Below are 56,340 nucleotides of genomic sequence, written 5' to 3' on the forward strand. Positions count from 1 at the left end.
CTAAGACTCTCAGCGCCGATGGTACTGCAGGGGAGACCCTGTGGGAGAGTAGGACACCGCCGGACTTAACTTAGAAAAGGCCACCCACACCCGGGTGGCCTTTTCGCATTTAACACTGCGTGCACGCCTCGAGACGGCCGCCCTCCGGGGCGGCCGTTCGTGTTTCCAGGCAGCGGATGGCGGCCGTCGGACCGGCCCGACACGGTACCGTTGAAAGGTGGATGCCGATGAGAGACCGAACGACGACGGGCTGCTTCCCCGCCTGCGCGTGATCGAGGACCAGCCGCTCGACGAGCGTGCGACGGCCTACGCCCAGCTCCACGATCAGCTGCGCGACCGCCTGGAGGGCGGCGACGTGACGCGTCAGCGCGGTTGACGATGACGGACTCCCGCCTGGACGCCGCACTCGCGGCGCGCGGCCTGGCGCGTTCGCGCACTCACGCGGTCTCGCTCATCACCGCCGGCCTCGTGTCGGTGGACGGCAAGCCTGTCGTGAAGGCCGCCGCGAAGGTGCGCGACACCCAGCTGATCGAGGTGGCGGGCACCGACGACTACGTCAGCCGTGGCGCGCACAAGCTGAACGCCGCGCTCGACGCCTTCGGGATCCCCGTGCAGGGCCGGATCGCGCTCGACGCCGGGATCTCGACCGGCGGCTTCACGCAGGTGCTCCTCGAGAGGGGTGCGGCCCGGGTGATCGGCGTCGACGTCGGACACGGACAACTCTCCCCGCTGCTCGCGACGGAGGAGCGCCTCACCCTCGTCGAGGGATTCAACGTGCGCGACATGAGCCCGTCGTCCCTGGCCGGGGCATCCGGGATCACCGATCGCCCCGACCTCGTCGTGGCCGACCTCTCGTTCATCTCGTTGCCACTCGTGCTGCCCGCTCTGGTCGACACGGCCGTCGACGACGCTGATTTCGTGCTGCTCATCAAGCCGCAGTTCGAGGTCGGGAAGAGCGGCATCAGGGAGGGCATCGTCAAGGATGCCGGTCGGCGTGCGGATGCCGTCTCGAACGTGCTGTGGGCGGGGTTCGACCTCGGCGTCGGCACTGCCGGGCTCACTCCTTCACCGATCGCCGGGGGTGCCGGAAACCATGAGTATCTCGTCTGGATGAGCCGAAGTCACGGCAGCAATCCGACAGAATGGTTGAGTCTGGTTTCTTCGATGACGGGAGTGTGAGAGCCGTGGCCGATGCCCGACCCATCCTCGTCGTCGCGCACACGGGCCGTGCCGACTCCCTGGCTGCCGCCCTCGACGCGTGCAGGCAGTTGACCGCTGCCGGAGCCCTGCCCGTGCTTCCCGGCGACCAATGGGACGACCTGCACACGTACGCTCCCGAACTCGACGGCCAGACCGAGCGCCTGGGCTCGGGCGTTCGCGCCGAGGACCTCGAGCTGGTCGTCGTACTCGGCGGCGACGGCACGATCCTGCGGGCTGCCGAGCTCGTGCGCGATGCCGCGACGCCGATCCTCGGCGTGAATCTCGGACACGTGGGCTTCCTCGCCGAGAGCGAGCGCGACGACCTGGGCGAGGCCATCGGCCGCGGGCTCGCGCGCGACTACGTCGTCGAGGAACGCATGACCCTGTCGGTGCGGGTGAAGCAGGGCGACGAGATCGTGCACGAGGACTGGGCCCTGAACGAGGCCACCGTCGAGAAGGCCAGCCGCGAACGGATGCTCGAGGTCGCGATCGAGGTCGACCGCCGGCCGCTCTCCACCTTCGGGTGCGACGGCGTGGTGCTCTCGACGCCCACAGGGTCGACGGCCTACGCCTTCTCGGGTGGCGGCCCGGTCGTCTGGCCGACCCTCGACGCCATGCTCATGGTTCCGCTCAGCGCCCATGCGCTGTTCGCACGTCCGATCGTCGTCGGACCGGACTCCGCCATGGCCATCGAGCTTCTGCGCCGCACCCAGGGCTCCGGCGTGCTCTGGTGCGATGGCCGCCGCTCCTTCGAACTGCAGCCGGGCGCGCGGGTGGTCGTGCGCCGGTCGCCGGTCCCGGTGCGTCTGGCGCGCCTGCACCCCGGGCCGTTCACCGACCGCCTCGTCAACAAGTTCCAGCTGCCCGTCACCGGATGGCGAGGGCCGGACACCAGTGATTGAGGAACTCGGCATCCGTGATCTCGGGGTGATCGCCGATGCGACGTTGCCCCTCGGGCCCGGTTTCACCGCAGTGACCGGGGAGACGGGCGCAGGCAAGACCATGGTCGTCACGGCGCTCGGACTGCTGCTCGGCGCCCGCTCCGACGCCGGTGCCGTGCGCGCCGGCCAACGGGAGGCCAGAGTCGACGGACGTTGGATCGTGCCGGAGGACGGCGCCGTGGCCGAGCGCGTGCGCGACGCCGGGGGAGACCTGGACGGCCCGGAGCTTCTGCTCGGGCGCTCGGTGTCCAGCGAGGGGCGTTCGCGCGCTGTCGTCGGCGGTCGAGCCGCCCCCGTCGGCGTGCTCGGCGACCTCGCCGACGAGCTGGTCGTGGTGCACGGGCAGTCCGACCAGATCCGCCTGCGTTCGGCATCGGCCCAGCGCGCCGCCCTCGACCGCTTCGCCGGCGTCGAGCTGGCGACGGCACTCGATGAGTACACCGAGGTCTTCACGCGCTGGCGCGCGAACGTCGATGCGCTCGAGACGCTACAGAACGATCGGGATCGCCGCGCCCGCGAGGCCGAGGAATTGCGCGTCGACCTCGCCGAGATCGAGGAGGCCGATCCGCAGCCCGGAGAGGATGTCGAGCTCGCCGAACGCGCCGAACGGCTCGGCAACCTCGAGGAGCTGCGCCTGGCGGCAGCGGGCGCGCGCGAGCGGGTGTCGGCCGAGGAGTCCGATGACGCCGTCGACGCCGTCGGTGCCGTGGAGGCGGCCCGCCGGCAGCTGGAGCGGGTCGTCGAGCACGATGCCGAACTCGCACCCATCCTCGAGTCGCTGACGAACGTCAGCTTCCTCGTCGCCGACATCGCCGCCGAGCTCTCCAGCTATCTCGCCGGCCTCGACGCCGACGGTGCCCGCGAGCTCGAGATCGTGCAGGAGCGCCGTGCGGTGCTGGCCGGTCTGGTGCGCAAGCACGGCGCAGATCTCGATGCCGTGCTGCGATTCGCGACGGAGGGCGGCATGCGCCTGCTCGACATCGACGAGGACGACGACCGCATCGTGGCCCTCACCGAAGCCATCGCGGCCGACGCCGCTGCGGTGGAGGGCCTGGCGACGACGATCAGCGGCATCCGGGCGGATGCCGCCGTCAGGCTCGCCGCATCCGTCACCGATGAGCTCTCCGCTCTCGCGATGCCCGACGCGCGACTCGTCGTCGAGGTCGAACAGCGCGAGGAGTTCACGGCGTCGGGACGCGACGTCGTGTCGATCCTGCTCACCCCGCACAACGGCGCCGAACCACGCCCACTGGGGCGAGGTGCCTCGGGCGGCGAGCTCTCACGAGTGATGCTGGCCATCGAGGTCGTCATCGCGGCGACGGATCCCGTGCCGACCTTCGTCTTCGACGAGGTCGACGCCGGAGTCGGAGGAGCCGCCGCGATCGAGATCGGCCGCAGGCTCGCCCGTCTCGCCGAGTCATCGCAGGTGATCGTCGTCACGCACCTCGCCCAGGTCGCGGCGTTCGCCACCAACCACCTGCGGGTGGCCAAGGACAGCTCTGGCGCCGTCACGGCGTCGAGCGTGGAGAAGCTCTCAGGTGAGGAGCGCATCGCCGAGATGGCGAGGTTGCTCTCCGGACTGGCCGATTCGGCCAGCGGCCTGGCCCATGCGCGCGAACTCGTGGAGCTCGCGGGCACCGGTGATCTCCCGAATCGACATGGTAGGGTGGAAGCCCGTGGCGGACATTAGCGCGGGAATCTCAGACGGCATCACCAAACACATCTTCGTGACCGGTGGTGTCGTTTCTTCATTGGGCAAGGGCCTCACCGCCGCGAGCCTGGGCAATCTTCTGACGGCGCGTGGTCTTCGCGTCGTGATGCAGAAGCTGGACCCCTATCTCAACGTCGATCCGGGAACGATGAACCCGTTCCAGCACGGCGAGGTCTTCGTGACCGACGACGGCGCGGAGACCGACCTCGACATCGGTCACTACGAGCGATTCCTCGACATCAACCTGAGCCAGGCGGCCAACGTCACGACGGGTCAGATCTACTCGACGGTCATCGCCAAGGAGCGTCGCGGCGAGTACCTCGGCGACACTGTGCAGGTCATCCCGCACATCACCGACGAGATCAAGCGTCGGATGCGGCTGCAGGCCTCCGAGACGCCCCAGCCCGACGTGATCATCACCGAGATCGGTGGAACCGTCGGCGACATCGAGTCGCAGCCGTTCATCGAGTCCGCACGCCAGGTGCGTCATGAACTCGGTCGCAAGAACGTGTTCTTCGTGCACGTGTCGCTGGTGCCGTTCATGGGCGCATCCGGTGAGCAGAAGACCAAGCCGACGCAGCACTCCGTCGCGACCCTGCGTTCCATCGGAATCCAGCCCGACGCTCTCGTGCTGCGCAGCGACCGGCCCGTCACCGATTCGAACAAGCGCAAGATCGCGCTCATGTGCGACGTCGACGAGCAGGCCGTCGTGAACGCCGTCGACGTTCCGTCGATCTACGACATCCCGACCATGCTGAACGACCAGGGCCTCGACAGCTACATCATCGACACCCTCGGCCTCACGGCCCACGAGGTCGACTGGAGCGGCTGGGCTCCGCTGCTCGACGCCGTGCACGAGCCGAAGCACGAGGTCAACATCGGCCTGGTCGGCAAGTACATCGACCTGCCCGACGCCTACCTCTCGGTCACCGAGGCCCTGCGTGCCGGCGGCTTCGCCCACCAGACGAAGGTGAAGATCCACTGGATCCAGTCCGACGAGTGCCAGACCGAGGAGGGCGCGGCACGCCAGCTGTCGCACCTGGACGCCATCTGTGTTCCCGGAGGATTCGGCGTGCGCGGTATCGAGGGCAAGCTCGGGGCGCTGAAGTTCGCCCGTGAGAACGGGCTCCCGGCGCTCGGCCTGTGCCTCGGCCTGCAGTGCATGGTCATCGAGTACGCCCGCGATGTCGTCGGCCTCCCCGATGCCTCGTCGACCGAGTTCGACCCCGAGACCGCCTTCCCCGTCATCGCGACGATGGAGGAGCAGGTGGAGATCATCGCCGGAGGGGACCTCGGCGGCACCATGCGCCTCGGTCTCTACCCTGCCGCCCTCGCGGAGGGATCGCTGGTGGCGGAGCTGTACGGAGCCCCCGTCATCTCGGAGCGCCACCGTCACCGCTACGAGGTGAACAACGGCTACCGCGAGCAGATCGCCGATGCTGGCCTGTGGTTCTCGGGCACCTCGCCCGACCGTCACCTGGTCGAGTTCGTCGAGCTGCCGCGCGACCAGCACCCGTTCTACGTGGGTACGCAGGCCCACCCCGAGCTGCGGTCGCGTCCGAACGACGCGCACCCGCTGTTCCGGGGCCTCGTCGGCGCCGCCCTCGACCGTCAGCAGGCCAGCCGTCTGTTCGAGGATGCCTGAGCTCTCGTCAGGGGCCGGGAACGGGTCGTCCGCGCCGATCGCGGACGAACCGTTCCACCCCGAGGTCACCGCGACAACAGCCGCGTTCAGCGGCATGGTGTGGGACGTGCGACGTGACACCTTCGACTACAACGGGGAGCAGATCACCCGCGAGTACGTCGACCACACCGGCGCCGTCGGCATCCTGGCGATGGACGAGGACGAGCGCGTCCTCCTGATTCGCCAGTACCGGCATCCGGTGCGCCACCGCGAGTGGGAGATCCCGGCAGGGCTGCTCGACGTGGCCGGCGAGGATCCGCTGGTCGGCGCGCAGCGCGAGCTCTCGGAGGAGGTGGACCTGGCCGCCACCGAGTGGGCCGTGCTGAGCGACTACCAGAACTCGCCCGGCGGCAGTACCGAGGCTGTGCGCGTCTACCTCGCCCGCGGTCTCAGCGTCGTCTCGTCCGACTTCCAGCGCGAGGCCGAGGAGGCCGACATGGAACAGCGGTGGGTGAGCCTCGACGACCTCGTCGACGCGGTGCTCGCCCGTCGTGTGCAGAACTCGCTGCTCGTCGTCGCCGCGCTGTCGGCGCATGCTGCGCGCACCCGCGACTGGGCGCCTCTCGCACCGGCCGATGCTCCGTGGCCCCGGCGGCCGCGGAAGGGCTGATCCGTCTCGATGAAGCTGCAGCCGGCGATCGACTCCTACCTGCGGCACGTGTCGGTGGAGCGCGGGCTGGCTGCGAACACCATCGCGGCCTATAGGCGCGACCTCACCCTGTACGCGGAGTGGTGCGAAGCGCAGGGCATCGAGGATCCGGCTTCCGTCGATCAGGCGGCCCTGTCGGCCTTCGTGCAGCACCTCGGCACCCGCGAGGAGTCGCCGTTGACGTCGTCGTCGATCGCGCGGGTGCTCTCCTCGGTGCGGGGCTTTCATCGCTTCCTCGCCGAGGAGGGCGTGACGATGACGGATGTCGCCCGCGAGACCAAGCCGCCCAAGCTCGGCACCAGGCTGCCCAAGGCGATCTCGATCGAGGACGTCACCCGGCTCCTCGGCGCGACGGATGGCGAGAGCCTGCAGCAGCTGCGCGACAAGGCGCTGCTCGAGCTGCTCTACGCCACGGGAGCCCGCGTCAGCGAGGCCGTGTCGCTGAACGTCGACGACGTGCTGGAGGATGGCGTCATCCGGCTGCTCGGCAAGGGCGGCAAGCAGCGGATCGTGCCCGTCGGCAGCTACGCCCGGGCTGCCGTGGATGCCTACCTGGTGCGTGCCAGGCCGACGCTCTCGGCGCGGGGCGCAGCCACCCCGGCGCTGTTCCTCGGACTTCGCGGCCAGCGCGTCTCGAGGCAGAACGCGTGGCTCATCATCAGGGCCGCGGCTGAGCGAGCCGGCATCGCAGCCGAGGTGTCGCCGCACACGCTGAGGCACTCCTTCGCCACCCATCTCCTCGCCGGCGGTGCCGACGTGAGGGTGGTGCAGGAACTGCTCGGACACTCGTCGGTGGCCACCACGCAGATCTACACGATGGTCACAGCCGACACACTCCGGGATATGTACACCAGCGCCCACCCTCGCGCTCGGTAGAATCGTCACGGGCGCACGGGATGTGCGGCCTAGTCGAGGAGAGATGCAGTGACCGGTAAGCAGGACGACTCGGTGACACTCACCCTCCCCGACGACGTGGTTCTCGGCCCGACCGGCCGCCCCCAGCGCAAGTTCGCCCAGCCGAAGCCGCTGAAGTCGCACGGCCCGGCGCGCGTCATCGCCCTCTGCAACCAGAAGGGCGGCGTCGGCAAGACCACGACGACCATCAGCCTCGGAGCCGCCCTCGCCGAGGACGGTCGCCGGGTTCTCGCCATCGACTTCGACCCGCAGGGCGCCCTGTCGGCCGGTCTCGGTGTCCCGACGCACGACGTCACCACCATCTACGACCTGCTGCTGTCCCGGTCGAAGGACCCGCTGGAGGCGATCCAGAAGACCGGCGTTCCCGGGCTCGACGTGATCCCCGCGAACATCGACCTCTCGGCTGCCGAGGTGCACCTCGTCAACGAGGTCGCCCGCGAGCAGATCCTCGCCGGCGTGCTGCGCCGCCTGTCGGCCGACTACGACGTCATCCTGATCGACTGCCAGCCATCGCTCGGCCTGCTCACCGTGAACGCCCTGACGGCCGCCCACGGCGTGCTCATCCCGCTCGAGTGCGAGTTCTTCGCCCTGCGCGGTGTCGCCCTGCTCATCGAGACCATCGACAAGGTGCGCGACCGTCTCAATCCGGCCATCGAGCTGGACGGCATCCTCGCCACGATGTACGACTCCCGCACGCTGCACTCACGCGAGGTGCTGGAGCGCGTCGTCGACGCCTTCGGCGACAAGGTGCTCGAGACGGTCATCGGCCGCACCGTGAAGTTCCCCGACGCCTCGGTGGCCGGCAGCCCGATCACCCAGTTCGCGCCCGAGCACGCTGCCGCACACGCCTACCGTCAGCTGGCCAGGGAGCTGGTCTTCCGTGGCGCAGTCGCCTGAGGTCGTCGGGCAGGCCGAACCGTCGGGCGCGCTGGGCGTCGTCGACACCGCTGAAGCCGAGGAGCCGGGCTTCAGGGTGAAGCTGGCGAACTTCGCCGGGCCGTTCGACCTCCTGCTCTCGCTCATCACCAAGCACGAACTCGACATCACCGACATCGCCCTGAGCGCTGTCACCGACGAGTTCCTGTCCTACCTGCGGGGCCTGGACAGCGTCGAGGAGCTCGATCAGGCGACCGAGTTCCTCGTCGTGGCTGCGACTCTGCTCGACCTGAAGATCGCCGGTCTGCTGCCGCAGGGCGAACTCGTGGACGCCGAGGACGTCGCCCTGCTGGAGGCCAGAGACCTGCTGTTCGCCCGGCTGCTGCAGTACCGGGCGTTCAAGCAGGCCTCGACCTGGTTCCAGCAGCACCTCGACGCCGAGGGCTCGAGGCACGCCCGATCGGTGCGCCTCGAGGAGAAGTACCGCCAGCGCACGCCCGAGCTGGTGTGGACACTGTCGGCCGACGACTTCGCAGCGATCGCCATGCTGGCGCTCGCGCCGCGCGAGGTGCCCGTCGTGGGACTCGACCACCTGCACGCTCCGCTCGTCAGCATCCGGGAGCAGGCGGCCCTGGTCGTGACGATGCTGCGACGGGGTGAGGCGCTCTCGTTCCGCGAGCTCGTCGCCGATGCCCCGGTGAAGGGCGTCATCATCGCGCGCTTCCTCGCGGTGCTGGAGCTGTACCGCCACGGAGCGCTCTCGTTCGAGCAGTTGGAGCCCCTCGGCGAGCTCACCGTGAAATGGACCAGCGAGCACTGGTCCGATGAGAACCTGGCCAACCTGGGAGCCGATTACGATGCCTGAGATCATGGACGACACCGTCTCGACGGATGCCGCACCCGAGGTCGAGATCGACCTCGAGGCGCAGCCGCTGACACCGGGGCACCTCGAGCGACGTCTCGAGGCGATCCTCATGGTGACCGATGAACCGCAGGGCGTCATCCACCTGGCGACAGCTGTCGGCCGCCCCGTGGCCGAGGTGCAGGCCGCCATCGTCACCCTGGTCGCCGACTACGACGGCATCGACGCCGACGGCGAGCCCACCGGCATCCGTCGCGGCTTCGAGCTGCGCGAGGTGGGCGGCGGCTGGCGCATCTACGTGCGCCCGGAGCACGACGAACTCGTGACCGACTTCGTGCTCACGCAGAACCCGACGAGGCTCTCCCAGGCCGCTCTCGAGACCCTGGCCGTGATCGCGTACAAGCAGCCGATCACGCGCGGCGCGATAGCGTCGATCCGGGCCGTCAACGTCGACTCCGTCGTGCGCACCCTTCTCAGCCGCGGCCTGGTGACCGAGCTGTTCGCCGATGCCGAGACCGGCGCGATCAACTACGGAACGACCGAGCTCCTGCTCACCCAGCTCGGCGTGAACAGCCTCGACGAGCTTCCGCACATCTCCCCGCTCCTCGAGGGCGGAAACGAAGGGTTCGACGGTGACATCCGATAATCCAGCAGACGACGGCATCCGATTGCAGAAGGTGCTGGCCAGTGCCGGCGTCGCCTCGCGCCGGGTGTCGGAAGACCTCATCGTGGCCGGCCGGGTGCGGGTGAACGGCACTGTCGTCACCGAACTCGGGCGCCGCATCCACCCCGAGACCGACCTGGTCGCCGTCGACAACGTGGCCGTGCAGCTCGACAACACCAAGCTGTACCTGATGCTCAACAAGCCGGCCGGGGTGTACTCCTCGATGCGCGACGAGCGCGGGCGCACCGATCTCAGCTACTGGGCCGAGCAGTACGAGGAGCGCATCTTCAACGTGGGGCGCCTCGACGCCGAGACTACGGGCCTGCTCATCATGACGAACGACGGCGATCTGGCTCACACCCTGGCGCATCCGTCGTTCGGCGTCGCGAAGACCTACATCGCCAAGGTCGAGGGGCGCGTGAGCCCCCAGACCATCGCCACCCTCACCCGGGGCATCGACCTCGAGGACGGCCCGATCGCCGCGGACAAGGCACGACTGATGACGAGCGCATCCGACTCGACGTCGAGCCTGGTCGAGATCACCCTGCACTCCGGGCGCAACCGGATCGTGCGACGGATGCTGGACGCCGTCGGGCACCCCGTCATCGACCTCGTGCGCCGCCAGTTCGGGCCGCTGCACCTCGGGACCCTGCAGATCGGGCAGATCCGCCCGCTCACCTCGGCCGAGCTCGGCCAGGTGCTCACCCTGTCGCGGGACGGGGCCGAGAAGAACCCGGAGAGCACCGTCGAGACGGACTCCGGGACGAACGCCGGGGGTCGCTGAGTGGTCGTGGAGTCCCGCCTGGTCGGACCTGTGCGCGTCGTCGGCGCCGGCCTGCTCGGCACCAGCGTCGGCCTGGGCCTGACGGCCAGGGGCATCGATGTGATCCTGGCCGATGCGTCGCCGACGCACGTGGGCATAGCGGTGGATCTCGGCGCCGGGCGCCGGGCCGCGCCCGACGACGCACCGCAGCTGATCGTCGTGGCGACGCCGCCCGACGTGACCGCATCCGTGGTCGCAGCAGAGCTCTCAGCCTTCCCCGACGCGATCGTGACGGATGTCGCCAGCGTGAAGCTGGCGGTTCTGGCAGAGCTGTCGGCTCTCGGCGCAGACCTCAGCCGGTACATCGGCTCGCACCCGATGGCCGGTCGCGAGCGCGGCGGCCCCCTCGGCGGGCGAGCCGACCTGTTCATCGGCCGGCCCTGGGTCGTGGCAGCCCACGACGCGATCAGCTACCAGCGGGCCGGGGCGATCGACGACCTCATCCTCGACCTCGGTGCCACGCTGGTGGAGATGACACCGGAGCAGCATGACGCCGGTGTCGCGCTCATCTCGCACGTGCCGCAGGTGGTCTCGAGCCTCATGGCCCGCCGCTTCATCGACGCCCCGAGCGCGGCGATCAACCTGGCCGGTCAGGGCGTTCGCGACGTCACCCGGGTGGCCGCGAGCGACCCCGACCTCTGGGTGCAGATCCTCGGGGCGAACGCTGCGCCCGTGCGCGACATCCTGATGGCCTACCGGGACGACCTCGACCGCTTCATCGAGGCGCTCGCTGACCCGGGAGCGCCGGGCGCGCGCCGCCGGGTCGCCGAGGAGCTCGCCGGCGGAAACGTCGGCGTGGCCAGGCTGCCCGGCAAGCACGGCACGGACAAGCGCTTCACCTCCCTGACCGTCATGGTCGATGACCAGCCGGGTCAGTTGGCCCGCCTGCTCGCGGAGATCGGCGAGATCGGCGTGAACCTCGAGGACCTGCGCCTCGAGCACGCGCCGGGCATCCAGGTCGGCCTCGCTGAGATCGCCGTGCTGCCGGAGACCGTCGAACACCTCACCACCGAGCTGGCCGCCCGTGGCTGGCGGATTGCCGGATAGCCGAAAATGAACTCCACTCCTCCCACCGCTCCCGTCGTCGTCGCCATCGACGGCCCGGCCGGAAGCGGCAAGTCCAGCGTGAGCAAGGCCGTCGCGCACCGGCTCGGCTACGGCTTCCTCGACACCGGTGCCGCGTACCGCGCGCTCGCGTGGCTGGCGCTCGAGCGCGGCACGGACACCGAGAGTGCCGCATCCGTCATCGCACTCCTCGACGACTTCGACTACGGGATCGGCACGGATCCCGACGGCTACAGCGTGCGGGTGGGTCGCACCGACGTCACCGAGGCCATCCGCGAGCCGCGCGTGGCCGCCGTCGTGAGCGCCGTCGCGCGCGTGCCCGAGGTGCGTGCCCACCTGGTCGCCCTCTTCCGCAGCATCGCCGCGGCTGTGGATCGACCCGGAATCGTGATCGAAGGGCGCGACATCACCACGGTCGTCGCCCCCGATGCCCCCGTTCGCATTCTTCTCACAGCCGATGAGGCCGTTAGAATGGCGAGAAGGTCGGCTGAGCTGACCGATCTCGCCGCGGATTCCGTCGGTCGAGCACTGGCGGAGCGCGACAGGGCGGATGCCCGGGTCGTCGACTTCCTGAACGCCGCTGACGGTGTGACCACCGTCGACTCCACCCATCTGGACTTCAATCGAACTGTCGATGCCGTGATCACGGTCATCGAGGAGGCATCATCATGAGCACCGACGAAAACGACGACTACGAAGACGTCGACGGCGCCCTCGCCTCGCGCCTGGCCGACGTCGACGAGGAGGCTGCGGCGCAGCGCGCAGCAGCCCTCCGTCGCGGGCTCGACGCCTACGACCTCGAGGACGACGACCTCGACGTGCTCGACACCGTCACCGAGGACCCCGACGCCATCCGCTACCTGCCGGCCCTGCCGGTCATCGCGATCGTCGGGCGACCGAACGTGGGCAAGTCGGCGCTGGTGAACCGCATCCTCGGCCGCCGCGAGGCCGTCGTCGAGGACACCCCCGGCGTCACGCGTGACCGCGTCAACTACAAGGGCGAGTGGAACGACCGTCGCTTCACCCTCGTCGACACCGGCGGGTGGGAGCCGGACGCCAAGGGCATCGACGCCTCCGTGGCCGCCCAGGCCGAGGTTGCCATCGACCTCTCCGACATCGTCATGTTCGTCGTCGACGCCACAGTGGGCGCCACCTCCACCGACGAGCAGGTCGTGCGCATGCTGCGCAAGGCCAAGAAGCCCGTCTTCCTCGTCGCCAACAAGGTCGACGATGTTCGTCGCGAGCCGGATGCCGCAGCACTGTGGAACCTCGGACTCGGAGAGCCGTACCCCGTCTCCGCCCTGCACGGCCGCGGCGTCGCCGACCTCCTCGACGAGATCCTCAAGGTCCTCCCGACGGTGTCGGCCGTCGCGAAGGACGAGGTGGGCGGACCCCGCCGCGTCGCCATACTCGGTCGACCGAATGTCGGCAAGTCGAGCCTGCTGAACAAGTCGGCCGGTGAGGAGCGCGTCGTCGTCAACGACCTCGCCGGAACCACGCGCGACCCCGTCGACGAGCAGGTGGAGCTGGGCGGCAAGGTGTGGCGCTTCGTCGACACCGCCGGCATCCGTCGCCGCGTGCACCTCGCACAGGGAGCTGACTTCTACGCCTCGCTCCGCACCAGTGCAGCGCTCGAGAAGGCCGAGGTGGCCGTGGTCATGCTCGACGTCTCGCAGCCGATCAGCGAGCAGGACGTGCGCATCATCGATCTGGTGCTCGAGTCCGGGCGCGCGCTGGTGCTCGCGTTCAACAAGTGGGACCTGCTCGATGACGACCGTCGTCGCTACCTCGAGCGCGAGATCGAACAGGATCTCGCGCACGTGGCGTGGGCACCGCGCGTGAACATCTCCGCCCGCACCGGCCGTCACATCGAGAAGCTCGTTCCCGCCCTCGAGCTCGCGCTCGAGTCGTGGGACACCCGCATCCCGACGGGCAAGTTCAACGCCTTCCTGGCTGAGCTCACCGCGGCGCACCCGCACCCCGTGCGAGGTGGAAAGCAGCCGCGCATCCTCTTCGGAACCCAGGCCGCGAGCCGTCCGCCGACATTCGTCGTGTTCACGACAGGTTTCCTCGACCCCGGCTACCGCCGCTACATCCAGCGTCGGCTGCGCGAGATCTACGGCTTCGAGGGCACCCCGATCGTGCTCAACATGAGGGTGCGCGAGAAGCGCACCCGCTAGGCGATAGCCGGCCCGCCCGTCATGGGCCGGCCGGCTCCGCTGTCGGTGCTGTGAACTCGAGATCGTTCGCGCGGGTGCGCGGCATCGCGAGTGCCGCGACGACGGTCAGCGCTGCGGCGATCGCCACGGCGAGGAACACGGCGCCTGCGGCGGCCGTCATGGCATCGGCATCCTGCTCGCCGCCCGGAGAGGCCCCGATGATGCTGTTCGCGATGGCCCCGAAGACGGCGACGCCGACGGCGCTGCCGGCTGACCGCGCGAACATGTTCGTGCCGGTGATGACGCCGCGCTCGCCCCAGCCGACCGACGACTGCGCGGCGATGAGGCTCGGAGCGGCCACCCAGCCCAGTCCGAAGCCGATCACGAAGCACGCCGCGGCGACGAGGGCCGTGTCGGGATGCGGGGCGATGACGGCCAGGGCGACGGTACCGACGACGGTGATGGCGACACCGATGAGCACGGTCGAGCGGAAGCCGATGCGCAGGTACAGGCGCCCGGCAAGCGAGGCCGAGATCGGCCAGCCGAGGGTGAGTGCTGCGACGGCGAGGCCGGACAGGATGGGGACGACGCCGAGGGTGTTCTCGAGGTACGTCGGCACGTAGGAGGTCAGCCCGATGAGGATCGCTCCGACGCCGAGCGAGATCAGCGTGGTCGTCACGATGAGGCGCCGCGTGAAGATGCCGAGCGGGATGATCGGTTCGGCGGCCCGACGCTCGACGAGCGCGAACGCCACCATCGCCAGAGCTCCGACGGCGAAGGCCGCGATGCTCGGGACCGAGTTCCACGCCCACGCCTGGCCGCCCTCGAGGACCGCCAGGATGAGCGCGGTGAGACCGATGGTGAGCAGCACGGCACCGGCGTAGTCGATGCGGTGGCGCCGCGGCTCGATCTTCTCGGAGAAGGACCGCATCAGCCGCCACCCGGCGATGACGCAGAGCGGGATGTTCACGAAGAAGATCCACCGCCAGGACACGAACTGGGAGAAGACGCCGCCGAGCGCCGGACCGACGACCGAGGAGATCGCCCAGACGCTGGCGATGTAGCCCTGCACCTTGGCCCGCTCCGCCAGCGAGTAGAGGTCGCCGACGATGGTGATGGAGGTCGGCAGCACGGCTCCGGCGCCGAGGCCCTGGAGGGCCCGGAACGCGATGAGCGCCGGCATGCTCCAGGCGAGGCCGCAGAGGATCGAGCCGATGAGGAACAGACCGATCCCGACCAGGATGATGGGCTTGCGCCCGACGGTGTCGGAGAGCTTCGAGTAGATCGGCACCGAGACGGCCTGTGCCAGCAGGTAGATGGAGAACAGCCAAGGGAACTGGGCGAAGTCGCCGAGGTCGGCGACAACAGACGGTACGGCCGTCGCGAGGATCGTCGAATCGATCGCGATGAGCCCCGTCGCCAGCATCAGTGCGATGAGGATGGGCCCGCGATCCGAGCGGAAACCGACGTGGATGGGCGCAGCTGTCACTCTGATGTCAAGGCTCGGCCGCCCGCTCGCATTCCCGCTTCCTGGTCAGCGACGGTTCACCGCGATGATCTCGAGCTGATACGGGGCGATGACATCCGGTGAGATGCGGCAGTCGAGGAGGAGGAATTTGCGTTCGGACGCCGGCTGCGCGCTCCAGGCCCGGAGCCTGTCGAGGTCGTCCAGATGCCGCACGACGACGCCCTCGCCTCCGACGGCCTCCGCGAACGCCGCGAAGTCGACTTCGGGGATGCGCATCGGAGCCTGGTCGAGGCCCTGCAGGCCGTAGAGGTTGACCTCAGCACCATAGGCGGCATCGTTCCACACCACGGCGACGCCCCGCCCGGCGGCCGCGCGCACGGCGGACTCGATGTCGGCGAGCGCCATCAGGCCGCCGCCGTCACCCGTCGTCAGCACGATCGTCGATTCGGGACGCGCGGCCGCCGCGCCGACGACACTGGGGAAACCGAGGCCGATCGACTGGAAGGCCGTGCCGACCATCACCATCCGCTCCGGTGACGTGATGGGCCAGTACATGTTCGCCCACCCGATGAAATGACCGCCGTCGGAGACGACGACGCGGTCCTCCGGCAAGAGCTCGGCCAGGCGGACGGCGACGGACCGCGGGTCGAGTCGGCCGTCGGCGGCGATGGCGTCGCCCACCGGCCGGTGGAGGGCGGCCGCGACATCGACGCGCCCGCGCCACCCCGACGGCTCAGCACCACGTGCGGCCAGTTCGGAGACGATGGTTCGCGCGGCGATCGCGGCGTCGGCACGGAGGTAGCCGCTGACGTTGGCATGGGTCGGCGCCGGGGCCACATCGACCTGGAACACCCGGGTGCCCGCTGAGAACAGCTCGCCGAAGCGCATCGTGAACTGGTTGAGGGAGGCGCCGAAGACCACCACGACATCGGCATCGCGCACGAGGGCCATCGCGTGCTCGGCACCGAAGCCGCCGACCACCCCGAGATCGTGCGCCGCATTGGGGAACACACCGCGGCCGAGGGCCGTGGATGCCGTCAGGGCCTCGGTGGCGTCGGCCAGTTCTCCGAGCGCTGGACCCGCTCCGGCCAGCCAGGCACCCCGACCCGCCAGCAGCAGGGGGCGTTCGGCGGCGGCGAGGGCCGCGGCGATCTGGTCGAGCACGCCCGTGGCGAAGGCCCCGACCGGCGCGAGGGGAGGAGGGAGCACGAGGCCGGGAGCCTCGACGAGCGGCCCGGCCTCCGCGCCGGCAACGTCGTAGGGGATCGCGATGACCGCCGCCGTCCTCCTGGCGATGGCGTGCTCGATGGCGAGCACGACCGTCGCGGCGGCATCCGTGCGTCCCACCGTGAACGTGCGGGCTCCGACCGCCGAGGCGAGGGCGATCTGGTCGACGTCCCACGCCCGACGACCGGCCGTCGGCTGATCGCCGACCACGAGGAGCAGCGGCACCTCGGCCTGCACGGCCTCGGCGAGGGCGGTGATGGTGTTCGTGAATCCCGCTCCGTACGTGGCTGTCGCAGCGGCGAGGCGGCCGGAGGACCTGAAGTGCGCGTCGGCAGCGACGACGCCGCCGGCCTCGTGCCGCACCGCGGTGAATCTGACGTTGGGCTCCCGGGCCATGGCGTCGAGGAACAGGGCGTTGCCGTTGCCCATCAGACCGAACACGTGGTCGATGTGGGCCGCGATGGTGTGGGCTACGTGGGATGACACGTTGGGCATGGGGGGACTCCGAGTCGAGACGGGGACGGACAGGATCCGTGTGTGTCTCGCCGTCAGGCTGCGTGCCCCTTTTTCGAGCACCGGCGTTCGAGAACGCCGGACTCGATGAGGATAGCCCGCGCACCGGGGGTGTGCGCAACCGGCGCGCGCTGCCGATCTCGCGGCCTCGTCCTGGCGCGGTGTCGGCGCCGTCCGGCGTCAGGCGATCGGGTCCACCAGGGCGACGTGGCTGGAGGCCACGCGTTGCGGGACGCCGTCGAACGCGGCCTCGCGTTCGGGTGAGGTCATGTAGGCGGCCTCGGCGGCTGTGAAGCCTGCGGCATCCGTCGGCAGGCTCAGAGCCCAGCTGAACTTCGACGCCTCGCGGTCGAGGTAGGCGAACTCCACGACGAAGCCGTGGGCGCTGCGGGCCGGGACGAGGCGGGTGTTCCACCACTCGAGAAAGGCGTCGATCTCGGTCGGAACGAGGTCGTACAGGCGCAGCTGGGTGGTGGTCGTCATGAGCGCCAGCCTACTGTTCGCCCGTGTCGGAGTTCACGCTGAGGGGCGTCGCGATGTCCTCCAATGACCGGTTCTCGGCGTCGACACCCAGGAACACCTCGACCAGGCCTGCCGCGATCATGAGCGTCGCTCCGATGAAGTAGCCGAACGCCACAGCCTGGATGCCGTCCTCGATGAACTGGCCGAACAGGATCGGCCCGATGATTCCGCCGAGGCCGGTACCGACGGCGTAGAAGAAGGCGATCGCCATGGCGCGGGTCTCCATCGGGAAGATCTCGCTCACGGTGAGGTAGGCGGCGCTGGCGCCGGCGGAGGCGAAGAAGAACACGATCACCCAGCAGACGGTGAGAGTGACGGCATCCAGGATGTGAGCCTGGAACAGGATGCCGGTGACGATCAGCAGCACGCCCGACCCGATGTAGCAGCCCGAGATCATCACCCGGCGGCCGATGGTGTCGAAGAAGCGGCCGAGCAGGAGCGGGCCGAGGAAGTTGCCGATCGCGATCGGCACGAGCGACCACGGCGCCACGTCGTCGGGCACGTCGAAGAGTTTCGTGAGCACCAGGGCGTAGGTGAAGAACACCGCGTTGTACAGGAACGCCTGACCGATGAAGAGGGAGAGCCCGAGCACGAAGCGCTTCGGGTACTTCGTGACTCCCACCCGCACGATCTCGCCGAAGCCCGTGGTCTTGCGCTGCTTCACCTCGAGGTAGTCGTCGACCTCGTCGAGCTTCGCGCCCGTCGCCTCCGAGACCTGCTTCTCGACGTCGTCGACGATCTTCTCCGCGCTCTCGAGGTCGCGGTGGATGAACAACCAGCGCGGCGACTCCGGCACGTTGCGTCGAACGAACAGGATGCAGAGGCCCAGGACGGCGCCCAGGCCGAAGGCGATGCGCCAACCGAGCTCGGGCGGGAAGATCGCCGTGTTCAGCAGGAACACCGAGAGGATGGCGCCGAACGCCGTGCCGAGCCAGTACGAGCCGTTGATGGCGAGGTCGATCTTGCCGCGGTGGCGGGCCGGGATGAGTTCGTCGATGGCGGAGTTGATGGCCGCGTACTCGCCGCCGATTCCGGCGCCGGTGAAGAATCGGCAGATGAAGAAGAACATCGGGTTGAACGAGAACGCCGTCGCCACCGTCGCGAGGAGATAGACGCCGAGGGTGATGATGAACAGCTTCTTGCGGCCGAACCTGTCGGTCAGATAGCCGAAGACGAGGGAGCCCGTACAGGCGCCGGCCACGTAGATGGCCGCAGCGAGGCCGATCTGGGCCGTCGTGAGGCCCAGGCCGCTGTCCTCCTCGGTGAGCCGGCCCGCGATCGACCCGACGATCGTCACCTCGAGGCCGTCGAGGATCCACACGGTGCCGAGGCCGATCACCACCATCCAGTGCCAGCGCGCCCACGGCAACCGGTCCATGCGTCCCGGGATGTTGGTGCGGATGATCTTGGCGGTGTCGGTCGTCGTCATGCCGTTCTCCTTCGAACCCCTCAACGCTAGGGACGGCGCTGTCGGCGCTTCGACCCCTTGCGCTCCAGCGCGATCAGGAGGAGCATCCGCCCTTCCGCATCCGTCGCCCTCCCGCAGCGCCGATCGCGGGAATAGGCTGATGCCATGATGAGAGACGCCGTCATCGTCGACGTCGTGCGGACTCCGAGCGGGCGTGGCAAGCCCGGCGGGATGCTGTCGCACGTGCACCCCGTCGACCTGCTCGCCGGGGTGCTGCGCGAGCTCGTCGACCGATCGGGCCTCGATCCCGTGCTGATCGACGACGTGATCGGCGGATGCGTCAGCCAGGTGGGGGAGCAGAGCTACAACGTCGTGCGGAACGCCGTGCTGTCGGCCGGCTTCCCGGTGAGCGTTCCCGGGACCACCGTCGACCGCCAGTGCGGATCGAGTCAGCAGGCCGCCTCGTTCGCAGCGCAGGGGGTGATCGCCGGTGCCTACGACATCGTGATCGCGTGCGGCGTCGAATCGATGAGCAGGGTGCCGCTCGGGTCGTCGCTCGGCGCGCAATCTCCCTACGGGTCCGGCATGGCCCAACGGTTCCCCGACGGGCTCGTCGGGCAGGGCGTCTCGGCCGAACTGATCGCCGCCCGCCACGGATTCGGGCGGGACGAGCTCGATGAGTTCTCGGCGGGTTCGCACGCCAGGGCCGCCGCCGCGGCGGCCCGCGGAGACTTCGACCGCGAACTCATCGCCGTCTCCGGAGTGGAGGAGCTCGCCGATGAGACGGTGCGCGCCGACACGACGGCATCCGGACTCTCGGGCCTTAAGCCGGCCTTCCGCACCGATGAGCTCGCCGCACGCTTTCCCGAGATCGACTGGCGCATCACCCCGGGCAACTCGTCGCCTCTGACCGATGGGGCCTCGGCGGCGCTCATCATGAGCAGCGCCAGGGCCGACGAGCTGGGTCTCACGCCACGCGCCAGATTCCACGCCTTCGCCGTCACCGGGAGTGATCCGCTGCTGATGCTCACCGGCGTCGTTCCCGCCACCCGCAAAGTGCTCGACCGTTCCGGCCTGAGCATCGACGACATCGCCGTCTCCGAGGTCAACGAGGCCTTCGCGCCCGTGCCGCTGCTCTGGCTCCGGGAGCTCGAGGCCGATCCGGCGACGCTCAACCCGCAGGGCGGAGCCATCGCCCTCGGCCACGCGCTCGGGTCGTCCGGCACGCGGCTGCTTGCGACTCTCCTGAACTCCCTCGAGCGGAGCAGGGGGCGCTATGGACTGCAGACGATGTGCGAGGGCGGCGGAATGGCGAACGCGACCATCATCGAGCGTCTCGGCTGAGGCCGAGCCCACCAGAACCATCAGCGCGACCAGAACCATCAGCGCGACCACAACCATCAGAAGGAGAACAACGGATGCGGATCGACAGACTGTCGGCACTGGTGACGGGCGGGGCCTCCGGCCTCGGCAGGGCGACGGCGACAGCCCTCCACGCGGCGGGGGCGAGCGTCGTGCTGGTCGACCTGCCGTCGTCGGCGGGCGCCGCGATCGCCGCGGAGCTGGGCGAACGGGCGCGCTTCGTCGCAGCCGACGTGACGAACGAGGTCGAGGTGCAGGCCGCCATCGACGCGGCGCAGGAGATGGCGCCGCTTCGCGTCGTCGTCAACTGCGCGGGAATCGCCACGGCCGGACGCACAGTCGGACGAGAGGGACCACTCGACCTCGGCGCCTTCGAACGCACCGTCATGGTGAACCTCGTCGGTACGTTCAACGTCGCTCGTCTGGGCGCAGCGGCCATGGCCGCGAACGATCCCGTTGAGGCATCCGCCCTTGCCGGCGTGCCCGAGACGGCGGAGCGCGGAGTCATCATCAACACGGCATCCGTCGCCGCATTCGACGGGCAGATCGGTCAGGCCGCCTACTCGGCGTCGAAGGGGGGAGTGGCCGCGATGACGCTGCCGCTGGCCCGCGACCTCTCGAAGCTGCTCATCCGCGTGATGACCATCGCGCCGGGCATCTTCGAGACTCCGATGATGGCCGGGATGCCCGATGAGGTGCGGGCGTCGCTCGAGGCGCAGATCCCGCATCCGTCACGGATGGGAACCCCGGCCGAGTACGCCGCGCTCGCCCGGCACATCGTGGAGAACCCGATGCTGAACGGTGAGACGATCAGGCTGGACGGCGCCATCAGGATGCAGCCGAAGTAGGCGATCCCGGCGCGCTGCCGTCAGCGCTGCGCCGACAACCGCGGGTGGTGCACCCTGTAGGCATTCAGGAAGCCGTCGATGACGTCCCAGGTGGCGATGAGGACCAGACCGGCCACCACGATGATGCTCGTGATCTGCCAGGCCTCGGCGAAGTTCTCGTCGGTCTGCCGGGCGGCGGCGTCGACGAACGCCGGGTTGAGCAGCCTTCCCTCGACCCAGAGCCAGACGGCCGGAACTGTGAAGGCCAGGTTGAGCGCGATGTTGACCGCCGCGAGGGGATAGCTCCAGCCGCGGAAGTAGACGGCGAAGGCGAAGCCGATCTCGGCAAGCGTCACGGCGATGAACCAGGGAATCCAGAACGTCCAGAGTTCCTGGTTCAGCACGGGCAGGGAATCGCCGGAACCGGCGAGATAGGGATTGAACTGCTGCCACACCAGGGCGACGATGAGGAGCACGAGGAACGCGACGCTGGCGACGAGTTGGCCGAGAGCCGAGCGCTGCGTCGGCGACGGCACCTCGGGCAGCTGGTCGGGGGACCACACCACCATCGGAGCGCCCTTCGCGCTGCGGTCCATGATCACGAAGACGACGGTGGTCCAGAATCCGATGTTGACGGTCACCTGGATGGCACCCCCGATCATCGATCCGATGATGCCGCCCGCTGGGGCACCGGCGACGAACTGACCGATACCGATACCGACGGCGGCGATGGGGACCACGATGGCGAGGAGCAGCTTCAGCAGCCGCAGCCAGAGCAGGTAGTACTCGGGGCCGATGAGGGTGAGAGGGCGATCGGCGTAGCGAGCGGCCAGGGCGAGCGGGTCGCCGAGTTCGACGATGGCGTCGCGCTCGGGTGAGGTCGAGCCGGCCTCGAGCCGGGCGTCGACGGCGTCGGCCACGAGCCCGCGCACCTCCTGCTCGAGCTCGGGGCGCTGCTTCTCGGGTGCCGTGCGGACGACGGCCCAGACGTAGCGATCGGTGAGAGTGGTCATGAGTCTTCTCCTCGGATGAGACGGCGGAGGGAGTCGTCGATACGACCCCAGTCCTCGGTGAGAGCTGATGCCATCTGCTCGCCCTCCGCGCTCGTTCTGTAGAACTTGCGGGGGCGGGATTCATCGGTGTTCCAGGCACTGGTGAGCAGTCCCTGCTTCTCCAGGCGTCGGAGCAACGGATAGAGGGTGTTGGCATCGACGCTGAAACCGAGGGTGTCGAGCGTCTCGAGCAGCGCGTAGCCGTAGTCGGGGGTGCGCAGCCGCAGCAGGCAGGCGAGCACGACGGTTCCACGGCGCAGTTCCTGCAGGTGTCCGGTGATCAGATCGTCTTCGCCCATGTGTCACACCATACTGTGCGACACACAGTATTGCAACGGACTACTTCGAGCTGTCGACGGCGTGCGCCTCGAGGAAGGAGTAGACGGCGGCGTCATCGACGCCGGGGAAGGTTCCGGATGGCAGGGGGGAGAGGATCTGCGCGTGCAGTCTGGCGCTCGGCCAGGCCTGTCCCGCCCAGCGGTCGGCGAGTTCGGCTGGAGCTCGGCGGCAGCAGGACTCGTCGGGGCACGTCGACACGGCCCGCACGGTGGTCTCGCGACCTCGGAACCACTTCGCCTCGCTGAACGGCACCCCCAGCGTGATGGAGTACTCCCCGTCGTCCGACCGGCCGGTCTGGGTCGCGCACCAGTAGGTTCCGGCGGGCGTGTCGGTGTACTGGTAGAACTCCGTGGTGCGGTTGGTGTGGGTGAAGGCCGTCCGTGCGCTCCACTTCTTGCACACCCACTGGCCCTCGATGGAGCCGGTGACGTCCGTCGGCAATGGAAGGCCATCGTTCTCGTAGCCCTTCAGCAGGGCACCGTCGCCGTTGACCCTCAGGAAGTGCATGGTCATGTCGAGGTGCACAGTGCCGAGGTTCGTGAACCGCAGAGCCGCCGCCTCGTGCGTCACGCCGAAGGCGTCGCGGAAGTCCTCGATGGCCAGGCGCTTCTCCTTCTTCGCCGCCTGCAGGAAGGCGACGGATGCCTCCTGCGGCATCAGGCAGCACGCCGCGAAATAGTTGATCTCGAGTCTCTGCTGGAGGAACTCGGCGTAGCTGGCCGGGCGCTCATGGCCGAGGATGCGGTGAGCCATGGCCTGCAGCGCCATGGAGCGCAGGCCGTGCCCGCCCGGGATGGACGCCGGGGGCAGGTAGATGCGTCCGTTGGCGATGTCGGTGATGGACCGGGTCGAGTCCGGCAGGTCGTTCACGTAGATGAGCTGGAACCCGAGCTGTTCGGCCATCACGCTGACCTCCCGGTGGGTGAGGGCTCCCACGCGGTGCCCGGAGGCCCGGACGCGCTCCTCGGCGAGCCGTTCGATCTCGGGCAGGTGATTCTGCTTCTGCCGCATCAGCTCGCGCAACTCGGTGTTGGCCCGCCGAGCCTCCTCAGGGGTCGCGATGGCCTCGGAGGCCCGACGGGCGAGCTCGCGGTGGAGGCCGAGCATGGCCTCGAGGGTCTCATCCGGCGTGCCGCGGGTGGGCTTGACGGCCGGAAGTCCGAGCGAGACGTACAGCGGATTGCGCTGCGCCTTCGCCAGCTCGATCTCGAGGGCCGCCCGTCTGTTCGGGGCCTCGGTGGCCAGCAGGGCCGTGAGGTCGACGTCGAGCGCACCGGCGATGGCCTGCAGCGTGCCGACCCTGGCCTCGCGCTTGCCGTTCTCGATGAGCGAGAGCTGGCTGCCGGCGATGCCGACGCGCTCGCCGAGTTGGTCGAGGGTGAGCCCGCGCTCGCCGCGGAAGTGGCGGATGCGGTGGCCGAGAGTGCTGAGATCCGAGCCGCGTTGGTTCATCTCTTGAGAATAGCGAAACTTTGACGATTCTTAACGGCTGATTAGCTGCATCCGGCCGCCAGAAATGCGTGAACCTTAAGTCACCAGCTCCTCACCGACGCAGGATCAACCGAAAGGCGAGCCATGACCATCTCCGACATCGCAACGGGTACGGCCTCCGACGGACGCGAGCAGGACGACTCCGGTCCGCGTGTCGGCACCACGGATCGCGGCCTCCGCACGTGGGTGGACGAGATCGCCGCCATCACCCTGCCCGACGCCATCGTGTGGTGCGACGGCTCGATGGCGGAGGCCGACAGACTCACCAAGGAACTGGTTGCGAGCGGGCGACTCATCAGGCTGAACCCGGAGTGGCGGCCGAACAGCTACCTGGCGCGCACCGACCCCGACGACGTCGCCCGGGTCGAGGACCGCACCTTCATCTGCTCAACGTACGAGGAGGATGCCGGTCCGACGAACAACTGGCGCGATCCGCGGGAGATGCGCGAGGAGCTCCGGGGCGTCTTCGCGGGCTCGATGCGCGGGCGCACGATGTACGTCGTGCCGTTCTCGATGGGGCCGCTCGGCGGTCCCATCTCGCAACTCGGCGTCGAGATCACCGACTCGCCCTACGTCGTGCTCAGCATGGGCATCATGACCCGCATGGGCGACAGGGTCTACCGCATGATCGAGGACGGCGAGCCGTGGGTGCACACCGTGCACAGCGTCGGGTACCCCCTGCGCGACGAACGCGGATTCAAGCGCACGGACGCCGACTGGCCGTGCAACCCCGAGAAGTACATCGTGCAGTTCCCCGACACCCGCGAGGTGTGGTCGTTCGGATCGGGCTACGGCGGCAACGCCCTGCTCGCCAAGAAGTGCTTCGCCCTGCGCATCGCCTCGGTGATGGGACGCGACGAGGGCTGGCTGGCCGAGCACATGCTGCTCATCAAGATCACCTCGCCCGAGGGCCGTGCCTACCACGTGGCGGCGGCATTCCCCTCTGCCTGCGGCAAGACGAACCTGGCGATGCTGCGCCCATCGATCCCCGGATGGAGCGTCGAGACGCTGGGCGACGACATCGCCTGGATGCGACCGGGGGAGGACGGCCGGCTCTGGGCCATCAACCCCGAGGCCGGGTTCTTCGGAGTCGCGCCCGGGACCGGCGAGACCACGAACCCGACGGCCGTGCAGACGCTCTGGGGCAACACCATCTTCACGAACGTCGCCCTGCGTCCCGACGGCGACGTCTGGTGGGAGGGCCTCACCGATGCCGTGCCCGCCGAGCTCACCGACTGGACCGGGCAACCGTGGACGCCGGATTCGGGTCGGCCCGCGGCGCATCCGAACTCCCGCTTCACCGTGGCGGCCGCTCAGTGCCCGACGATGGCCGACGACTGGGAGTCCTTCGCCGGGGTCCCGATCGACGCGATCCTGTTCGGCGGGCGCCGTGCGACGAACGTGCCGCTGGTGGCGCAGGCCCGCACCTGGAAGCACGGCGTGTTCATGGGAGCCACGATCTCGTCGGAGAAGACGGCCGCAGCAGAGGGCACAGTCGGCGAGCTCCGACGCGACCCCTTCGCCATGCTGCCGTTCTGCGGATACAACATGGCCGACTACTGGGGCCACTGGGTGAAGATGGGGCGCACCCTCGGCACGCAGGCTCCGGCGATCTTCCAGGTGAACTGGTTCCGCAAGGGCGAGGACGGCTCGTTCCTGTGGCCGGGCTTCGGCGAGAACGCGCGAGTGCTCGAGTGGATCGTCCGTCGCCTCGAGGGAACGGCGGATGCCGTGTCGACGCCGATCGGCCTGCTGCCAGCCGAGGGATCGCTCGACGTCGACGGGCTCGACCTGGCGCCCGATGACCTCGCCGCCCTGTTCGACGTCGACGCCGCGTCGTGGCTTGCCGAGTGCGACCTCACCGAGGAGTACTTCGACCTGTTCGGCAGTCGCGTGCCGGCGGCGCTCCGGGCCGAGCTGGCCAGCATCCGGTACCACCTGGCCCGCTAGCCCGCCCGCCCCGCCCGCCCCGGCCGCCCGGGCCGCCGCCGGCCCGCCAGTCCGTCGAGTCGCCCACTTTCGTCGCCATCCGGCCCGGCCGAGCTCCCTGAAGCGACGAAAGCGGGCGACTCGGGGGTAGGGTTCGAGGGCGACGTGACCGTCAGCGCCGCCAGCCACGCTGGGCCAGCGCCCGCTCGACCTGCGCGTGGACGGATGCGGCGTTCATCCGCTCGACCCTGATGCAGATCCAACCCAGGCTCTGCAGCAGGTTGAACCGGTCGATGTCCTTGGCCCACTGGAGCGGATCGCGAAGATGGTGCTCGCCCTCGTACTCGACGAGCACCTTGTACTCGGGGAAGGCGAGATCCACCCGGGCGACGAACATGCCGTCAGCTGCCGAGATGACGTAGTTGAGCTCCGGCCTGGGGAGGCCCGCGGCGGCCAGCTGGAGTCGAACCAGGGACTCGCGCGGAGACTGCGATCGGTCCGTCAGCAGCGGAAGGGCTGCCCGAGCAGCTCGAGCGCCACGGGCTCCGGGATGCTCGCGGAGTTGACGGGCGAGCTCCTCGAGCGAGCACAGAGGCTCGGTCCAGCGAAGCAGACGGTCGCCGGCGATCACGAGGTCGTCGATGGAGAGACCCGTCGACGCGAGGTCGAGCCAGGTGCGCGCAGCGCGGGTGACCCGCAGGCCGTGCCACCGGATGACGTCGAACAGCGTCGCCTCGATGCTGTGGCCCCGAAGCCCGGCGGCGTGCGGCGCGCGGGCCGGAGCCATGACCGACAGGTGGGGCCGATCGTCGCACAGCACTCGCCAGGGGAGCGGGATGTCGAGGGCGATCGCCGCCGTCGTGTGGCTGAGGAACGCGTGGTCACCGATGCGGGCGCTGAGCAGCCGGGCCCGGTCGAGGTGGTCGAGCTCCGAGCCTGCCAGAACGCGCGTGCCGGCATACGGGGCGTCGAGATCGGCCCGGCGCAGGCGCTCGCGCGAGACTCCGGCCTGGAGGGCGTCGCCGACGACGAATCGGGATCCGACCTCGGAGGGAAGCGGCTGCGGTGCGCGAGACATCCCAGCACTCTGCGCCGCCCGCAGCCCGGCGCGGCAGGTGCCGCAGCCCCGGTGGACTCCCGCCGGGAGAGGACGCCCGGGGGAGGACCCCCGCCCAGCCGCCGAGTCGCCCGACTTCGTCGCCTCAGCCGCCGGATCGGGCGGCGGTGGCGACGAATGTGGGCGACTCGGCGATGAGTGCGTCGGGGGCGGGGTCGGTGTGGGCGGCGGGGGCGGGCGCGGGCGGTGAGGTCCGGGGCTAGACCAGGAGTTGGTGCCTGGCCAGGTCGCGGTAGAGCGGCGTGGACGCGACCAGCTCCGAGTGGGTTCCCGTGCCGATGACGCGCCCGTGCTCGAGCACCACGATCTGGTCGGAGTCGACCACCGTCGAGAGCCTGTGCGCGATGACGATGAGCGTGCGGTCCTCGGCCACGGCGTCGATCGCGTCGCGCATCTTCTGCTCGTTGACTCCGTCGAGGCTCGACGTCGACTCGTCGAGCAGCAGGATGGGCGACTCCGAGAGCAGCGCCCTCGCGATGGCGAGCCGCTGGCGCTCTCCGCCAGAGAGCATGACGCCGTTCTCCCCGACCTCGGCCGACAGTCCGGCCGGGTCGCGGTCGAGCACCTCGGACAGGTTCACCGCCGCGAGCACCGAGATGCACTGCTCGTCCGTCGCATCCGGAGCCGAGAGCACGAGGTTGTCGCGGATCGAGCCGGCCAGCACGGGGGCGTCCTGCTCGACGTAGCCGATCTGAGCGCGCAGGTCGTGCCGGTCGAGTGACCTGATGTCGAGGCCACCAAGCCGCACCTCACCGCCCGTCGGGTCGTAGAAGCGCTCGATCAGGGCGAGGATCGTGCTCTTGCCGGCGCCCGACGGTCCGACGAGCGCGGTGCGCTTGCCGCGCGGTGCCGTGAACGACACTCCGCCGAGAACCGCGGGGCGCTCCGTGGCGGGTGCATCGCCGTCGGGGTCGATCGCACTCGCACCGTCGAGTTCCGGGGTGGTCGGCAGCGAACCGGTCTGGGCCAGCTCGTCGAGCTCGACGAGGGGATTGATGCTGGGGCCGGGGTTCTCCGACGGCTCGACGATGACGGGGGTCACCGGGTAGGAGAACCGCACGTCGCGGAACTCGATGGCGGGGGCGTCGGGCAGCACGGCCTCGTTCGCAGCGCCGATGATGACGGCGAGGGGTGCGAGGTCGCGATCATTCTGGTCCTCGGTAGGCAGTTCGATGATCTCCTGGATGCGCCCGAGGGCACCGAGCGCCGAGTTCACCGAGGTGAGGGCGCCGAAGGCGGATCCGAGCGGGGCGATGAGCATGAACAGCAGCATGATGAATGCGACCAGGCTGCCGATCTCGATGTCGCCGGATGCGACCCTGAATCCGCCGAGACCGAGAACGACGAGCAGGGAGACCTGCAGCGCGATGCCGGCGACGGGAACGACCAGGGCGGAGATCCTGGCGACCTTGACGCCGGCATCGTAGGCTCCGACGGCGTGGCGTTCGACAGCGGCGATCTCGCGATCGGTGGCGTTGGATGCGCGTACCGTGCGGACGGCGCTGATGGAGCGCTCGACTCCCGACGAGAGCTCGCCCACCTTGGCCTGCGTCGCATGGCTGGCCTCGCGGATGCGACCGGAGAGCAGGGTCACGACCACGATCGAGACGGTGATCACGAGGGCCGTCGCCCCGAGCAGGACGGGGTCGATGACGAGCATCGCGATGAGGGCGCCGACGAAGAGCAGCACTCCGCCGACGCTGTCGACCAGTCCCTGGGTGAGCACAGCCCGCAGCAGGGTGGTGTCGCTGCCGACACGCGAGACGAGATCTCCGGTGCGGCGGCTGTCGAACTGCGCGATGGGCAGGTGCAGCATCCGCGCGATCAGGCGCTTACGGCTGGCCAGCACCACGGACTCGCCGGTGCGCTGCAGCAGATAGTGCTGATAGCCGCTGATGAGTGCCGAGACGACCACCAGCGCGATGAGGATCGTGACCAGGTTGCCGAGGTCGTCGCCGGCCTGCACCATGGTGATGAGGTTGCTGACGAGGAGCGGCTGCGCGAGGCTCGCCGCGGCGCCGAGCACGCTTAGCACGATCACGACGACGAGCACGCCCTTCTGCTCGAAGATGTAGGGGAGCAGTTGGCTGAAGGTGGCGCGAGGTCCGTCCTTCGGGGTGGAACGGCGGCCGAGGCCGCGCGAGCGCGTGGATGTTTCGCTCATGACTTCTCTCTGATTGCTGCGGATGCCTCTCGCGCTCTCACGCCGGCGGCATCCCTGGGGGAACGGATGCCTCAGCTGCGTCCGTACTTCTTGTGCACTGCCTGCTTGCTCACCTCGAGCGCGAGCGCGATGAGCTGCCAGCTTGCTCCTCGGGTTCGGGCGCGCCTGACGGCGACGGACTCGACCCTCTCGAGCTCGCGCCGCAGGCGGTGGATCGCGCGGAGCGACTCGATCGGATCGTCTCCGCCCGCGCTCGCGGCGAGGGTGTGAATCGTGGTGACGTCCATGGCGTCAATGTTAGTTGACGCATCGGCATTCGTCAATTCCGGTTGACGATTCGGGTCGGCGGAGGTCATGCCTTCCATTCTCACCCCGTTCCCTGTGGGAGAGCACCAGCGGCCACGGTCGCGGGCGACGCGCTGTCGGCAGTCTTCGCTAGGTTGGACGGGTGCCAGCCCCCGTCATCGTCGCCCGTGACCTCGTCAAGAAGTACCAGGACGTCGCCGCCGTCGACGGCATCTCCTTCGAGGTCGCTCCCGGGGAGTCGTTCGGTCTGCTCGGGCCGAACGGCGCCGGGAAGTCGACCACCATGCGCATGGTGGGTGCAGTCTCGACGCGCACCGGTGGCGACCTGAGCATCCTCGGCCTCGATCCCGACGTGCACGGCCCGGAGATCCGGTCGCAGCTGGGCGTCGTGCCGCAGGCCGACAACCTCGACACCGAACTGCGCGTGCGCGAGAACCTGCTGGTGTACGGCCGTTACTTCGGCCTGCAGCGCAGGCTCGTCGCCCAGCGCGCCGACGAGCTGCTGGCCTTCGCGCAGCTGGAGGGCAAGGAGAAGGCCCGCGTCGACGCCCTGTCCGGCGGCATGAAGCGCCGGCTCACCATCGCCCGCGCCCTCATCAACGACCCCCGCATCCTGCTGCTCGACGAGCCGACGACCGGACTCGACCCGCAGGCGCGGCACATCCTCTGGGACCGCCTGTTCCGTCTCAAGGAGGAGGGCACGACACTGGTGCTCACCACGCACTACATGGACGAGGCCGAGCAGCTCTGCGACCGTCTCGTGGTGGTCGACAAGGGCACCATCATGGCCGAGGGTTCGCCGGCCGAGCTCATCCGCACCCACTCCACGCGCGAGGTGCTCGAGGTGCGGTTCGGCAGCGACCGCAACGCCGAGGTCGGCGAGCAGCTCGCGCGCGCACAGGGCACCGAGGGCCACCGTGTCGAGGTGCTGCCGGACAGGGTGCTGATCTACAGCGACAACGGCGAGGCCGAGCTCGTCAGGATGACCGACGCCGGACTCCGACCCGTGACGAGCCTGGTGCGTCGATCGAGCCTGGAGGACGTCTTCCTGAGGCTCACCGGCCGGAGTCTGGTCGAATGAGCGCGACGACCGCGCAGTCGACGGATGCCGCCCGGGCCATCGCCGCCGGTCGTCGGTCGCGCCGATGGGGTGCGTGGTACGTGACCGAGCACAGGCTGCGCATGATGCGCACCTACACCGGCACCGTGGTGATCGCGGGCATCGGCAGCCCGCTGCTCTACCTCTACGCGCTCGGGGTGGGCCTGGCGACCATCGTCGACGCGAACATGGGCCCGGATGCCGTCGACGGCGTGAGCTATCTCGTCTTCGTCGCGCCGGCGCTGCTCGCCAGCGCCGCCATCGCCGTCGCCAGCGAGGAGTTCACCTATCCGATCATGCTCGGCTACAAGTGGAACCCGACCTTCACGGGAGCTGCGGCCTCCCCGATCCGCCCGGTGCAGATCGTCGACGGCGTCGTCTACTCCGTGGTCATCCGCATGCTGGTGAACCTCGTGCTGTTCTACGCGCTGATGCTGGTGTTCGGGGCATCGCCGTCACCCATCGGGTTCCTCGCCATCATCGCCGGGCTCCTCGGCGGGCTCGCCTTCGGCACCGTCATCATGGGCTACACGTCGACACTGCAGGAGGACACGGGGCAGCTCGCGATGGTGCAGCGCTTCATCGTGCTCCCGATGACGCTGTTCTCCGGCACGTTCTTCCCTCTGGCGACCTTTCCCGTCTACCTGCAGTGGATCGGCTGGATCTCCCCGCTCTGGCACTCCACCGAGCTGGCCAGGGTGTTCTCCTACGGCTACCAGGAGCCCATCTGGCTCACGTTCGTGCACGTCGCCTACCTGCTCGCCCTCATCGTGATCGGCTGGGCCTGGTCGCGACGCATCGCCGTGCGGAGGCTGAACTCGTGACTGGGGCGACGGACCAGGACTTCGCGCCGAGCAGCATCCGCCCCCGCCCCGTGCGATCGCTCTACGCCGGCAACGCGCGCGCGGTGATGCTGCGCGGCTGGCGGGCGACGGCCAGCACGAACTGGCTGGTCGTCGTGAGCGGCCTGTTCGAGCCGATCTTCTACCTGCTCGCGATGGGGATCGGGCTCGGCACTCTCGTCGGGGCCGTCACGCTGTCGAACGGCCAGGAGGTGAGCTACCCGGCCTACATCGCTCCAGCACTGCTGGCCGTGGCCGCCATGAACGGGGCCATCTACGACTCCACCTGGAACGTGTTCTTCAAGATGCAGTTCGCGAAGCTCTACGAGGGCATGCTCTCGACCTCGCTGGGGCCGCTCGACGTCGCCCTGGGCGAGATCCTGCTGGCACTCCTGCGCGGGGCGCTGTACGCCGTCGGGTTCCAGCTCGTCATGCAGGTGCTCGGGCTCAACCTGTCGTGGTGGGCGTTGCTGGCCCTGCCGGCCGTGCTCCTCATCGCCTTCGGCTTCGCCAGCGTCGGCATGGCCATCACGAGCTACATGAAGAGCTTCCAGCAGATGGACTGGATCAACTTCATCATGCTGCCGATGTTCCTCTTCTCAGCGACGTTCTACCCGTTGAGCGTCTACCCGCAGTGGTTGCAGTACGTGATCCAGGCGATGCCGTTGTGGCACGGCGTCGAGCTCGTGCGGGGTCTCACGACCGGCGACGTGGACTGGGGACTGCTCTGGCACGTGCTCTACTACGTCGTGATGATCGTGGTCGGCCTCGTGGTCACGACCAAGAGGCTGCGCGCGCTGTTCCTCGACTGAGGATCGCCGAGACCCGGACGTCGTCCGGGCCTCGGCGATCTGCGGGGACCTACGCGACGTTCTCCGTGTAGGCGACGTCGCCGGTGTCCTTGCTGATGATCAGGGCGACCAGCGTGATGGCACCCGCGAGGCTCAGGTAGACGCCGACCAGGACCGGGCTGCCGGCAGCGCCCTGCCACAGCGCGACCGCGATGAACGGAGCCAGTGCGGCTCCCAGGATCGACGCGACGTTGTAGCTGATCGCGGATCCCGTGTAGCGCACGTTCGTGGGGAAGAGCTCGGGCAGAACAGCACCCATCGGGCCGAAGGTGAGACCCATGAGGGTGAAGCCGACGATGAGCAGGGTCATCACTCCGATGGTGCCACCGGCGAACAGCGGCACGAAGAGCAGGCCGAACACGATGATGCCGATGGTGGTGATGATGAGCGTGCGTCGACGCCCGTAGCGCTCGGCGAGGGGGCCGGAGACGAGCGTGAAGACACCGAAGAAGACCACACCGATGATCAGCATGATGAGGAACGACTCGCGGCTGTAGCCGAGACCCGCGACCGGGGCATCCGTCGCCGTCGTCCCGTAGGTGAGGGTGAAGGTCGTCATGAGGTAGAACAGCACGTAGGTGGCCAGCATGATGAACGTGCCGAGGATGAGCGGGCGCCAGCTCGTCTTGAACACGCGGGCCAGCGGGAGCTTGGCGACCTCGCCCTGCTCGACCACCTTGGTGAAGGCCGGGGTCTCGATGAGCTTCAGTCGCACGTAGAGGCCGATGATGACGAGCACGGCGCTGGCGATGAACGGCACGCGCCAGCCCCACGCGAGGAAGGCGTCGGCGTCGATCGTCGACGACAGGATGAGGAAGACGCCGTTGGCCAGGATGAAGCCGATCGGGGCGCCCAGCTGCGGGAACGTTCCCCAGATGGCGCGCTTGCCGGCCGGCGCGTTCTCCGTCGCGAGTAGAGCAGCACCGCTCCACTCACCGCCGAGGCCGAGGCCCTGGCCGAAGCGCATGACGACGAGCAGCGCCGGTGCGAGGATCTCCCAGCCCGGGGTGAGCGCCGTGGGCAGGATGCCGATGATGAAGGTCGCGATGCCCATGGTGAGCAGCGATGCCACGAGAGTGCCCTTGCGGCCGATGCGGTCGCCGAAGTGTCCGAACACGATCGACCCGATGGGGCGCGCCACGAAGGCGACGCCGAAGACGGCGAACGACTGCAGGAGCGCAATGGTCGGGTCGGCGTTGACGAAGAACAGCGTGGGGAAGACGAGCACGGCGGCCGTCGCATAGACGTAGAAGTCGTAGAACTCGATCGAGGTGCCGATGAGGCTCGCCATGATCACACGGCTGCGGGTGTTGGCTGGAGCGGCGGGAGTCTCGGCGACTGGTGCTGACATGATGGGGCGCTTTCGGTGCAGGAGGGCGTCTGCTGCGCCGCGCACTGCGTCGGTCCGGCGCCATGGCGCGCAGCTGGGAGTTCGAAAGTCGCTTGTGGCAACCCGTCAACGCTACGCCCTCGTCCCCCGTGAAGGCCAATCGGGGTACGGATGCTGGCCTCCTGTGGGCCGCGCTTCTAGGCTGGCGCCATGAACGAACTCTTCAACGTGCTGCACGTCGTCACGGCCGTCTTCATCGTGGGCCCCCTGGCGATCCTGCCGATGACGGCTCTGCGTGCGCTGCGCTCGGGCAATGGAGCCCAGGTCGCCACCCTCGCCACGTCGACGTCGATCTTCGGGCGGCTGTCGATCCTCGTGGTCCTGCTCGGTTTCGCCGTGATGGGAACGAGCGATCCGAAGTACGGCCTGACGTTCCTCACGCCGTGGATTCTGTGGTCGCTCATCCTCTGGGTTGCGGCGGCCGTCGTCAGCGAGGCCGTCGTCGTGCCCTCGATGAGGAAGGCGGCGGCAGCACTCGGTGCCACGGCCGGGAGCGGCACATCGGGCACCAGCGGCACCTCCGACGCGTCTGGCGCGTCGCAGTACTACGGGCGCATCGCCGGCGGCAGTGGCGTGGTGTCGATCCTGTTGCTCGTCGTCGTCGTGCTCATGGTCTGGAAGCCGTAGGCGCGCTTCGACCGCGGACTGCGTCCGGGCCTCAGCGAGCAATCCCCCGCGCTCGCAGCGAGCGATGCTCCGCGCCCTCAGCGGGTGGTGCGCAGCGCCTGCAGGACGCGGGCGGTCGAGATGGCCGCCTCGGCAGCCTCGGTCCCCTTGTCCTCCTTGGAGTCGGGGAGCCCGGCGCGGTCGTAGCCCTGCTTCTCGTCGTCCAGCGTGAGCAGGCCGAAGCCCACCGGCTTGCCGGTGTCGAGCGCGACGCGCGTCAGGCCGTCCGTCGCCGCAGCCGAGACGTACTCGAAGTGCGGGGTGCCGCCCCGGATGATGACGCCGAGGGCGACGACGGCATCGGCACCGGCATCCAGAGCCGCCTTCGCGACGACGGGCAGCTCGAAGCTCCCGGGAACGCGCACGAGGGAGTACGAGGCACCGGCCGCCTTCAGGGTGCGCTCGGCGCCGGCGATGAGCCCGTCGGTGATCTCGGTGTGCCAGTGGCCGGCGACGATGACGACGTTCAGCCCGGTGCCGTCGATGTCGAGGGTGGGGGAGCCTGCTCCGCTCATGATGCGTGTCCTTCCAGGAGGGGTTCTGTGCCGGCGGCGGTGAGTCGCACGCTCTCGGCGAGTTGCTGATCGGCGATGGCGTGACCCATGCGGTCGCGCTTGGTCTCGAGGTACGACTCGTTGAACGCGCCGACGCCGACGACGAGCGGAACCCGCTCCGTCACCGTGACGCCGCGTTCCTCGAGCTGGCGCACCTTCTCGGGGTTGTTGGTCAGCAGCCGCACCGAGGTGATGCCCATCTGGTCGAGGATGGCTGTGGCCGCCCCGTAGTCGCGGGCATCGGCCGGGAGGCCGAGGGCGAGGTTGGCGTCGAGCGTGTCGAGGCCGTCCTCCTGCAGCCTGTAGGCGCGCAGCTTGTTGATCAGGCCGATGCCGCGCCCCTCGTGGCCGCGCAGGTAGATGACGATGCCGCCGTCGCGCTGGATCGTGTCGAGCGCGGCGTCGAGCTGGGGACCGCACTCGCACTTGAGTGAGCCGAACGCCTCGCCCGTGAGGCACTCCGAGTGCACACGCACGAGCGCTCCGGATGCCTCAGGCGTGCCGGCGACGATGGCCACGTGGTCGGCTCCGGTATGGCGATCCCTGTAGGCGCGCACCTTGAACGGCCCGTGCGTCGTCGGCACCGTCGTCTCGACCTCGAAGTCGACGCGCGAGCTCTCGGGGATCGGGACCGCGACGGGAACGTCGGTGTCGCAGTGCCATTCCTGCAGGTAGTCGATGATGGCGGCGACTGTCGTCACCGGGAGGTCCTCCCGGGCGCCGAGTTCGATGAGGCCGGGCAGGCGCATCATCTCGCCGTCATCGGCGACGATCTCGCCGATGACGCCGACGGGGGAGAGCCCGGCCAGCTTCATGAGGTCGACTGCAGCCTCGGTGTGGCCGCCACGCTCGCGCACGCCACCCTCCTTGGCGCGGAGCGGCAGCACGTGCCCCGGTCGGATGAGGTTCTCGGGCTGCGAGGTCGGGTCGGCCAGCACCCGCAGGGTGTGGGCCCGGTCGGCGGCGCTGATGCCCGTGCTGACGCGATCCGACGCGTCGACGGTGATCGTGTACGCGGTGCCGCGTGCGTCCTGGCTCTGCGTCGTCATGAGCGGCAGTTCGAGACGGTCGGCGTACTCGTCGGGCATCGGGGCGCAGAGGAATCCGGAGGTGTTCCGCACCATCCAGGCGATCCACTCCTGGCTGGCGAGCTCGGCGGCCATGATGGCATCGCCCTCGTTCTCCCTGGCCTCGTCGTCGGCGACGATGACGGGCTTTCCGGCGCGCAGGGCGTCGAGGACCTCGGGGATGGTGGCGAGGCTCATCGTGAGCTCCTGACTGTCGTGGCTGATTCCGGAACGGATGCGGATGCGGATGCGGGCGCGGGCGCCGGTGCCGGACCGTCTGCGAGCGAGGACGGCAGCGTGCGGTGCAGCCCGAGCGACAGCATCCGCTCGACGTGGCGAGCGAGGATGTCGGTCTCGATGTTGACGGTGTCGCCGACGGTGCGCTCGCCCAGGGTGGTCGCGGTGAGGGTCTCGGGAATGAGGGAGACCTCGAACCAGCCGTCGGCGATGCCGCCACCGACAGCGCTGACGGTCAGGGACGTGCCGTCGACGGCGATGGATCCCTTGTCGACGACGAGCGCTGCGTGCAGCGGGTCGAGGCTGAAGCGCACGACCCTCCACGCGCTGCCGTCGGTGATGGAGAGCACGGTGGCCGTGCCGTCGATGTGACCCTGGACGATGTGCCCGCCCAACCTGTCTCCCACGGCGGCTGCGCGCTCGAGGTTGACGGTGCGACCCTCGGTCGCCCCGGCGAGGGTCGACATCGCCAGGGTCTGCGCCATGACGTCGGCCGTGAAGGTCTCGGGGGTCGACGCGACGACGGTCAGGCACACACCGCTCACGGAGATCGAATCCCCGTGGCGTGCGTCCGAGACGACGAGAGGTCCGCGCACGGTGATCCTGGCGGCGTCGCCGGTCGTCTCGACGCGCTCGATGCGGCCGATCTCCTCGATGATTCCCGTGAACACTGCTGCCTCCTACGGCTTCTTCTTCAGGGTGGCGACGACCAGCAGGTCGTCGCCGAGTGCCTCGACGCTTGCGATCGAGAGCCTCAACGCGTCGTCGATCGTCGCGATTCCGACATCGCCGATGGCCGTCAGCGGACCGCCGATGATCGCGGGGGCGATGTAGACGAGCACCTCGTCGACGAGGCCGGCGGCGAGGAAGGCGCTGGCGAGCGTCGGCCCGCCTTCGATGAACAGGGAGCGAATGCCCCGGGCGTGCAGTTCGCGCAACTCCGCGGCGAGGTCGCCGCCCGCCGTGAAGATCGGCTCGTGCGTGCCGCGCCTGATGGCGGCATCCGCCGGCGTGCTGCGGGTTCCGAAGATCACGGGGACGGGCTGCGACGCGTACATGCTCCCGTCGGCATACCGTGCCGACAGTGCCGGATCATCGGCCAGCACCGTTCCGGTTCCCACTCCGATGGCGTCGGATGCCGCTCGGCGGGCGTGCACGTCGGCCCTGGCCTCTGGCCCGGTGATCCACTGGCTCGTCCCGTCGGCGGCCGCAGCGCGCCCGTCGAGGCTGGACGCCCATTTGACGGTGACGACGGGGCGCTTCAGCCTCGCGGCCGGAAGCCAGTCGCCGAGGCGCGCCGTCGTCTCGGCGATCAGTACCCCGCCGGTGACGTCGACACCGGCTTCGCGCAGGCGAGCGGCACCACCGGACGAGTGATCGCCGGGGTCGCTCACGCCGTAGACGACTCGGGCGACTCCGGCGGCGATCAGGGCCTCGGAACACGGACCCGTGCGACCCGTGTGATTGCACGGCTCGAGGGTCACGACAGCTGTCGCACCGCTGGCTTCGCCATCGGCGAGTCTCGAGAGGGCGTCGACCTCGGCGTGCGGGGTTCCGGCACCGCGATGCCAACCCTCGGCGATGGTGGTGCCCTCTGCGGACAGGATCACGCAGCCGACCTGCGGGTTCACGCCGCGGGAAGGTCCGAGGGCGGCGATCTCGACGGCGCGCTGCATCGCGCGCTCGATCACGTGATCGCTCAGGCGCTCCGCCGTCGTGCTGGTCATCCCGGTCTCAATCCTGTTGAGCTCCGGGGTCTCGGGCATCGCCCGAATCCGTCGTTCGGCGCGAACGCCGAACGACGCGTGCATCCTCCCATCCGGACTTTAACCGTCGGTCCCGGAATTCCACCAGGTCAACCGCCGATGAGGGCGGGTCGCGGACTATCACCGCCGGTTCGGATTCTCACCGACCCCGGAGCACGTTCTTGTCTTCGATGATAGATCAACGCACAGACGCGCGTCCTATTCCCGTGTCGTCGTGCGACGCGACCAGCAACCGTGCCGTGCCCTCGTCCACGTACAGGTCGGTGATGAGCCCGGCGGCGATGGCGCCGCGGATGCTCGCCAGGCGCGCTGCTCCAGACACGACGCAGATGCGCCTGGGCGTTCGCCGAAGCGTCTCGAAGGCCGGCCCGCTCCCCCTGTCGTTGAGACTGATCCCGTCGGTCGAGCCGTCGATGCGGTAGAAGACCGTCGCCACGTCTCCGACGACGTTCTGCTCCTGCAGGCTCCGGACGTCGTCAGGGTCGAGGAAGTTGCTGGAGTACACGTGGCTCGGGACCTCGGCGAACGGGGAGCCGACGCCGAAGAGGGCGACGTCGAGATGCTCCTGCAGGGCCAGCACCCGCTGCATGCTGCGCTCGCGCCACAGGGCCTGCTTCGTGAGCGGGTCGTCGAAGAACGCAGGCACCGGGAACTGCTGCACCTGAGCGTTGTAGGCCTCCCCGAACCTCCGCAGGATCTCGCTCGCATAGACGATGCCCGTGCTGGTGAGGTTGCCGGCGCCATTCAGCTGCACGATCTGGGTGTCGTGAACGGCCCGGGGGATGAGATGACGGGAGACGGCGCTCACGGTGGCACCCCACGCGACGCCGAGGGTGGAGTTCGAGTCCACGTACTCACCGAGCATCCGTGCAGCCGACAGAGCGACGCGCTCCAACCTGTCGACGTCGCTGGTGTGGTCGGGAACCGGGACGACGTGAGCCGTCACTCCGAACCCCTCGAGGATCTGCCGTTCGAGGATGTTCGGCATCTCCCGCGGCGACCGGACCCTGATGTCGACCAGACCGGTCTCCCGGGCGTGGCTCAGCAGCCTGGAGACCGAGGAGCGCGAGGTGCCCAGCTCGTGCGCGATGGCCTCCATCGTGAGGTCCTGCAGGTAGTAGAGCTGCGACGCCCGGAGAGCGTCGCGCGTTCTGGTGGTGAGGTCGGGGTGATCTGTGGCCATCCGTTCATCTTGCACGTATGTGCAGTTCACTTGCAACAAGGTGCGGGCGCGTCGAGACTGGACATGTCGGTGCGAATGCGTGCCGACCAGCGAACCAAAGGGATGCACCATGGCGACGTCGTCGACGACTTCCACTTCCTCCTCCGGAGCCGACGCGCTCCGCCCAGCAGTCGAGGCCCTGCGCGCACGGCCTCACGCCGATGTCCTCGTGATCGGGGCCGGCATCAACGGGATCGCCACCTTCCGCGATCTCGCCCTGCAGGGCGTCGACGTCGTCATCATCGACCGCGACGACTACGTCTCCGGTGCCTCGGCGGCATCGTCGCACATGATCCACGGCGGCATCCGCTACCTCGAGAACGGCGAGTTCAGGCTCGTTCGCGAGTCGGTCGAGGAGCGCAACGCCCTGGTCAGGATCGCCCCGCACTACGTCCGGCCGCTCAAGACCACCGTGCCGATCTTCTCCACCTTCAGCGGCATCCTCTCCGCGCCTCTGCGGTTCCTCACCCACAAGGCCGGAAAGCCGACCGAGCGCGGCGCGGCTCTCATCAAGGTGGGCCTCACCGCCTACGACTCGTTCTCGCGCGACGGCGGCAGCGTTCCCCGTCATGAGTTCCACGGCCGCAAGCGGTCGCTCGCGGAGCTCCCCGCCCTCAACCCCGGCATCAAGTACACGGCGACCTACTACGACGCCTCGATGCACGACCCGGAGCGGCTGGCTCTCGACGTGCTGAGCGACGGCTTGGCCGCCGGTCCTCACGCGCGGGCCGCGAACTACGTCGAGGCTGCCGGCGCCGACGGCGACGCCATCACCCTGCGCGACACCGTGACCGGCGAGGAGTTCGGCTTCACGGCATCCGTCGTCGTCAATGCCTCCGGACCGTGGACCGACCTCACCAACGAGGCGCTCGGTGGCGCCACGAGGTTCATGGGCGGTACCAAGGGCTCGCACATCGTGCTCGACCACCCGGAGCTGCTCGCAGCGACCGATGGTCGCGAGATCTTCTTCGAGCACGAGGACGGCCGCATCGTGCTCATCTACCCGCTCAAGGGTCGCGTTCTGGTCGGCACGACGGACCTGGAGCACGACATGCGGAAGCCGATCCGCACCACCGAGGACGAGGTCGACTACTTCTTCGACCTGATCTCGCACGTCTTCCCCGGCATCGCCGTGAACCGCTCGCACATCGTGTACCGGTTCGCCGGAGTGCGGCCGCTGCCCCGCCACGACGAGACCCAGCCCGGCTTCGTCTCGCGCGACTACCGCATCGAGGAGACCACGGTGCCCGGCAGCGGCGGTGCCGTGCCGCTGCTCAGCCTCGTCGGCGGCAAGTGGACGACCTTCCGTGCCCTGGCCGAGCACCTGGGCGACGAGGTGCTGGCCAAGCTCGGCCGCGCTCGCACCACGAGCACTGAGGGGCTCGCCATCGGCGGTGGCCGCGGCTACCCGACGACGGATGCCGCTCGCACGGTCTGGCTCGCGTCGCAGGGCGAGGTCCTCGGACGCGCCCGCGCCGAAGAACTGCTCGAGCGGTACGGAACCCGTGCGGAGTCACTCATCGCCGACCTGGCGGAGAGCGGAACCGACGTTCCCCTGGCCTCGGCACCGGCGTACAGCGTGGGCGAGATCGCCGCGTTGGCTCGCGAGGAGCAGGTGGTCCACCTCATCGACGTGCTGAAGCGCCGCACGAGCCTGGCCTTCGTCGGGGCTGTCACGGCAGACGTCCTCTCCGAGCTCGCCGACGTGGTCGGCGACGCACTCGGGTGGACCGGCGCCCGTCGTGCCGCCGAGATCGAGCACGCTCGCATCGAGCTGCACGACGCGCACGGCGTGGCCATCGAGGAGCGTCGGACTGCGCACGCCTGAGGGGACAATCTCCCGGTGGTCGAGTAGCGAGCGACGCAGGAGCACGCGCATCGAGACCCGCTGAGCATTGCCGCAGACCGAGCGTGCACGGAGTGGCCTCGATACGTGGCCTCGCTTCGCTCGGGCACTACTCGACCAGCGGGGGTCAGCCTTCCAGCGCCCCGACCAGCTGATCGAGCCCCGTGATCTCGAGCACGCCGCGCTGACGCGCATCTGCGGCATCCGTCGCCTCGGGAACCAGGCCCGTGCGATTCAGCCACACGCCCGTCATGCCGGCGGAGGCGGCGCCGATCGCATCGGTGCGCAGCCTGTCGCCGACGTATGCGGCTTCGCCGGGAGCGACGCCCAGCCGGGAGCAGGCGAACTCGAAGATGCGCGGGTCGGGCTTCGTGATGCCGAGGGAGCCGGAGGCGACGATGCCGTCGACGAGGGTCGTGAGACCGACGGTGTCGAGCTTGGCCTGCTGGAAGGCCGGCTCGCCGTTGGTGATCACGCCGATGCGGATGCCGTCTCGAGCCCGTCTGAGGGCGGCCAGGGCGTCGAGGGCATCGTCGTGCAGCACCCAGGCGGCCCGGTAGTGCTCGAAGTAGTCGTCGAACCACGCCCCGGCCGCGGCCTCGGCCAGCACGACGCCGTGGGCTGCCGCGAAATCGCGCGCCCGGGCTCGACGCTGGCCCTGGAAGTCGAGGGTGCCGGCCAGGTACGAGTGGTAGTGCCTCTCCTCGAGGTCGTGCCAGAGGGCGACGTCGCCGGCGCGGTCGGGAGAGGAGAACCCCACGGCATCCATCTGCACCTCGATCGCGCGGGCGACGGCGCCACGATGGGCGAACAGCGTGTCATCGAGGTCGAACAGCACGGCGGCCGGGATGCCGCTCACAGGCGGGTCTCCTCGGGCCAGCTCGCCCGCGCCTGCTCGGCGTCGTGGGAGCGCAGCAGCACGCCGTGCCAGCTCGGCACGTGCGAACCGTCGCGGACGGGATGCGATGAGGGGGCCGTGCCCGTGAAGGCGAACCCGACGGCGCGAGCGACCGCAGCGGAATCCCGGTTGCCCGCCATGGCCTCCCACGTGAGGGCATCCGTGCGCGGCACGTCGCCGCTCACGAACACCCACTGCGCGACGGCGGCCAGCGCCTCGCGCATGTAGCCGTTGCCGCGCTGATCTGCTCCCAGCCAGAAGCCGACGTCGCACCGCAGTGTGCGGTAGCTGATGACGCCGATCAATGGCCCGCCCTCGCGGGTGCGTATCGCCCAGGTCGCCTCCGTTCCCGTCGACCAGCCGAGCGGCGCTACGGTCGCGACGAACCCCTCGGCGTGCCGCAACTCGTACGGCCATGGCGTCGTCAGCCAGCGCTCGAAGAGCGGATCGCGGCAGTATTCGGCGATGCTCGCGGCATCGGCCTGGGTCGGCTGGTCGAGGACCAGCCGCTCGGTTCGGATGACGACGGGTTGCATCAGCGGCGCCTGATGAAGCCGATACGGTCGTAGACCGCGGCGAGGGTCCTCTCGGCTGTCGCCGTCGCCTTGTCGGCTCCGAGGGCGAGGAGCCTGTCGAGTTCGGCCGGGTCCTCGAGCAGTTCCAGCGTTCTGGTGCGCACGGGGGAGAGGGTGTCGACGACGACCTCGGCGAGGTCCTTCTTCAGGTCGCCGTAGCCGCGACCGTCGTACTCCTGCTCGAGCGCTGCGATCGTGCGACCGCTGAGCGAGGAGTAGATGGAGAGCAGGTTGGAGACGCCGGCCTTGTTCTCGGGATCGAACCGCACCTCGCGGTCGGCATCCGTCACAGCGCTCTTGATCTTCTTCGCCGTGACCTTCGGGTCGTCCATGATGTTGATGAGACCGGCTGGGCTGGCGGCCGACTTGCTCATCTTCGCTGCGGGGTTGGCCAGGTCGTAGATCTTGGCCGACTCCTTGGGGATGTGCGCCTCCGGCACGACGAAGGTGTCGCCGAAGCGACTGTTGAAGCGCTGCGCGAGGGTGCGTGTGAGTTCGAGGTGCTGGCGCTGGTCCTCGCCGACGGGGACCAGGTCGGTGCCGTAGAGCAGGATGTCGGCCGCCATCAGCACGGGGTAGGTGAAGAGGCCGACGCTGGTCGCGTCGGATCCCTGCCTGGCCGACTTGTCCTTGAACTGCGTCATGCGGCCGGCCTCGCCGAAACCGGTGATGGTGCCCAGCACCCAGGCGAGCTCGGCGTGCGCCGGCACCTGCGACTGGATGAACAGGGTGCACTGAGATGGATCGATGCCCGCGGCGATGTACTGCGCCGCCGTCTGGCGCGTGTTGGCCCGCAGCTGGTGCGGGTCCTGCGCGACGGTGATCGAGTGCAGGTCGACGACGCAGTAGTAGGCGTCGAAGTCGCGCTGCATGGCGACCCAGTTGAGCAGGGCGCCGATGTAGTTGCCCAGGTGCAGCGAGTCGCTCGAGGGCTGCATGCCCGAGAACAGGAGGGGACGGACGTCATTCATGTGGGAGGCCTTCTGGTGTGACGAGAGAAGAGGGGGTCAGATCGAGTAGTCGACGACGACGGGAGCGTGATCAGACCATCGCTCGGAGTAGCTCGCCGCTCGGTCGACGGTGTACGCGGTGACGGATGCCGCCAGGGCAGGCGTGGCCAACTGGTAGTCGATGCGCCAGCCGGTGTCGTTGTCGAATGCCTGACCCCTGGCCGACCACCAGGTGTAGGGGCCGTCGACCTCGCCGGCGGCACGGCGGCCGAGGTCGACCCAGCCGAGTCCGGCGCCGGCGTTGTAGTCGGGATCGCCCTCGGCTCCGACGAACCTGTCGAAGTAGGCGCGTTCCTCGGGCAGGAAGCCGGCGCGCTTCACGTTGCCCTTCCAGTTCTTGATGTCGAGGGTGCGGTGCCCGACGTTGAGGTCGCCCATGACCACGCTCAGCTCGTTGTGCTCGGCCAGTTCGGGCAGTCGTGCCTCCATGGCGTCGAGGAACTTGTACTTCTCGACCTGCTTCGGGGTGTCAGCCTCGCCGGAGTGCACGTAGGCGCTCACCACGGTGACGATGCGTCCGCCCACCTCGAAGTCAGCCTCCAGCCAGCGTCCGGCGCTGTCGAAATCGGGTGCCCCCAGCTCGACGCGGTGGATCTTCGCAGCTCCGCGGCTGGCCAGCGCGACCCCGGCACGACCCTTGGCCGTCGCGGCGTCGTGGAGCACGCTCCACTCGTCGCCGAGCAGCGCCGTCACGTGCTCGGTCTCGGCGCGCACCTCCTGGATCGCGAGGATGTCGACGCCGCGTGCATCGAGCCACGCGCCCATGCCGTTGCGGTAGGCGGCGCGGATGCCGTTGACGTTGACGGACGCGATGCGAAGCGGTGTTGCCATGCCTTCGATCCTATGGGAGGCCTCAGACGTCCTCGGGTCGGCGTGGAGCCTGGAGAACGGCATCCGTGGGGCGGATGCCGTGACCCGCCGCAGCCGCCGATGCCGTCTGCAGCTCGTCGAGCTCCGACTGCAGTCGAGCGATGCGCCGCCTGACGCCCACGCGGCGGATCCAGCCCACCTCGACGGCCTCCTCGCGTGCCCGGCGCAGCTCGACCTGGGTGGTGAGGATACGGGCGTCGCGCTCGGCCTGCCTGCGTTCGGCATCCAGTTGTTCCGGGGTGACGCGGCGCAGCGAGACGTTCCGATCGCTGGCGGCGATGTAGATCCAGGATGCCGCCACGAGGGTGACGATCGAGGTGATCCTGAACCACAGGAGCAGGCCGATGAACACGGTGAACGTCGCGAACAGCGGATTGCTCGTCGCGCTGCCGACGAGGTAGCCGGCTCCGATCTGGAGCACGTACATCGCCACACCGCCGAGCACCGATCCGCTCCACAGTCGGCTCCACTTCACGCTGGCGCCGGACAGGAACCGGAACATGGCCAGGAGCACCGCCGTGTTGATCACCAGCACGACGAGGAATCCGGCTCCACCGATGGAGGCCTGCACCAGCCAGTTCGCCATGTCGAGACCGAGCAGCGAGAAGACCCAGGTGGCTGCGGCCGTGCTCGCCACGGACAGCAGCGATCCGACGAGGATCATGGCGCCGAAGGCGAGGGCGGCGAGCAGGTCGCGGGCCTTGAGGAGAACGTAGGAGCGCATGTCCTTCGGCAGCCCGAAGAGGCTCCGCACCGCCGTTCGGGAGTAGGTGATCCACCCGATCGCGGTCCAGATGAATCCGGCCAGGGCCACGGCACCCGTCCATCCGAACAGGCTCGTCGACGATGCGGCGATCTCCTCGAGCTGGTCCGGCGTGATGGCGCCGCCTTCGGCGATCAGGCCGGGCACGTAGGTGTTGATCAGGGTGATGAGGCCGTCGAGGGTGCTCGGGTCACCGCCGAGCCAGAGGCCGGTGGCGGCGAAGACGACGTAGACGGCTGCGAACACGGCGAAGAGCGCCTGATAGCTCATTCCGGCCGACAGGATGAAGCCGTTCCGGAACAGGAACCAGCGCCAGACGCGCACCGGGAACAGCGCCATCGTCTTCTGCGTGATGGTGGTGACGGTCTGGATCGGCTCCTCGAACCGTTCGCCGAGCGACTCCATCCGCTCGCGCATCTCCGCACTCACGCGCTCGCCCCGGGTGGGAGGGTCGAGCGGATCCTCGGCCGGTGTCTCGGCCGGCACGGTCACACGAGAACTCACCCTGCCAGCGTAGGGGAGGTGCTCCCTACGCGTGGCCCCGCATGAGAGCCTGCTTGACCTCGGCGATGGCCTGCGTGACCTGGATGCCGCGGGGGCAGGCGTCGGTGCAGTTGAAGGTCGTCCGGCAGCGCCAGACGCCCTCCTTGTCGTTGAGGATGTCGAGGCGCACCTGCGAGGCGTCGTCACGCGAGTCGAAGATGAAGCGGTGCGCGTTGACGATCGCCGCGGGGCCGAAGTACTGCCCGTCGGTCCAGAAGACGGGGCAGCTCGACGTGCACGCGGCGCACAGGATGCACTTCGTGGTGTCGTCGAACCGGGCGCGCTCAGCGACCGACTGCACGCGCTCCTTGCCGGGCTCCGGCTTGGAGCCGGGGATGAGGAAGGGCTGCACATCGCGGAAGGACGCGAAGAACGGCTCCATGTCGACGATGAGGTCCTTCTCCAGTGGCAGGCCCTTGATGGCCTCCACGTAGATGGGCTTCGAGATGTCGAGGTCCTTGATCAGCGTCTTGCAGGCCAGGCGGTTGCGGCCGTTGATGCGCATGGCATCCGAACCGCAGATGCCGTGGGCGCAGGAGCGACGGAACGTGAGCGATCCGTCCTGCTCCCACTTGATCTTGTGCAGCGCGTCGAGCACGCGGTCCGTCGCGTACATCTCGACGTCGAAGTCCTGCCAGCGCGGTTCGGTGTCGGTGTCTGGGTCGAACCGTCGGATGATGAAGGTGACCGTGAACGGGATGACCGACGGGTCGGCGTTGCCGGGACGGTCCGCGGCGATGGTGGCTGTTGTCACGGTCAGTACTTCCTCTCCATGGGCTGGTAGCGGGTCATGACGACGGGTTTCCAGTCGAGCCGGATGTGGTCCGCCGCGTCGGCGGAATCAGCTTCGCCAGACAGGTACGCCATGGTGTGCTTCATGTAGTTCTCGTCGTCGCGCTTCGGGAAGTCGTCGCGCATGTGACCGCCGCGGCTCTCCTTGCGGTTGCGTGCCGAGTAGACGACGACCTCGGCCAGGTCGAGCAGGAAGCCCAGCTCGACGGCCTCGAGCAGGTCGGTGTTGAACCGCTTGCCCTTGTCCTGCACGGCGACGTTCTTGTAGCGCTCGCGCAGCGTGTGGATGGTCTCGGTGACCTCGGCGAGCGACTCGTCGGTGCGGAACACCTGGGCGTTGCGGTCCATGTGGTCCTGCAGCTCCTTGCGCAGCACGGCGACGCGCTCGGTGCCGGTCGAGCCCTTGATGTGCTCGAGCAGCTCGCGCACGGCCTTCGCCGGATCGGCTGGCAGCGGCGTGAAGTCGACGTTCTGCACGTACGCGACGGCGTTGTTGCCCGCGCGCTTGCCGAAGACGTTGATGTCGAGCAGCGAGTTGGTGCCGAGACGGTTGGAGCCGTGCACGGACACGCAGGCGCACTCACCGGCGGCGTAGAGGCCGGGGACGACGGTGTCGTTGTCGCGCAGCACCTCTGCCGACACGTTGGTGGGGATGCCGCCCATCGCGTAGTGCGCCGTCGGCATGACGGGCACGGGCTCCGTCACGGGATCGACGCCGAGGTAGGTGCGCGCGAACTCGGTGATGTCGGGCAGCTTGGTCTCGAGCACCTCCGCGCCGAGGTGCGTGCAGTCGAGGTACACGTAGTCCTTGTTGGGGCCGGCTCCGCGGCCCTCGGCGACCTCCTGCACCATGCACCTGGCGACGATGTCGCGCGGCGCGAGGTCCTTGATGGTGGGGGCGTAGCGCTCCATGAAGCGCTCGCCGCTCGCGTTGCGCAGGATGGCGCCCTCGCCGCGGGCGCCCTCGGTGAGCAGGATGCCGAGTCCGGCGAGGCCCGTCGGGTGGAACTGGAAGAACTCCATGTCCTCGAGCGGGAGGCCCTTGCGCCAGATGATGCCGACGCCGTCGCCGGTCAGCGTGTGGGCGTTCGACGTCGTCTTGTAGATCTTGCCGAAGCCGCCCGTTGCGAAGATGATCGCCTTGGCCTGGAAGACGTGCAGCTCGCCGGACGACAGGTCGATGGCGACGACGCCCGATGGCTGGTCGACGCCGTCGACGTTCGTCATGACGAGGTCGAGCACGTAGTACTCGTTGAAGAAGTTGATGCCGAGGCGCACGCAGTTCTGGAACAGGGTCTGCAGGATCATGTGGCCGGTGCGGTCCGCTGCGTAGCAGGCGCGACGCACAGGAGCCTTGCCGTGGTCGCGGGTGTGGCCGCCGAAGCGCCGCTGGTCGATCTTGCCCTCAGGGGTGCGGTTGAACGGCAGGCCCATGTTCTCGAGGTCGATGACGGCGTCGATGGCCTCCTTCGCGAGGATCTCGGCTGCATCCTGGTCGACGAGGTAGTCGCCGCCCTTGATGGTGTCGAAGGTGTGCCACTCCCAGCTGTCCTCCTCGACGTTCGCGAGGGCGGCAGCCATGCCGCCCTGCGCGGCGCCCGTGTGGGAGCGCGTCGGGTACAGCTTCGAGATGACGGCGGTCTTCGCACCGGGGCCGGCCTCGATGGCGGCGCGCATGCCGGCACCGCCGGCTCCCACGATGACGATGTCGAACTGGTGGTAGTGCACGCCGTCGACGACGGTGGACTCGGATTCAGGATTCACAGGTGCCGTACTCATATCTATTTCGTTTATCCGACCGGGCAGAAGGAGGGCAGCAGGTCGGCAGGGGATCCGGCCGGGCAGGGCTCGAACGTGAAGACCACGAGGGTGCCGAGCAGGATGAGCGCGGCGACGGAGACGAAGATGGCGCCCTTCAGGATGCGGCGGGTCGACTCCTGCGTCGCGTAGTCGTTCACGATCGTGCGCATGCCGTTGCCGCCGTGGATGAGCGCGAGCCAGAGCATGAGCACATCCCAGATCTGCCAGAACGGCGTGGCGTACTTCCCGCCGACGAAGCCGAAGTCGATGGCGTGCACGCCGTCGCCCACCATGAGGTTGACGAAGAGGTGGCCGAAGATGAGCACGAGCAGGAGCACGCCGGAGACGCGCATGTAGATCCAGCCCCACTTCTCCCAGTTCACGCCGCGAGTTCGTGCAGGACGGGAGGGGGAGCGGGGCGGCTCGATGGCCGGAGCGTTGTCGATGGCGGTCACGTCGATCCCTCCTAGTGTCCGAAGACGTTCATCAGGTGGCGGGGGGTGAAGCCCAGCATCGTGACGACCCAGAGTCCGATCACGACGTAGAACATGACCTTCTGGTAGCGCACGCCCTTCGACCAGAAGTCGATGAGGATGATGCGGATGCCGTTGAAGGCGTGGAACACGATCGCGCCGACGAGCGCCACCTCGCCGAGCCCCATGATGGGCGTCTGGTAGGTGCTGATGACAGCGTTGTACGCCTCGGGGCTGACGCGGATGAGTGCGGTGTCGAGAACGTGCACCAGCAGGAAGAAGAAGATGGCGACGCCGGTGATCCGATGCAGAACCCATGACCACATGCCCTCGCGGCCCCGGTACAGGGTTCCTCCCGGACGGGATGCGCGCTTGGTGTCTGCTGTCAGGGTTCCTGCCGTGTCCTGAGGCATGAACAACCCTCCCTGGCTGTGTCTGACGGCCGTGAGAATCACCGGCCGGAACCGCTCGACGAGCGTGAGCCCAAGTCTATTCCCTTCATTTCGCCCAGTTCCCGTAAGGGGAACCTAACTGTCTCGACGTCGAGAGACCGCTCGCCGGATGCCGCCGGACACCGGCTCATGGCCGGAACCGGGCGGCAGATAGTCTGGGCTGCATGACTGCGATCGAGCGCTTCTACAGCGTCATCCCGGCCGGCGGCATCGGCTCCAGGCTCTGGCCCCTCTCACGCGCCGACGCGCCCAAATTCCTGCACGACCTCACGGGTTCCGGGCAGACGCTGCTCCGCGACACCTGGGACCGACTGGCCCCCATCTCCGGCACCGGGCGCATCATGGTGGTCACCGGGCGGGCGCACCGAGCCGCCGTTGAGGCTCAGCTGCCGGAGCTGGCCGACCACAACGTCGTGCTCGAGAGCGAGCCCCGCGATTCGTCGGCTGCGATCGGTCTGGCCGCCGCGATCCTCGCGCTCCGCGAGCCCGACGTGATCATCGGATCCTTCGCGGCCGACCACGTCATCAAGGGCACCGTCCTGTTCCGCCATGCCGTGCAGGAGGCCGCTGCGCTGGCCGATGCCGGCTACATCGCGACCATCGGCATCCGCCCCACCGAGCCGGCCATCGGATTCGGCTACATCCGCACGGGCGGCCACCTCGAGGTGGCCGGGGCACCCTCGGCGATCATGGTCGACTCCTTCGTCGAGAAGCCGGACCTCGAGACGGCCGAGCGCTACGTCGACGGCGGCAAGCACCTCTGGAACGCCGGGATGTTCATCACGCGGGCCGATCGCCTGCTCGAGGAGATCGCCCGCAACAAGCCCGAGCTGCACGCCGGCCTCATCGAGCTCGCTGCCGCCTGGGACGACCCGGCCACGCGCGGCCCCGCCGTCGACCGCATCTGGCCGAACCTGGAGAAGATCGCCATCGACTACTCCGTCGCAGAGCCCGCAGCGGCGGCGGGGCGCCTCGCCGTCGTGCCGGCGCAGTTCGACTGGGACGACGTCGGCGACTTCGCCTCGATCGCGAAGATCCACTCGGGCGGTCGCAAGCACGACCTCGCCATCCTCGGGGCCGATGCCCGGGTGCTGGCGGATTCCTCGAGCGGCATCGTCGTCAGTCAGGGCGGACGCACCATCGCACTCATCGGCGTCGAGGACATCGTGGTGGTCGACACCCCCGATGCCCTCCTCGTCACCACGAGCGCCAACGCCCAGAAGGTCAAGTCCGTCGTCGACGCCCTGCGCCTCTCCGGCCGCGGCGACGTGCTCTGACGCACACCCCTCCAGCACAGCTCCCGAGAGGATCAGCACCATGGGAAACCGACTGCTCACAGCATCCGTCGTCGCCGCCGTCTCGATCGCAGCCCTGGCCGGTTGCGCCGAGGCGCCGAGCTCGACCGGGTCGTCGACCTCCGCGGCCGGAGACTACTGCGCCAGGATGGTGACGAACTCCGGCGGCCTCGAAGACCGCTCGTTCAACCAGTCCAGCTGGGCCGGGCTCCAGAAGGCCGAGAAGGACGCCGGTATAGAGGTACAGGCGCTGGTCTCGACCGGTGAGACGGATCTGGCGCCGAACGTGCAGCAGGCCGTCGACTCCGGCTGCCAGTTCGTGCTCACCGTCGGCTACGAACTGGCCGACGCCACGACGTCTGCGGCTGAGGCGAACCCCGACGTGCACTTCTCGATCGTCGACGAGGTCGTCGACGCCTCCAACGTGAAGCCCGTCATCTTCGACACGGCGCAGGCCAGCTACCTCGCCGGCTACCTCGCGGCCGGCGTCTCGAAGACCGGAAAGGTCGCGACCTTCGGCGGCGGCAACCAGCCTCCCGTGACGCTGTTCATGGACGGCTTCGTCGACGGGGTCGCCGCCTACAACGCCGCGCACGGCACCCAGGTCGTCGCGCTCGGCTGGGACAAGGTCAAGCAGGACGGGACCTTCACCGGAGACTTCGAGGACATCAACAAGGGCAAGACCCTCACCGAGAGCCTCATCGACCAGGGCGCGGACGTCATCCTGCCCGTCGCGGGACAGGTGGGTGAGGGGTCGGCGGCGGCCGCGCTCGAGAACCCCGGCGTGTCCGTCATCTGGGTCGACAACGACGGCTTCGACACCCTCCCGGCGAAGTACCACCCCGTGCTGCTCACCAGCGTGCTGAAGAACACCCAGGACGCCGTCGCGCAGATCGTCACCGACGACGCATCGGGCACCTTCGACCCGGCACCGTTCATCGGCACTCTCGAGAACGGGGGAGTCGGCCTCGCCCCCTTCCACGATCTCGCCTCGTCCGTTCCGCAGGAGCTCTCGGACGAGCTCGACGCCCTGAGCGCGAAGATCGTCGACGGCTCCGTCGTCGTCACGTCGCCCAGCACGCCGGAATAGCTCGCCGAGGCCCGGTCCGCGCGCACATTCCTTGCGCATCCGCGTCGACGGATGCCGCTACGGTCGCAGATTCATAACCATTCGCGCGCGCACCCCTTTTGCTCTTTTGAGCAAGGAAATATTCGGTAACGTGATTGCACATCCCGGCCCATCCATCCCTGTGGGCCTGCAATCCTGGAGGTCATCTTGACGATCACTACCCGAAAGGCCGCCATCGGCGGACTTGCCGCGCTCAGCGCAGCGCTCCTGCTGGCCGGCTGTGCCTCGGCGCCCGAGGAAGGCGGCGAGTCGTCGGGTGCAGCAGCAGCATCCGACTTCGTTCCCTGCATGGTCTCCGACTCCGGTGGATTCGACGACAAGTCGTTCAACCAACTCGGGTCCGAGGGCCTCGAGAAGGCAGCCAAGGAGCTCGGCGTCGAGCCGATCAAGGTGCAGTCCGATGCTGAGACCGACTTCGCCCCGAACCTGACGAACCTCGTCGACCAGGGCTGCAACGTCATCGTCACCGTCGGCTTCGCGCTCTCGGCAGCGACCATCGAGTCGGCAACGGCCAACCCCGAGGTCGACTACACGATCATCGACGACGCGGCGGATGCCGACTTCGACGGCAAGGCCGACGCCGACAACATCAAGCCGATCCTGTTCGACACCGCCCAGGCGGCGTTCCTCGCCGGCTACGCGGCGGCCGACTACTCGAAGACCGGCGTCGTCGGAACCTTCGGTGGAATGAACTTCCCGACGGTCTCCATCTTCATGGACGGCTTCAAGCAGGGCGTCGACTACCACAACTCCGAGAAGGGGACCGCAGTCAAGGTTCTCGGCTGGGACGGCACCGACGGTCTCTTCACCGGTGGCTTCGAGGCGAACGACACCGCTCGCCAGACGGCTCAGGGCCTGATCGACCAGAACGTCGACGTGCTCCTGCCCGTCGGTGGACCGATCTACCAGAGCGCCGCTGCGGCCATCAAGGACGCCGGTCGTGACATCGCCATGATCGGTGTCGACGCCGACTTCACCGTCACGGCTCCCGACGTCGCCGACCTCATGCTGACCTCGATCCTCAAGGGCATCGACGTCGGAACCTACGACGCCGTCGTGGCAGCGGGCAAGGGCGACTTCGACCCGACCCCGTTCATCGGAACCCTCGAGAACGACGGCGTCGGCATCGCGCCGTTCCACTCGTTCGAGGACAAGGTCGCTTCGACCCTCCAGGGTGAGCTCGACACGATCAAGGCCGGCATCATCGACGGCTCGATCCCCGTCAAGTCCTACCTCGCAGGCTAAGACAGTCTCCGACGGAAGGGGAGGTCGGCGAGAGCCGGCCTCCCCTTCTGCATGTCGGCGCGTCTGCGCAGCATCTGCAACATCTGAGCATCCGCCCCGAAGGTCGGCCCACCTTTGCGCACGCGGGGGCGCGAAATCACCTGAATAACTAGGATCGGGAGCATGAAGCTCGAACTTCGCGGCATCACGAAGACATTCGGTGCCCTGGTCGCCAATGACCACATCGATCTCACCGTCGAACCCGGGGAGATCCACTGCCTCCTCGGCGAGAACGGTGCAGGCAAGTCCACCCTCATGAACGTGCTCTACGGCCTGTACCAGGCCGACGGCGGCGAGATCCTCCTCGACGACGCCGTGCAGCACTTCGCCGGTCCCGGCGACGCCATGGCGGCGGGAATCGGCATGGTGCACCAGCACTTCATGCTCATCCCCGTCTTCACCGTCGCCGAGAACGTGATGCTCGGCCACGAGGAGACCCGCGCCGGCGGTCTGCTCGACCTTCCTGCCGCGCGTGCCAAGGTCAGGGAGATCTCCGAGCGGTTCGGGTTCGACGTCGACCCCGACGCGCTCGTCGATGAGCTCCCCGTCGGCGTGCAGCAGCGCGTCGAGATCATCAAGGCGCTCTCCCGCGATGCGCGCGTCCTCGTGTTCGACGAGCCGACGGCAGTGCTCACGCCGCAAGAGACCGACGAGCTGATGCAGATCATGCGCCAGCTGCGCGACGCCGGAACCGCCATCGTCTTCATCACCCACAAGCTGCGCGAGGTACGCGAGGTCGCCGACAGGATCACGGTCATGCGTCTCGGCAAGGTCGTCGGTGAAGCCCAGCCCACGGCGACCAACGCCGAGCTGGCCTCGCTCATGGTCGGCCGCGCCGTCGAGTTGACCGTGCACAAGGAGGCGCCCACCCTCGGCGAGGAGGCGCTCATCGTCGAGAACCTCACCGTCGTCGACCCGATCGGCCAGCTCGTCGTCAACGACGTGAGCTTCTCGGTGCGCCGGGGCGAGATCCTCGCCATCGCCGGTGTGCAGGGCAACGGACAGACCGAGCTCACAGAGGCGCTCGTGGGTCTCCAGCCCCGTGTCACCGGCCGCATCAGCCTCGACGGCCGCGAGCTGACCGGTGCGAGCGTTCGGAAGATCCTCGACGCCGGCGTCGGCTTCGTGCCGGAGGACCGCAACGAGGACGGCCTCGTCAGTGAGTTCACCATCGCCGAGAACCTCATGCTCGACAGGTCGACGGGTCGGCCGTTCGTGAAGGCCGCGAGCCTGCAGCTCGGCTATCTCGCCGAGTTCGCGACCGAGAAGGTCGCCGAGTTCGACGTGCGCACTCCGAGCATCGAGACCAAGGTCGGCCGCCTCTCGGGCGGCAACCAGCAGAAGGTCGTCCTCGCCCGCGAGCTGAGCCGAGACCTGACCCTGTTCGTCGCAGCCCAGCCGACCCGCGGCGTGGACGTCGGGTCGATCGAGTTCATCCACAAGCGCATCGTCGCGACGCGCGACTCCGGCGTTCCCGTCATCGTCGTGTCGACGGAGCTCGACGAGGTCGCAGCCCTGGCCGACCGCATCATGGTCATGTACCGCGGTCGCATCGTCGGCATCGTGCCAGGCAACACGCCACGCGACGTGCTCGGCCTCATGATGGCCGGAGAGGCCCCGACCTCAGAAGGAGTCGCCGCATGAGCGACGAGAACCCGCAGAAGACAGCCACCCCCGCGCCAGCCGCGGCTCCGGCATCCGGCTCCACGGTGGCCGTCGAGCCGCCATCGCGCTGGACCGTCGCCCTCCGCGAGATCGCCACCGGGAACGCCATCATCTCGGTGCTGGCCGTCCTGCTCGCCCTGCTCGTCGGCGCCATCATGATCGCCTTCACCGACGAGAACGTGCAGAAGGCGTCCGTCTACTTCTTCGCCCGTCCCGGCGACACCGTCGTCGCGGTCTGGCAGTCGGTGTCCGGTGCGTACTCCGCGCTGTTCCAGGGATCCATCTACAACTTCCGGCGCCCGGGATTCGAGGCGGGCATCAAGCCGCTCACCGAGACCCTCACCTTCGCCACGCCGCTCATCGCCGCCGGCCTCGGAGTCGGCCTCGCCTTCCGCGTCGGCATGTTCAACATCGGTGGTCGTGGCCAGATGCTCATCGCGGCATCCGTCGCCGGCTGGGTCGGCTTCGGCTGGGACCTCCCGTGGGGCATCCACATGATCGTGGCCGTGCTCGCCGGCATGCTCGGTGGCGCACTCTGGGCCGGAATCGCCGGCCTCCTCAAGGCCCGGACCGGAGCCCACGAGGTGATCGTCACGATCATGCTCAACTACATCGCCTACTACCTGGTCTCGTGGATGCTGCGCACGCCCGGACTGCTGCAGGCACCGGGCTCGAGCAACCCGAAGACGCCGGCCATCAAGGAGACGGCCGTCTTCTTCAAGATCCTCGGCCCGCAGTACAACCTGCACTTCGGCTTCATCCTGGCGATCATCGCGACGATCATCGTCTGGTGGATCCTCAACCGCTCCAACCTCGGCTTCCAGTTCAAGGCAGTCGGCGAGAACCCGAACGCCGCGCGCGTCGCCGGCATCAACGTCAAGTCGATGTACGTGTACGCGATGCTCATCGCCGGCGCACTCGTCGGCCTGGCCGGCGTGGCGCAGGTGCTCGGCACGGTGACGACGGGCTTCAGCTCGGGCATCGACGCCGGCATCGGCTTCGACGCCATCACCGTCGCCCTCCTCGGACGCTCGACGCCCTGGGGCATCTTCGCCGCAGGCATCCTGTTCGGCGCCTTCAAGGCCGGCGGATTCTCGATGCAGGCCGCCGAGGGGGTCCCGGTCGAGATCGTGCTCGTCGTGCAGTCGCTCATCGTGCTGTTCATCGCCGCTCCGCCGCTGGTCCGGGCGATCTTCCGCCTGCCCTCTCCGGGGACGCGGCCGAAACGATCAGTTCCCAACGTCACGAAGGAGGTGGCGGCGAAGTGAGCACCACAACCGAGAACACCGCACCCGCATCGACGCCTGCTCCGGTCGTCGTGCTCGCGAAGACCGTCATCACCAGCTGGAAGGCGCCCGTCGCATTCCTCATCTTCACGCTGGCCATGTTCGCGCTCGCCATCTTCGGCGCCAGGAGCGGCGACACCACCTTCAGGCTCTCGAGCCCGGCGGATGCCATCCAGCTGCCCGAGGTCGTCGTGCCGTCGGCTCTCACGGTCTGGGTCGTCGCGATCCTCCTCGCCGCGGTGACCATCGTGAGTGCCGCCATGGTGCGTGCCCAGAAGCGGGTGCCGCTCTGGCTCATCGTGATCTTCGCCGTGCTGTTCATGTTCGGCTTCCTCACCTGGGCCGCTGCGGGGGAGTCGCTGCCGATGATCGGACTCCTGTTCGGCTCGCTCAGCCTCGCCGTGCCGCTGATCTACGGGTCTCTGGCCGGTGTGATCGGTGAGCGGGTCGGCGTCGTCAACATCGCCATCGAGAGCCAGTTGCTCGCCGGTGCCTTCACGGCGGCTGTCGTCGCCTCGCTGACCGGCAACCTCTGGTTCGGAGTCATCGCCGCCATGATCGCCGGCGTGCTGGTGGCCATGGTGCTGGCCGTGTTCGCCATCAAGTACCTCGTCGACCAGGTCATCGTCGGTGTCGTGCTCAACGTGCTCGTCGTCGGCCTCACCAGCTTCTTCTACTCGCAGGTGCTGGT

The 56,340-nt window shown here is 68.7% G+C and carries 53 protein-coding genes and 1 riboswitch (1 of these 54 only partly in view); of the genes, 28 read left to right on the forward strand and 25 right to left on the reverse strand.

Annotation, left to right across the window (positions count from 1 at the left end):
• Nucleotides 1-217 precede the first annotated feature (217 nt).
• From ASC59_RS17425 to der, 14 genes are read left to right on the forward strand one after another with little or no spacing between them, the layout of a single operon-like run.
• Nucleotides 218-376, forward strand: a complete 159-nt coding sequence (locus tag ASC59_RS17425) for a hypothetical protein (RefSeq protein WP_200942271.1) — start codon at nt 218-220, stop codon at nt 374-376.
• A 2-nt stretch (nt 377-378) separates the two neighbouring features.
• Nucleotides 379-1,179, forward strand: a complete 801-nt coding sequence (locus tag ASC59_RS00005) for a TlyA family RNA methyltransferase (protein WP_055817158.1) — start codon at nt 379-381, stop codon at nt 1,177-1,179.
• Nucleotides 1,143-2,102 carry an NAD kinase gene (locus ASC59_RS00010; protein WP_055817161.1) on the forward strand — a complete coding sequence of 320 codons (960 nt, stop codon included), beginning with the start codon at nt 1,143-1,145 and terminating at the stop codon, nt 2,100-2,102. Before ASC59_RS00005 ends, ASC59_RS00010 begins: the two co-directional genes overlap by 37 nt.
• Entirely contained in the window at nt 2,095-3,831 is a 1,737-nt protein-coding gene (recN, locus tag ASC59_RS00015) for a DNA repair protein RecN (RefSeq protein ID WP_055817164.1), read from the forward strand. Before ASC59_RS00010 ends, recN begins: the two co-directional genes overlap by 8 nt.
• Nucleotides 3,818-5,497, forward strand: coding sequence for a CTP synthase (locus tag ASC59_RS00020; protein WP_327063371.1), 1,680 nt, complete (start codon nt 3,818-3,820; stop codon nt 5,495-5,497). Before recN ends, ASC59_RS00020 begins: the two co-directional genes overlap by 14 nt.
• Nucleotides 5,490-6,146, forward strand: a complete 657-nt coding sequence (locus ASC59_RS00025; RefSeq protein ID WP_055817170.1) for an NUDIX domain-containing protein — start codon at nt 5,490-5,492, stop codon at nt 6,144-6,146. The genes ASC59_RS00020 and ASC59_RS00025 overlap by 8 nt, the downstream gene beginning before the upstream one ends.
• A gap of 9 nt (nt 6,147-6,155) precedes the next feature.
• Nucleotides 6,156-7,061, forward strand: coding sequence for a site-specific tyrosine recombinase XerD (gene xerD, locus ASC59_RS00030; RefSeq protein ID WP_055817173.1), 906 nt, complete (start codon nt 6,156-6,158; stop codon nt 7,059-7,061).
• Between the two features lie 48 nt (nt 7,062-7,109).
• Nucleotides 7,110-7,997 (forward strand): ParA family protein, encoded by an 888-nt coding sequence (locus ASC59_RS00035; RefSeq protein WP_055817180.1) that lies wholly within the window; start codon nt 7,110-7,112, stop codon nt 7,995-7,997.
• 31 nt (nt 7,998-8,028) lie between these two features.
• Nucleotides 8,029-8,841 carry a segregation and condensation protein A gene (locus tag ASC59_RS00040; RefSeq protein ID WP_157488016.1) on the forward strand — a complete coding sequence of 271 codons (813 nt, stop codon included), beginning with the start codon at nt 8,029-8,031 and terminating at the stop codon, nt 8,839-8,841.
• Nucleotides 8,834-9,484 (forward strand): SMC-Scp complex subunit ScpB, encoded by a 651-nt coding sequence (gene scpB, locus ASC59_RS00045; protein WP_082513305.1) that lies wholly within the window; start codon nt 8,834-8,836, stop codon nt 9,482-9,484. Before ASC59_RS00040 ends, scpB begins: the two co-directional genes overlap by 8 nt.
• A complete protein-coding gene (locus tag ASC59_RS00050; protein ID WP_055817186.1) occupies nt 9,471-10,286 on the forward strand; it encodes a pseudouridine synthase in 816 nt (271 codons plus the stop codon). The genes scpB and ASC59_RS00050 overlap by 14 nt, the downstream gene beginning before the upstream one ends.
• Complete coding sequence (locus tag ASC59_RS00055; RefSeq protein WP_055817188.1) at nt 10,287-11,372, forward strand: prephenate dehydrogenase; 1,086 nt, start codon at nt 10,287-10,289, stop codon at nt 11,370-11,372.
• Between the two features lie 6 nt (nt 11,373-11,378).
• Nucleotides 11,379-12,062 carry a (d)CMP kinase gene (gene cmk / locus ASC59_RS00060; RefSeq protein WP_055817191.1) on the forward strand — a complete coding sequence of 228 codons (684 nt, stop codon included), beginning with the start codon at nt 11,379-11,381 and terminating at the stop codon, nt 12,060-12,062.
• Nucleotides 12,059-13,570: a ribosome biogenesis GTPase Der gene (der, locus tag ASC59_RS00065; RefSeq protein ID WP_055817194.1), complete on the forward strand. Its 1,512-nt coding sequence runs from the start codon at nt 12,059-12,061 to the stop codon at nt 13,568-13,570. Before cmk ends, der begins: the two co-directional genes overlap by 4 nt.
• 19 nt (nt 13,571-13,589) lie before the next feature.
• On the opposite strand, the gene ASC59_RS00070 is transcribed toward der, so the two are convergent.
• The 4 genes from ASC59_RS00070 to ASC59_RS00085 all read right to left on the reverse strand — a co-directional run bounded on the left by ASC59_RS00070 (nt 13,590) and on the right by ASC59_RS00085 (nt 18,657).
• The gene (locus ASC59_RS00070; RefSeq protein WP_082513558.1) at nt 13,590-14,975 is read right to left on the reverse strand and encodes an MDR family MFS transporter; all 1,386 of its coding nucleotides are present in this window, start codon (nt 14,973-14,975) and stop codon (nt 13,590-13,592) included.
• Between the two features lie 108 nt (nt 14,976-15,083).
• Nucleotides 15,084-16,739 (reverse strand): thiamine pyrophosphate-binding protein, encoded by a 1,656-nt coding sequence (locus ASC59_RS00075; protein ID WP_055817201.1) that lies wholly within the window; start codon nt 16,737-16,739, stop codon nt 15,084-15,086.
• A gap of 198 nt (nt 16,740-16,937) precedes the next feature.
• On the reverse strand, nt 16,938-17,240 hold the full coding sequence (locus ASC59_RS00080) for a hypothetical protein (RefSeq protein WP_055817203.1): 303 nt from the start codon (nt 17,238-17,240) through the stop codon (nt 16,938-16,940).
• A 10-nt stretch (nt 17,241-17,250) separates the two neighbouring features.
• Entirely contained in the window at nt 17,251-18,657 is a 1,407-nt protein-coding gene (locus ASC59_RS00085) for an MFS transporter (RefSeq protein WP_055822520.1), read from the reverse strand.
• Nucleotides 18,658-18,855: 198 nt separating this feature from the next.
• Between ASC59_RS00085 and ASC59_RS00090 the strand changes: the two genes are divergently transcribed.
• Entirely contained in the window at nt 18,856-20,031 is a 1,176-nt protein-coding gene (locus tag ASC59_RS00090; protein WP_055822524.1) for a thiolase family protein, read from the forward strand.
• Between the two features lie 74 nt (nt 20,032-20,105).
• Nucleotides 20,106-20,897: an SDR family NAD(P)-dependent oxidoreductase gene (locus ASC59_RS00095; protein WP_055817206.1), complete on the forward strand. Its 792-nt coding sequence runs from the start codon at nt 20,106-20,108 to the stop codon at nt 20,895-20,897.
• 20 nt (nt 20,898-20,917) lie between these two features.
• Here ASC59_RS00095 and ASC59_RS00100 read toward each other — a convergent pair whose 3' ends face one another.
• From ASC59_RS00100 to ASC59_RS00110, 3 genes are read right to left on the reverse strand one after another with little or no spacing between them, the layout of a single operon-like run.
• A complete protein-coding gene (locus ASC59_RS00100) occupies nt 20,918-21,889 on the reverse strand; it encodes a hypothetical protein (RefSeq protein ID WP_055817209.1) in 972 nt (323 codons plus the stop codon).
• Nucleotides 21,886-22,227: a PadR family transcriptional regulator gene (locus ASC59_RS00105; RefSeq protein WP_055817214.1), complete on the reverse strand. Its 342-nt coding sequence runs from the start codon at nt 22,225-22,227 to the stop codon at nt 21,886-21,888. The genes ASC59_RS00100 and ASC59_RS00105 overlap by 4 nt, the downstream gene beginning before the upstream one ends.
• 40 nt (nt 22,228-22,267) lie before the next feature.
• Entirely contained in the window at nt 22,268-23,719 is a 1,452-nt protein-coding gene (locus ASC59_RS00110) for a helix-turn-helix domain-containing protein (RefSeq protein WP_055817216.1), read from the reverse strand.
• 123 nt (nt 23,720-23,842) lie between these two features.
• Between ASC59_RS00110 and ASC59_RS00115 the strand changes: the two genes are divergently transcribed.
• A complete protein-coding gene (locus ASC59_RS00115; protein ID WP_055817219.1) occupies nt 23,843-25,708 on the forward strand; it encodes a phosphoenolpyruvate carboxykinase (GTP) in 1,866 nt (621 codons plus the stop codon).
• A 151-nt stretch (nt 25,709-25,859) separates the two neighbouring features.
• On the opposite strand, the gene ASC59_RS00120 is transcribed toward ASC59_RS00115, so the two are convergent.
• From ASC59_RS00120 to ASC59_RS00130, 3 genes are all read right to left on the reverse strand, one after another.
• A complete protein-coding gene (locus ASC59_RS00120; RefSeq protein ID WP_055817222.1) occupies nt 25,860-26,765 on the reverse strand; it encodes a hypothetical protein in 906 nt (301 codons plus the stop codon).
• 238 nt (nt 26,766-27,003) lie between these two features.
• Nucleotides 27,004-28,968, reverse strand: coding sequence for an ABC transporter ATP-binding protein (locus tag ASC59_RS00125; protein WP_055817225.1), 1,965 nt, complete (start codon nt 28,966-28,968; stop codon nt 27,004-27,006).
• A 71-nt stretch (nt 28,969-29,039) separates the two neighbouring features.
• Nucleotides 29,040-29,255, reverse strand: a complete 216-nt coding sequence (locus ASC59_RS00130) for a hypothetical protein (RefSeq protein WP_055817228.1) — start codon at nt 29,253-29,255, stop codon at nt 29,040-29,042.
• A 161-nt stretch (nt 29,256-29,416) separates the two neighbouring features.
• On the opposite strand from ASC59_RS00130, the gene ASC59_RS00135 reads away from it, so the two are divergent.
• The 3 genes from ASC59_RS00135 to ASC59_RS00145 are packed head-to-tail and all read left to right on the forward strand — an operon-like array spanning nt 29,417 to nt 32,027.
• Complete coding sequence (locus tag ASC59_RS00135) at nt 29,417-30,355, forward strand: ABC transporter ATP-binding protein (protein WP_055817231.1); 939 nt, start codon at nt 29,417-29,419, stop codon at nt 30,353-30,355.
• The gene (locus ASC59_RS00140) at nt 30,352-31,197 is read left to right on the forward strand and encodes an ABC transporter permease (protein WP_055817234.1); all 846 of its coding nucleotides are present in this window, start codon (nt 30,352-30,354) and stop codon (nt 31,195-31,197) included. The genes ASC59_RS00135 and ASC59_RS00140 overlap by 4 nt, the downstream gene beginning before the upstream one ends.
• Nucleotides 31,194-32,027, forward strand: a complete 834-nt coding sequence (locus ASC59_RS00145) for an ABC transporter permease (RefSeq protein WP_055817236.1) — start codon at nt 31,194-31,196, stop codon at nt 32,025-32,027. The genes ASC59_RS00140 and ASC59_RS00145 overlap by 4 nt, the downstream gene beginning before the upstream one ends.
• Nucleotides 32,028-32,076: 49 nt before the next feature.
• On the opposite strand, the gene ASC59_RS00150 is transcribed toward ASC59_RS00145, so the two are convergent.
• Nucleotides 32,077-33,417 carry an MFS transporter gene (locus tag ASC59_RS00150; protein WP_055817239.1) on the reverse strand — a complete coding sequence of 447 codons (1,341 nt, stop codon included), beginning with the start codon at nt 33,415-33,417 and terminating at the stop codon, nt 32,077-32,079.
• A gap of 189 nt (nt 33,418-33,606) precedes the next feature.
• Here ASC59_RS00150 and ASC59_RS00155 point away from each other — a divergent pair, with 189 nt between their 5' ends.
• A complete protein-coding gene (locus tag ASC59_RS00155) occupies nt 33,607-34,083 on the forward strand; it encodes a DUF2269 family protein (protein ID WP_055817242.1) in 477 nt (158 codons plus the stop codon).
• 77 nt (nt 34,084-34,160) lie between these two features.
• Here ASC59_RS00155 and ribH read toward each other — a convergent pair whose 3' ends face one another.
• The 5 genes from ribH to ASC59_RS00180 all read right to left on the reverse strand — a co-directional run bounded on the left by ribH (nt 34,161) and on the right by ASC59_RS00180 (nt 38,929).
• Complete coding sequence (gene ribH / locus ASC59_RS00160) at nt 34,161-34,637, reverse strand: 6,7-dimethyl-8-ribityllumazine synthase (RefSeq protein WP_055817245.1); 477 nt, start codon at nt 34,635-34,637, stop codon at nt 34,161-34,163.
• Nucleotides 34,634-35,941: a bifunctional 3,4-dihydroxy-2-butanone-4-phosphate synthase/GTP cyclohydrolase II gene (locus tag ASC59_RS00165; RefSeq protein ID WP_055817248.1), complete on the reverse strand. Its 1,308-nt coding sequence runs from the start codon at nt 35,939-35,941 to the stop codon at nt 34,634-34,636. The genes ribH and ASC59_RS00165 overlap by 4 nt, the downstream gene beginning before the upstream one ends.
• Nucleotides 35,938-36,651 carry a riboflavin synthase gene (locus tag ASC59_RS00170; RefSeq protein ID WP_082513306.1) on the reverse strand — a complete coding sequence of 238 codons (714 nt, stop codon included), beginning with the start codon at nt 36,649-36,651 and terminating at the stop codon, nt 35,938-35,940. Before ASC59_RS00170 ends, ASC59_RS00165 begins: the two co-directional genes overlap by 4 nt.
• Nucleotides 36,652-36,660: 9 nt before the next feature.
• The gene (ribD, locus tag ASC59_RS00175; RefSeq protein ID WP_055822527.1) at nt 36,661-37,707 is read right to left on the reverse strand and encodes a bifunctional diaminohydroxyphosphoribosylaminopyrimidine deaminase/5-amino-6-(5-phosphoribosylamino)uracil reductase RibD; all 1,047 of its coding nucleotides are present in this window, start codon (nt 37,705-37,707) and stop codon (nt 36,661-36,663) included.
• Nucleotides 37,708-37,782: 75 nt separating this feature from the next.
• A riboswitch (FMN riboswitch) is annotated at nt 37,783-37,906 on the reverse strand.
• A gap of 18 nt (nt 37,907-37,924) precedes the next feature.
• Nucleotides 37,925-38,929 carry a sugar-binding transcriptional regulator gene (locus ASC59_RS00180; RefSeq protein ID WP_055817251.1) on the reverse strand — a complete coding sequence of 335 codons (1,005 nt, stop codon included), beginning with the start codon at nt 38,927-38,929 and terminating at the stop codon, nt 37,925-37,927.
• 109 nt (nt 38,930-39,038) lie between these two features.
• On the opposite strand from ASC59_RS00180, the gene ASC59_RS00185 reads away from it, so the two are divergent.
• Complete coding sequence (locus tag ASC59_RS00185; RefSeq protein ID WP_055817254.1) at nt 39,039-40,796, forward strand: glycerol-3-phosphate dehydrogenase/oxidase; 1,758 nt, start codon at nt 39,039-39,041, stop codon at nt 40,794-40,796.
• Nucleotides 40,797-40,941: 145 nt separating this feature from the next.
• Here the strand turns inward: ASC59_RS00185 and ASC59_RS00190 are convergent, their stop codons facing one another.
• From ASC59_RS00190 to sdhC, 9 genes are read right to left on the reverse strand one after another with little or no spacing between them, the layout of a single operon-like run.
• A complete protein-coding gene (locus ASC59_RS00190; protein ID WP_055817257.1) occupies nt 40,942-41,673 on the reverse strand; it encodes an HAD family hydrolase in 732 nt (243 codons plus the stop codon).
• Nucleotides 41,670-42,248 (reverse strand): GNAT family N-acetyltransferase, encoded by a 579-nt coding sequence (locus ASC59_RS00195; RefSeq protein ID WP_055817260.1) that lies wholly within the window; start codon nt 42,246-42,248, stop codon nt 41,670-41,672. Before ASC59_RS00195 ends, ASC59_RS00190 begins: the two co-directional genes overlap by 4 nt.
• Nucleotides 42,248-43,258, reverse strand: coding sequence for a tryptophan--tRNA ligase (gene trpS, locus ASC59_RS00200; protein WP_055817263.1), 1,011 nt, complete (start codon nt 43,256-43,258; stop codon nt 42,248-42,250). Before trpS ends, ASC59_RS00195 begins: the two co-directional genes overlap by 1 nt.
• Nucleotides 43,259-43,294: 36 nt before the next feature.
• Entirely contained in the window at nt 43,295-44,128 is an 834-nt protein-coding gene (locus tag ASC59_RS00205) for an exodeoxyribonuclease III (RefSeq protein ID WP_055817266.1), read from the reverse strand.
• Nucleotides 44,129-44,150: 22 nt separating this feature from the next.
• Nucleotides 44,151-45,434, reverse strand: coding sequence for a YihY/virulence factor BrkB family protein (locus ASC59_RS00210; protein WP_235492532.1), 1,284 nt, complete (start codon nt 45,432-45,434; stop codon nt 44,151-44,153).
• 25 nt (nt 45,435-45,459) lie between these two features.
• Complete coding sequence (locus tag ASC59_RS00215) at nt 45,460-46,227, reverse strand: succinate dehydrogenase iron-sulfur subunit (RefSeq protein WP_055817271.1); 768 nt, start codon at nt 46,225-46,227, stop codon at nt 45,460-45,462.
• Between the two features lie 2 nt (nt 46,228-46,229).
• Complete coding sequence (sdhA, locus tag ASC59_RS00220; protein ID WP_055817274.1) at nt 46,230-48,044, reverse strand: succinate dehydrogenase flavoprotein subunit; 1,815 nt, start codon at nt 48,042-48,044, stop codon at nt 46,230-46,232.
• An 11-nt stretch (nt 48,045-48,055) separates the two neighbouring features.
• Entirely contained in the window at nt 48,056-48,520 is a 465-nt protein-coding gene (locus ASC59_RS00225; protein ID WP_055817277.1) for a succinate dehydrogenase hydrophobic membrane anchor subunit, read from the reverse strand.
• 11 nt (nt 48,521-48,531) lie between these two features.
• On the reverse strand, nt 48,532-48,951 hold the full coding sequence (gene sdhC, locus ASC59_RS00230) for a succinate dehydrogenase, cytochrome b556 subunit (RefSeq protein WP_082510098.1): 420 nt from the start codon (nt 48,949-48,951) through the stop codon (nt 48,532-48,534).
• Between the two features lie 203 nt (nt 48,952-49,154).
• On the opposite strand from sdhC, the gene ASC59_RS00235 reads away from it, so the two are divergent.
• The 6 genes from ASC59_RS00235 to ASC59_RS00260 all read left to right on the forward strand — a co-directional run.
• Complete coding sequence (locus ASC59_RS00235; protein ID WP_055817279.1) at nt 49,155-50,267, forward strand: mannose-1-phosphate guanylyltransferase; 1,113 nt, start codon at nt 49,155-49,157, stop codon at nt 50,265-50,267.
• Nucleotides 50,268-50,307: 40 nt separating this feature from the next.
• Nucleotides 50,308-51,375 (forward strand): BMP family lipoprotein, encoded by a 1,068-nt coding sequence (locus ASC59_RS00240; RefSeq protein ID WP_055817282.1) that lies wholly within the window; start codon nt 50,308-50,310, stop codon nt 51,373-51,375.
• A gap of 186 nt (nt 51,376-51,561) precedes the next feature.
• Nucleotides 51,562-52,659 carry a BMP family lipoprotein gene (locus ASC59_RS00245; RefSeq protein ID WP_055817287.1) on the forward strand — a complete coding sequence of 366 codons (1,098 nt, stop codon included), beginning with the start codon at nt 51,562-51,564 and terminating at the stop codon, nt 52,657-52,659.
• A gap of 162 nt (nt 52,660-52,821) precedes the next feature.
• Nucleotides 52,822-54,342, forward strand: coding sequence for an ABC transporter ATP-binding protein (locus tag ASC59_RS00250; RefSeq protein ID WP_055817288.1), 1,521 nt, complete (start codon nt 52,822-52,824; stop codon nt 54,340-54,342).
• On the forward strand, nt 54,339-55,631 hold the full coding sequence (locus ASC59_RS00255) for an ABC transporter permease (RefSeq protein ID WP_082513307.1): 1,293 nt from the start codon (nt 54,339-54,341) through the stop codon (nt 55,629-55,631). The genes ASC59_RS00250 and ASC59_RS00255 overlap by 4 nt, the downstream gene beginning before the upstream one ends.
• On the forward strand, nt 55,628-56,340 hold the 5' portion of the coding sequence (locus tag ASC59_RS00260) for an ABC transporter permease (protein WP_055817291.1). The gene runs 586 nt beyond the window's last position; 713 of the gene's 1,299 nt are visible here — the first part of the coding sequence; its start codon is at nt 55,628-55,630; the stop codon falls past the right edge of the window. Before ASC59_RS00255 ends, ASC59_RS00260 begins: the two co-directional genes overlap by 4 nt.

The organism is Leifsonia sp. Root1293, assembly GCF_001425325.1.
Lineage (GTDB): Bacteria > Actinomycetota > Actinomycetes > Actinomycetales > Microbacteriaceae > Orlajensenia.

What these genes read in the sequence shown, in the direction of transcription:
- ASC59_RS00005 (WP_055817158.1), top strand. Translation starts at nt 379, where the DNA reads ATGACGGACTCCCGCCTGGACGCCGCACTCGCGGCGCGCGGCCTGGCG.
- ASC59_RS00010 (WP_055817161.1), top strand. Translation starts at nt 1,143, where the DNA reads ATGGTTGAGTCTGGTTTCTTCGATGACGGGAGTGTGAGAGCCGTGGCC.
- ASC59_RS00025 (WP_055817170.1), top strand. Translation starts at nt 5,490, where the DNA reads ATGCCTGAGCTCTCGTCAGGGGCCGGGAACGGGTCGTCCGCGCCGATC.
- xerD (WP_055817173.1), top strand. Translation starts at nt 6,156, where the DNA reads ATGAAGCTGCAGCCGGCGATCGACTCCTACCTGCGGCACGTGTCGGTG.
- scpB (WP_082513305.1), top strand. Translation starts at nt 8,834, where the DNA reads ATGCCTGAGATCATGGACGACACCGTCTCGACGGATGCCGCACCCGAG.
- cmk (WP_055817191.1), top strand. Translation starts at nt 11,379, where the DNA reads ATGAACTCCACTCCTCCCACCGCTCCCGTCGTCGTCGCCATCGACGGC.
- der (WP_055817194.1), top strand. Translation starts at nt 12,059, where the DNA reads ATGAGCACCGACGAAAACGACGACTACGAAGACGTCGACGGCGCCCTC.
- ASC59_RS00070 (WP_082513558.1), bottom strand. Translation starts at nt 14,975, where the DNA reads ATGCTGGCGACGGGGCTCATCGCGATCGATTCGACGATCCTCGCGACG.
- ASC59_RS00075 (WP_055817201.1), bottom strand. Translation starts at nt 16,739, where the DNA reads ATGCCCAACGTGTCATCCCACGTAGCCCACACCATCGCGGCCCACATC.
- ASC59_RS00080 (WP_055817203.1), bottom strand. Translation starts at nt 17,240, where the DNA reads ATGACGACCACCACCCAGCTGCGCCTGTACGACCTCGTTCCGACCGAG.
- ASC59_RS00085 (WP_055822520.1), bottom strand. Translation starts at nt 18,657, where the DNA reads ATGGACCGGTTGCCGTGGGCGCGCTGGCACTGGATGGTGGTGATCGGC.
- ASC59_RS00090 (WP_055822524.1), top strand. Translation starts at nt 18,856, where the DNA reads ATGAGAGACGCCGTCATCGTCGACGTCGTGCGGACTCCGAGCGGGCGT.
- ASC59_RS00095 (WP_055817206.1), top strand. Translation starts at nt 20,106, where the DNA reads ATGCGGATCGACAGACTGTCGGCACTGGTGACGGGCGGGGCCTCCGGC.
- ASC59_RS00100 (WP_055817209.1), bottom strand. Translation starts at nt 21,889, where the DNA reads ATGACCACTCTCACCGATCGCTACGTCTGGGCCGTCGTCCGCACGGCA.
- ASC59_RS00105 (WP_055817214.1), bottom strand. Translation starts at nt 22,227, where the DNA reads ATGGGCGAAGACGATCTGATCACCGGACACCTGCAGGAACTGCGCCGT.
- ASC59_RS00110 (WP_055817216.1), bottom strand. Translation starts at nt 23,719, where the DNA reads ATGAACCAACGCGGCTCGGATCTCAGCACTCTCGGCCACCGCATCCGC.
- ASC59_RS00115 (WP_055817219.1), top strand. Translation starts at nt 23,843, where the DNA reads ATGACCATCTCCGACATCGCAACGGGTACGGCCTCCGACGGACGCGAG.
- ASC59_RS00120 (WP_055817222.1), bottom strand. Translation starts at nt 26,765, where the DNA reads ATGTCTCGCGCACCGCAGCCGCTTCCCTCCGAGGTCGGATCCCGATTC.
- ASC59_RS00125 (WP_055817225.1), bottom strand. Translation starts at nt 28,968, where the DNA reads ATGAGCGAAACATCCACGCGCTCGCGCGGCCTCGGCCGCCGTTCCACC.
- ASC59_RS00130 (WP_055817228.1), bottom strand. Translation starts at nt 29,255, where the DNA reads ATGGACGTCACCACGATTCACACCCTCGCCGCGAGCGCGGGCGGAGAC.
- ASC59_RS00140 (WP_055817234.1), top strand. Translation starts at nt 30,352, where the DNA reads ATGAGCGCGACGACCGCGCAGTCGACGGATGCCGCCCGGGCCATCGCC.
- ASC59_RS00150 (WP_055817239.1), bottom strand. Translation starts at nt 33,417, where the DNA reads ATGTCAGCACCAGTCGCCGAGACTCCCGCCGCTCCAGCCAACACCCGC.
- ASC59_RS00155 (WP_055817242.1), top strand. Translation starts at nt 33,607, where the DNA reads ATGAACGAACTCTTCAACGTGCTGCACGTCGTCACGGCCGTCTTCATC.
- ribH (WP_055817245.1), bottom strand. Translation starts at nt 34,637, where the DNA reads ATGAGCGGAGCAGGCTCCCCCACCCTCGACATCGACGGCACCGGGCTG.
- ASC59_RS00165 (WP_055817248.1), bottom strand. Translation starts at nt 35,941, where the DNA reads ATGAGCCTCGCCACCATCCCCGAGGTCCTCGACGCCCTGCGCGCCGGA.
- ribD (WP_055822527.1), bottom strand. Translation starts at nt 37,707, where the DNA reads ATGACCAGCACGACGGCGGAGCGCCTGAGCGATCACGTGATCGAGCGC.
- ASC59_RS00180 (WP_055817251.1), bottom strand. Translation starts at nt 38,929, where the DNA reads ATGGCCACAGATCACCCCGACCTCACCACCAGAACGCGCGACGCTCTC.
- ASC59_RS00185 (WP_055817254.1), top strand. Translation starts at nt 39,039, where the DNA reads ATGGCGACGTCGTCGACGACTTCCACTTCCTCCTCCGGAGCCGACGCG.
- ASC59_RS00195 (WP_055817260.1), bottom strand. Translation starts at nt 42,248, where the DNA reads ATGCAACCCGTCGTCATCCGAACCGAGCGGCTGGTCCTCGACCAGCCG.
- trpS (WP_055817263.1), bottom strand. Translation starts at nt 43,258, where the DNA reads ATGAATGACGTCCGTCCCCTCCTGTTCTCGGGCATGCAGCCCTCGAGC.
- ASC59_RS00205 (WP_055817266.1), bottom strand. Translation starts at nt 44,128, where the DNA reads ATGGCAACACCGCTTCGCATCGCGTCCGTCAACGTCAACGGCATCCGC.
- sdhA (WP_055817274.1), bottom strand. Translation starts at nt 48,044, where the DNA reads ATGAGTACGGCACCTGTGAATCCTGAATCCGAGTCCACCGTCGTCGAC.
- sdhC (WP_082510098.1), bottom strand. Translation starts at nt 48,951, where the DNA reads ATGCCTCAGGACACGGCAGGAACCCTGACAGCAGACACCAAGCGCGCA.
- ASC59_RS00235 (WP_055817279.1), top strand. Translation starts at nt 49,155, where the DNA reads ATGACTGCGATCGAGCGCTTCTACAGCGTCATCCCGGCCGGCGGCATC.
- ASC59_RS00240 (WP_055817282.1), top strand. Translation starts at nt 50,308, where the DNA reads ATGGGAAACCGACTGCTCACAGCATCCGTCGTCGCCGCCGTCTCGATC.
- ASC59_RS00250 (WP_055817288.1), top strand. Translation starts at nt 52,822, where the DNA reads ATGAAGCTCGAACTTCGCGGCATCACGAAGACATTCGGTGCCCTGGTC.
- ASC59_RS00255 (WP_082513307.1), top strand. Translation starts at nt 54,339, where the DNA reads ATGAGCGACGAGAACCCGCAGAAGACAGCCACCCCCGCGCCAGCCGCG.